Below are 41,668 nucleotides of genomic sequence, written 5' to 3'. Positions count from 1 at the left end.
GCCACCTCGTCCATGGTGACCGCGGCGGCACCGCGGTCGGCGACCAGGCGCGCGGCGGCGTCGAGCAGCCGGGCGCGGTTCTGTGCGGCATCGGCCCGCTCGTCGCGCTGGGCGAGCAGATCGTCGCCCACCAGGCGCGGCGCACCGTTGTCGCTGTCGGTCACGTGATGAGCCTAACGGTTCGGCCGATCGGGGCAGTTTTTCCGACTGACGCGCGTTGTATCCAGTGGGTTCGACGACGGCGTCGCCCGCCCCCGGATCGGGCCCGCCGCGCGACACGCCGAACACGCCGTGACACGCCGGGAAAATAGGGCTCTCTGGGCCCGCGACCAGCGAGTTTCATAAATGTAATTCACAACTTCTAGTGTTCGCTGGCAATGTCAGACACAAGGTGTAGTGTTCTGTGTACCCCAAACGACATCGATGGAATTCGGAGCTGATGATGGCAATCACCGTCTACACCAAGCCTGCTTGTGTGCAGTGCAACGCCACCTACAAGGCCCTGGACAAGGCCGGTGTGGAGTACCAGGTCATCGATATCTCGGAAGACTCCGAGGCTCGCGATTACGTGATGGCGCTGGGCTACCTGCAGGCCCCCGTCGTCGTCGCCGGGGACGAGCACTGGTCGGGCTTCCGCCCCGACCGCATCAAGGCGGTCGCCGCCGCCGCGGCCACCGCTTAGCGTCGCGGGAGCGGGTCATGTCGCTGTCGGTCGTCTACTTCTCGTCGGTGTCGGAGAACACCCACCGATTCGTCGAGAAGCTCGGCCTGCCGGCAGTGCGGATCCCGGTCCACGACCGCGACGAGGCGCCGCTGACCGTGGACGCGCCGTATGTGCTGATCACCCCGACTTACGGCGGGGGGCGCAGTGCCACGACCACCGCGGGCGGCGGCTACGTCCCCAAACAGGTCATCCGATTCCTGAACGACCCCCGCAACCGATCGTTGATCCGCGGCGTGATCGCCGCGGGCAACACCAATTTCGGGCCGGAGTACTGCCGGGCCGGCGACATCATCGCCGCCAAGTGTGACGTCCCGTACCTCTACCGATTCGAACTCATGGGCACCGCGCACGACGTCGACCGCGTCCGCGAGGGGCTCGCCGAGTTCGCATCCACCGCCGGCGAACTGCTGGCGACCTAGTCCCGTCCCAGATCCACCCGAAATCCGCACCAGGAGTGTCCATCGTGTCGTCGCCCACCACCACCTCCGACACCGCGTCGGCCAGCCAGTCCGGCGTCCACCCGAGCCCGTCCGGGCACGAGCCGGGGGAGCTGGACTACCACGCGCTCAACGCGATGCTCAACCTGTACGACGCGGACGGCAAGATCCAGTTCGACAAGGACCGGATGGCGGCCCGCCAGTACTTCCTGCAGCACGTCAACCAGAACACGGTCTTCTTCCACAACCTGGACGAGAAGCTCGACTACCTGGTCAAGGAGAACTACTACGAGCCCGAGGTCCTCGAACGCTACAGCCGCGAGTTCGTCAAGGGCCTGTTCGACCACGCGTACGCCCAGAAGTTCCGCTTCCCGACCTTCCTCGGTGCGTTCAAGTACTACACGAGCTACACGCTCAAGACCTTCGACGGCAAGCGCTACCTGGAGCGCTTCGAGGACCGCGTCTGCATGGTGGCGCTGACCCTCGCCGACGGCGACGAGGCGCTCGCGACCCAGCTCGTCGACGAGATCATCTCCGGCCGCTTCCAGCCGGCGACCCCGACCTTCCTGAACTCGGGCAAGAAGCAGCGCGGCGAGCCGGTGTCCTGCTTCCTGCTGCGCATCGAGGACAACATGGAGTCGATCGGCCGGTCGATCAACTCGGCGCTGCAGCTGTCCAAGCGCGGCGGCGGCGTGGCCCTGCTCCTGTCCAACGTCCGCGAGCACGGCGCCCCGATCAAGAAGATCGAGAACCAGAGCTCGGGCGTCATCCCGATCATGAAGCTGCTGGAGGACTCGTTCTCCTACGCCAACCAGCTCGGCGCGCGTCAGGGTGCCGGCGCGGTGTACCTGCACGCGCACCACCCGGACATCTACCGCTTCCTGGACACCAAGCGCGAGAACGCCGACGAGAAGATCCGCATCAAGACGCTGTCGCTGGGCGTCGTGATCCCGGACATCACCTTCGAGCTGGCCAAGCGCAACGACGACATGTACCTGTTCAGCCCGTACGACGTCGAGCGCGTCTACGGCAAGCCGTTCGCCGATGTGAACGTCACCGAGAACTACCACGACATGGTCGAGGACAAGCGGATTCGCAAGACCAAGATCAAGGCGCGCGAGTTCTTCCAGACGCTCGCCGAGTTGCAGTTCGAGTCGGGCTACCCGTACATCATGTTCGAGGACACGGTGAACCGGTCCAACCCGATCGACGGGAAGATCACCCACTCGAACCTGTGCTCGGAGATCCTGCAGGTGTCGACGCCGTCGACGTTCAACGACGACCTGTCCTACTCGCACGTGGGCAAGGACATCTCCTGCAACCTGGGGTCGATGAACATCGCCAAGGCGATGGACTCGCCCGACCTCGGGCAGAGCATCGAGGTGGCGATCCGCGGGTTGACGGCCGTCGCCGACCAGACGTCGATCGACTCGGTGCCGTCGATCAAGCTCGCCAACGACCGCGGGCACGCGATCGGCCTGGGGCAGATGAACCTGCACGGCTACCTGGCCCGTGAGCGCATCTTCTACGGAAGTGAAGAGGGCGTCGACTTCACGAACATCTACTTCTACACGGTGCTCTACCACGCGCTGCGCGCGTCGAACCGCATTGCCAAGCAGCGGGGAACGGCCTTCGAGGGCTTCGAGCGCAGCAAGTACGCCAGCGGCGAGTTCTTCGACAAGTACACGAATCAGCTGTGGGAGCCCACGACCCAGAAGGTGCGCGACCTGTTCGGCGAGGCCGGCATCCACATCCCGACCCAGCAGGATTGGCGCGAGCTGAAGGAGGCCGTCCAGCGCGACGGCATCTACAACCAGAACCTGCAGGCGGTGCCGCCGACCGGTTCGATCAGCTACATCAACCACTCGACGAGTTCGATCCACCCGGTCGCGGCGAAGATCGAGATCCGCAAAGAGGGCAAGATCGGGCGCGTGTACTACCCGGCGCCGTATCTGACGAACGACAACCTGGAGTACTACCAGGACGCGTATGAGATCGGCTACGAGAAGATCATCGACACGTACGCCGCGGCGACCCAGCACGTCGACCAGGGCCTGAGCCTGACGCTGTTCTTCAAGGATACCGCCACCACCCGTGACGTGAACAAGGCGCAGATCTACGCGTGGCGCAAGGGCATCAAGACGCTGTACTACATCCGCCTCCGGCAGATGGCCCTCGAGGGGACTGAAGTGGAGAATTGTGTCAGCTGTATGCTGTGACCTGCGGAAACGCTGATTGTGGGCCCGATCTTCGGATCGGGCCCACACTCGTTTTCGACCCTTAATGCACTGTCGGACCGTCGCGGTAGAAACAAACCATGCCGGCCGCCAAGAATCCCGACGGGGGAGTGATCTACGGCGTCCGGCTGCGGGACTCCTTCGACTATCGCTACATCGGTCTCACCACCAAGACGGCCGAGATTCGGCTGAAGCAACACTTCAAGGCCGCAGCAAAGGGGCAAAAGACTCCGTTCTACGACTGGCTGCGCAAACACTCGCGCGACGAGGTGATCGCCGATGTCCTCGGCTGCGCTGCGACCCGGGACGAACTTGGACAGGCCGAGATCGATTGGATCGCCTACCTGCGAGCCGAGGGGCAACCGCTCCTCAATCTGTCGGAGGGGGGACTGGGCGGCGCGGATGGCGTGGTGTGGACGTCTGAGATGCGGGAGGCCGCCAGGATTCGGTCGACTGGCCGAAAGGGAGTCAGTCGCTATGGCGCGGACAACCCCTTCTACGGCAAGTCACACACCTCCGAGCAACGCGCCAAGTGGTCGGGAGGAGCCCGTCCAGGGTTCGGGAGAGGTGAGGAGAATCCAAACCATGGGAAGTTCGGCGAACAGCATCCCGGCTACGGCCACACGATGCCCGAGGAGGCGCGGCGCCGGCTATCCGAGCAGCGTCGCGGCCCCGGAAACCCCAACTACGGGAAGCGTGCGAGCCCGGAGACGCGGGCCAAGATGTCGGCGGCTCGAAAGGGGCGTCCGATGCCCTCGAGCCGGCGCAGCGCCCACACGCGCTACCACACCAACAAGGGCGTGTTCAGCGAGAAGTGCCGGTACTGCCGCGAGGATCGCGGTGATGGGCCCTCGGCTCAGTAGAGGTAGACGATCGACTGGGTCCCGCCGCGGCAGACGATGACGCTCGCGGAACCGTCGAGCGGGCCGCACGTCATCGGGACCGACGCGTGCTGCGTGGGTGCCCATCCGTTGACGACTCGGCTCTCGCCGCGCGGGCCGGCGGAGATGTAGGCGTCGCGCACGCTCACCGCGAACTCGCAGCTGGTCTTGCGGCCCTCGTGGGTGGCCAGTCCGGGGACCCTCGGGCACGGCACCGCGCCGGCGGGCAGGTTCTGCGCATCGGCGGCGGCCGGGACGCTGACGGTCGTGGTCTGCCCCTCGACGACGGTGGTGCGGTCCTGGGCCGTCGACTCCTTCCCGCCGCGCAGCAGCACCACCGCGAGCACCGCGATCAGCGCGACGATGGCGACGGCCGCGACCGCGAGCGCGACGAGGAGACCGGCCCGCCCCCGTCGCGGCGGCGGGGGCGGTGGGAAGGCGCCGGGCACGAACTGTGGATCGGGGTAGGGCGCGGGTTGCGGGTGGTTCGGCGTCATGGGCACATCCTGACAGCACCACCCGGGTTGCGCAGGGCGTTTCACCCCCGACGAGATCGACACGCCCGGCGCGTGACACGCCGGGAATCCTGAAGACACACCATCTTGTGGTGGCGGTTCGGCGATGCCGCAACGGGTAGTGTTGGGCCCACTCCCCATGGGAATCCGAATACTGGTCTTTCGAGCAACCGAGGTGTCATGTCTGCGACCGCCCACAGTCCTGCTGAAGGCGCACCGATCAAGCTGGTCAACCGCGTCAGCGCGATCAACTGGAACCGCGTCCCCGACGAGAAGGACGCCGAGGTGTGGGACCGTCTGACCGGCAATTTCTGGCTGCCCGAGAAGGTGCCGGTGTCCAACGACATCCCGTCGTGGAACACGCTCACCGAGTACGAGAAGCAGCTCACCATGCGGGTGTTCACCGGCCTGACCCTGCTCGACACCATCCAGGGCACCGTCGGCGCGGTATCGCTCATCCCCGACGCCACCACCCCGCATGAAGAGGCGGTGCTGACCAACATCGCCTTCATGGAGTCGGTGCACGCCAAGAGCTACAGCTCGATCTTCTCGACGCTGTGCTCGACGAAGGAGATCGACGAGGCCTTCCGCTGGTCGGAGGAGAACGACAACCTCCAGCGCAAGGCGAACATCGTCATGGACTACTACCGTGGCGACGACCCGCTGAAGCGCAAGGTCGCCTCGACGCTGCTGGAGTCCTTCCTCTTCTACTCGGGCTTCTACCTGCCGATGTACTGGAGCAGCCGCGCGAAGCTGACGAACACCGCGGACCTGATCCGCCTGATCATCCGCGACGAGGCGGTGCACGGCTACTACATCGGTTACAAGTATCAGCGCGGCCTGGAGACCCAGTCCCCGGAGCGTCGCCAGGAGCTCAAGGACTACACCTTCGAGCTGCTCTTCGAGCTCTACGACAACGAGTCGGACTACACCGAGACCCTCTACGACGAGGTCGGGCTCACCGAGGACGTCAAGAAGTTCCTGCGCTACAACGCGAACAAGGCCCTGATGAACCTCGGCTACGAGGCGATGTTCCCGCGCGACGAGACCGACGTGAACCCGGCGATCCTCTCGGCGCTCTCGCCGAATGCGGACGAGAACCACGACTTCTTCTCCGGGTCGGGCAGCTCGTACGTCATCGGCAAGGCGGTCAACACCGAAGACGAGGACTGGGACTTCTGATGGCCGCGGGCCCGCGACCGCCGGCGGCGGAAGGCGGTCGGGCCCGCCGAGCCACCGTCCCGCGTCGATCGTTGGCGCAGTGGGATCCCGGTGCCCGCGAGCAGGACGCGTTGGCGACGATCCTTGCGCAGGACCAGACCCGCGATCCCGACCTCGTGCCCATCCGACACGGTCGGATGGGGGCGTCGCCGTGGACCTACTACCGGGGTGCGGCGGCCGTCATGGCCGCCGACCTGGCGTCGGCGCCGAACACCGGTATCGGCGTCCAACTGTGCGGTGACGCGCACGTCCTCAACTTCGGGTTGTGGAAGACCCCCGAGCGGATCCTGTCCTTCGACCTGAACGACTTCGACGAGACGCTGCCGGGCCCCTTCGAGTGGGACGTCAAACGCTTCCTCACCGGCCTCGTCGTCCTCGCCCGGGAGAACGGGATCCGCAACCGCGAGACCGAACAGGCGGTGCGCGCCGGATTCGCCGGCTACCGCAAGTGGATCCACCGCTACGCCCAGTGGTCCGAACTCGACGTCTGGTACGACACCGTCGACGCCGAGCGCCTGGTCAAATACACCGCCGCACACGACGGCAAACTCGAGAAGCGCCTCGAGCGCCAGGCGGCGCGCAACACCAACCGCGGCGCGTTCGCCAAGCTGACCCGTGCGGTCGACGGGCGGCGGCAGATCGTCGACCGGCCGCCGTACCGCGCGCACGCGGATATCGACCTGAACCGGCTCGACGCGGTGCTGGGCAAGTACACCTCCACCGTGCCCGACCACCTCGGCGTCCTGCTGGACCACTACGACGTCGTGGACGCGGTCCGTCAGGTCGTGGGTGTCGGAAGTGTCGGCATGCGCGACTACCTGGTGCTCTGCGAGGACCGCCGAACCGGTGATCCGCTGTTCCTGCAGGTCAAACAGGCCGGGGCGTCGGTGTACGAGCAGTGGATCGGCAAGAGTCGCTATGCCGACGCCGGCGAGCGGGTCGTCGTCGGCCAGCGGCTGCTGCAGCGCGCGCCGGACATGTTCCTCGGGTGGACGACGGTCAAGGGGATGGACTTCTACGTCCGCCAGTTCCGCGACGGCAAGGTGGTCGCCGACAGCGCCCAACTCGTCCGGCGACTGCCCGAATACGCGCACGCCTGTGGCCGCGTCCTGGCCCGCGCGCACGCCCGCAGCGGCGACGCCGCGGAGATCGACGACTACCTCGGCCGGTCGCGCAAAGTCGCCGACGCGTTCACCGCCTTCGCCTTCGCGTACGACCGGCAGAACGCCCATGACCATGCGCAGTTGGCCGCTGCCATCGAAGACGGCACGGTCGCAGCAGAGCCCGGTTGGCCCTGAAGCCGCTTCGGCAACCGCTCAGTCCCGGGTGAGCCGCTCGTACAGCACCGCCAGCTCGTCGGTCGCCTCGGCGACGTCGACTGCCGCGATGCCCGTCGCCCGCAGTGCACGCCGCAACAGCGGTGCCTCGAACTCGGTGAAGGGGTTGGCGACGGTGAGCAACGGCGGATCCGGCAGGAGGGTGTCGTCGCCGTGGAAGTCGGCGACGACGGGCCCGCCCACCGCCGTCTCGACCGTATCGGCAGACCCGGGAGAGGCGTCAGAGGCGTTGGCGAGTGCCAACAGCTCGGCGAGCGGCGCGCCCATGACGGCCAGGAGCACCGCGGGGTCGCGGTCGACCGCCGCCGCCACCTCGAAGGCGGTGGCGAGCACGTGGATGCACAGGTCGTCGACCGGACACGTACAGGCCGTCGTCGCATCGGCGCTCTCGGTCGGCGCCACGAACTCGAGCAGACCGCCGGGCTGACCGCCGCGCGCGACCTCGGTGAGGTCGCCGACGCGACCGGTGCGGTGCAGCAGGCCGACGACGGTGGGCGCGTCCACGGTGCGCAGCTCGATCGTCACCGCGAACGGATCGAGTTGGCTGCCCGAGACCGACGAGGTCACGCGGCCGGCGTCGATGCTCAGCGCCTGCACGTGGCGGTCGCGGAAGTAGCCGCGCGCCTTCGTCATCCGGCGGGTGTCCGCCCCTGCGAACGCACGGAGGAAGGCCGCTCCCCACGGCGTGACGCCGTAGGCGCGGGGCGGGGCGCGCCGGGGGGAGCGGGCCATCACTCGCTCACCGCCTCGTCGCGCAGGGCGAGCAGGTCGAAGACCTCCGCGTCGCCCAGGTCGGCCAGCCAGCTCTCGCCGGTGCGGACGGTCAGGGCCGAGAGCTCCCGCTTGGCGGCGATCATCTCGTCGATCCGCTCCTCGAGCGTGCCGACGCAGACGAACTTGCGCACCTGGACGTGTTGGCGCTGCCCGATCCGATAGGCGCGGTCGGTGGCCTGGTCCTCGACCGCCGGGTTCCACCACCGGTCGACGTGCACGACCTGGTTGGCCGCCGTCAGGTTCAACCCGGTGCCACCGGCCTTGAGGGTCGCCAGCATCAGCGGCGCACCCGCGTCGGATTGGAAGTCGGCGACGAGGCGGTCGCGCTCGGCGCGGGCGAGGCCGCCGTGCAGGACCGGGATCTGTGCGCCCAGCAGATCCCCCAGCCAGGGCGCGAGCAGATGGGCGAACTCGGCGAACTGGGTGAACACCAGCATGCGGTCGCCCTCGTCGGCGGCCGTGGTCGCCAGGTCCGCGAGCAGCTCGACCTTGCCCGAACGGTGCATGCCGTCGCGCATCGCCGGCGACCCGTCGGCGAGATAGTGCGCCGGGTGGTTGCACACCTGTTTGAGCCGGGTGAGGGCGGCGAGCACCGTGCGACGGCGCAGAGCGCGCTGCCTGCTGTCGGCGAGTGCGGCCATGAGCTCGTCCACGACCGCGCGGTACAGCGACGCCTGCTCGACCGTCAGATTCGCGCGCACGATCAACTCGGTCTTGTTCGGCAGGCCGGCCACGATGTCCGGGTCGGTCTTGCAGCGGCGCAGGATGAACGGCCGCGTGATCGCGCGCAGTCGGGCGGCGGTCGTCTCGTCGCGATCCCGTTCGATGGGTTCGGCGAAGCGGGCCTTGAACGTCGACGCCGATCCCAGCATCCCCGGGTTGACCAGGTCCACGACGGCCCGCAGGTCTTCGAGCCGGTTCTCCACCGGCGTGCCGGTGAGGGCGAGGCGGTGCCGAGCCCGGATCGACCGCAGGGCCTTGGCGGCGGCGGTGGCCACGTTCTTCACGTGCTGTGCCTCGTCGACGACCAGGCGGCGCCACCCCCGGTCGGTGCCCGGCCCGGTCAGCAGGTCGCGGTCGCGCGTCGCGATGGCGAAGGTGGTCAGCACGACGTCGGCGTCGCGCGCCGCGGCATGGAACCGCTCCCCGGCGAGGCGGTCCGGCCCGTGGTGCACGACGACGCGCAGGTGCGGTGCAAAGCGCTCGAGCTCGCGGGTCCAGTTGCCGACCAGTGACATCGGGCAGACGATCAGCGTCGGGGCCGGCGGGGTCGTGCCGGCGCGCTCGTGGCAGAGCAGGGCGATGACCTGCACGGTCTTGCCCAGGCCCATGTCGTCGGCGAGGACGCCGCCGATGTCCCGGTCGGACAGGTGGGCCAACCAGTCCAACCCGCGCCGCTGGTAGGGGCGCAACCGGGCGGCGAGGGAGGCGGGCGGCTCGACCGGCGTCGGCCTCAGCCCACGACCGGTGGCGACGTCGTCGAGCCAGTCCAATCCGGGTGCGCCGATCACCGGGACCGGGAGGGAGGACTCCGCGCCCCCGCTGATCAGCGCCAGCAGGTCGCGCGCCTGGGCCGACGCGTCGGTGCCGGACCGCTGCTCGAGGATGAAGCGGGCCGCGCGGCTCAGCGCGGCGTTCTCGGCGAGGACCCACACGCCGCGCACCCGCACCAGGTCGCCCTGCTGGCGGGCGAGCTCGTCCAGCTCGCCCTGGGACAGCTGCGCCGCGCCGGGGCCGTCGCCGAGTGCGAGCCGCCATTCGAAGTCGGCCAGGTCGTCCAGGCTGACCATCGCGGCCCGGCCGGTGTTCGTCGCGACCGGTCGCGCCTGGGCGTGCAACCCCGGCCGCACGGTGGCGATGCTGCGCGGCAGCAGCACGGTGAATCCCGCCTCGCGCAGGCGGGCCGCACCGTCGGTCAGCAATTCCTCGGCGTCGGCGGTGGTGAGCAGGAAGTCCAGCGAATGCGGGTCGCTGCCCGCGGCACCGAGTCCGGGGCACACGGCCAGCGCGTCGGCCAGGGCGGAGGTGATGTCCTCCAGCTCGGCGCCGGCAGCCCGGTGGGGTTCCACGGCGACGATCGCGCCGGTCGGGTCGCGGCGGCACACCTGCAGGCGCCACGTCGACGGCAGGTCGGCCGCGGCACCGTCGGCCGGATCGTCGGGCAGGTGCAGACGGAAGAGGGCGGCCGGTTCCCCGGCGGCGGCGCTGCCCGACCATTGGCTCCAGGCGGTCAACGCCGCCGGCCCCCGATCGCCGGTCAACGGATGCGGTGGCTCCACCAGGTCGGCCAGGAGGCGGGGGTGCTCGTCGCGCAGGCGTTCGCGGCACACCGCGTCGGTCATCTCTGCGACGAAGTCCGCAATCGCGCTGTCGCGGCCGCCGCTGTGCGGATCGGCGCGTACCAACGCCTCCGGACACCGGTCGAGCATGGCCGCCAGCCACGAGCGCCAGGCCGGATTGGTGGCGACGACCTGCCAGCGCAGCAGGTGTTCGCCGTCGACGACCGCGACCGCGGGTGCCACGATCCCGGTCGCGGCGGCCGCGGTCACCCCGTGCAGCAGCCGACGGTAGTACCGCAGTTCGCCACCGACGTGTGCGACGGTCTGCTCGTCCAACGCCGCGAGCAGGTGCACGGTCGTGGTGCGGCCCAGGACGACGCACGGATGGACCGTTCGCCGCCCGTCGGGCCCGACCGACGGCAGCCGCCGCCGCGGCACCCGGTCGACGAGGAACTCGGCGATCGCCGCGGGCACCTCGTCGGCCGCCAGGGGCTCGTCGGTCGTCGACGGGGTGTCGTCGGGGCGCCACAATGCCAGGCCCAGACCCGGCTGCCACCGCGCACGCAGCACCGCGGCGCGCGCAGGAGCGGGGGAGGCGGCGGGCATACGGCAACCCTACGGCGGCGCGGTGACACCGGATCGGGCCGACGGGCTGGCTAGGCTGGATCCGTGGCCACCGACACCAAGGACTGGAGCGTCTTCGCGCAGCGCAGGTGCGAGGAATGCGGATTCGACGCGTCGGCGCCCAGTCGTGACGAGATCGCGCCAACGCTCCTGGACGCGACGGCCGACTGGGCGACGTTCCTGCGCGGCGGCGACGAGGACGAGTTGCGCGAGCGCCGATCGCCGCAGGTGTGGTCGCCGCTGGAGTACGGCGCGCACGTGCGCGACGTCATCCGGCTCTTCACCGACCGGGTCGGACTCGTCGTGTCCTCCGACGCCCCGGCCTTCGCCGGCTGGGATCAGGAGGCCGCGGCCGTCGCGGCCCGCTACAACGACCAGGATCCCGCGATCGTCGCCGAGGAGATCTCGGCCGACGGCGAGCGGTTGGGCCGGCTGATCGACGGCATGGCCGAGGACGACTGGGAGCGCTCGGGCACGCGCGACGGGCAGGAGTTCACCGCGGATCACCTGCTGCGCTATCTCCTGCACGACGTGGCCCATCACCGCCACGACGTCGAACCCGTCGGTGAGGCGGCCGCCGGCGACGAGCCGGCCGACGACTAGTACTCGGCGGAGTTCCCGGTCAACGACTCCTTGATGTCGTTCAACACCAACCATCCGGCGGCCAGGCCCGACGCCCGGTACCAAACCTCGTCGTCGACGCCCAGGACGCGCTTCCACGTGGGCGCACCCATGTCCAGCCAGCGGTCCGAGAGCAGGACCGACTTGCCGTGGTCCAATCCGTCGGGCTCGAAACTCACATAGATGAGGTCACCGTCGGCGGCGGTGAAGTTGTCCTCGCCGACGGTCAACGGCTCGGGCTGACGCTGGCGCTGCGGGCGCTGGGCGCCGACCAAGGTGAGGATCTGGCCGGCGAAGCTGCGCGTGCCGGCGATGGTCTCGGAGTCGGGGCCGAACCGGACCAGGGACACCTCGGTGTGGGCGGCGTCCTTGCGCGCGCCGATGGCGCTCGCCTCGGTGTGGAACTCGCGGAGCCTCCGGTCGGCGGCCGACGAGCGGCCCAGCGCGCCGGCGGCGGCGCGGAAGGCGGCCTCCCAATCGGACGGGTCGACGCTACTCGAACGGACCCCGGCGAACGCCGCCGCCGACGTCGCGGTGGCGGGGGTCGTGAGCACGAGGTCGGGCTTGAGCCGGGTCGCCTCGGCGCGGTCCGGGGAGACGCCGATGGCGGGCACCCCGGTGAGCTGGGGGCCGAGGTAGGCGGGGACCGATCCGGGCGCCGCGGTGACCGCGACGACCTTGCCGCCGATACCCAGGGCGCACACCGCGTCGAGCAGAGCCGGGTCGGTGACGACGATCCGGGCGGGATCGGGTCGCCCGGGGTCGGCGGGGGTGGGCGACAGGCAGGTCTTGGAGTAGTCCCGGTCCGGGTGGACCAGGTTCACCTCGGCGATCCGCGTCGTCGACGTCGAGATCGGTCGCCCGTCGGGGGTCCGCAGCACGTCGTCGCTCCCGCAGGCGGACAGGACGGTCATTCCCGCGAGGGCCGCGACGGCCGCCGCACCGGTGTGGCGAAGGATTCGATGCACGCCCAAACGCTAGCACTGCCGGGGCGACGACCTGCGGCTACGGCGCGGTGCGAGATCAATTACGACACTTCGTAGGACCCGGGGCACGAGAGGCCTTCCTAGGGTTTAGGATTGGCACTAACGCTCGCCCTCGAGGAGGAACTGTGACCGCGGTTGATCAGCCCACAACACAAGTGGCACCGGTGCGCCCGTACCCGGAGCGCTACCAGCCCAAGGGCTCGTTCCTGTACAAGGTCCTGACGACGACCGATCACAAGCTGATCGGCATGATGTACATCGTCGCCTGCTTCGTGTTCTTCCTCATCGGCGGTCTGATGGCCCTCCTGATGCGCGGCGAGCTCGCCCACCCGGGCCTGCAGTTCCTCTCCAACGAGCAGTTCAACCAGCTGTTCACCATGCACGGCACGGTCATGCTGCTCATGTACGCGACCCCGATCGTCATCGGCTTCGCCAACTTCGTGCTGCCGCTGCAGATCGGCGCCCCCGACGTCGCCTTTCCGCGGCTGAACGCCTTCGGCTTCTGGCTGTTCGTCTTCGGCTCGACCGTCGCGCTGGCCGGCTTCCTGACACCGGGTGGCGCGGCCGACTTCGGCTGGACCGCGTACACCCCGCTGACCAACGACATCCACTCGCCCGGCGTCGGCGCCGACCTGTGGATCATGGGCCTGGGCGTCGGTGGTCTGGGCACCATCCTCGGCGCGGTGAACATGGTCACCACCGTCGTGTGTCTGCGCGCCCCCGGCATGACGATGTTCCGGATGCCGATCTTCACCTGGAACATCCTGGTCACCAGCATCCTGATCCTGCTGATCTTCCCGCTGCTGACCGCCGCGCTGCTCGGTGTCGAAGTGGACCGCGCCTTCGGCGCCCACCTGTTCGACCCGGCGAACGGCGGCGTCATCCTCTGGCAACACCTCTTCTGGTTCTTCGGCCATCCCGAGGTCTACGTCATCGCGCTGCCGTTCTTCGGCATCGTGTCCGAGGTCTTCCCGGTGTTCTCGCGCAAGCCGCTGTTCGGCTACACCGGCCTGGTCTACGCGACGCTGTCGATCGCGGCCCTGTCGGTCGCCGTGTGGGCGCACCACATGTTCGTGACCGGTGCGATCCTGCTGCCGTTCTTCTCCTTCATGACCTTCCTCATCGCCGTGCCCACCGGACTGAAGTTCTTCAACTGGATCGGCACGATGTTCAAGGGCAAGTTGACCTTCGAGACGCCGATGCTGTTCGCGCTCGGCTTCGTCGTCACCTTCCTCTTCGGTGGTCTGACCGGCGTCCTGCTGGCGAGCCCGCCGCTGGACTTCCACCTGTCGGACTCCTACTTCGTGGTGGCGCACTTCCACTACGTGCTGTTCGGCACGATCGTGTTCGCGACGTACTCGGGCATCTACTTCTGGTTCCCGAAGATGACCGGCCGCATGCTCGACGAGGGCCTGGGCAAGATCCACTTCTGGCTGACGTTCATCGGCTTCCACCTGACGTTCCTGGTGCAGCACTGGCTGGGCAACCAGGGCATGCCGCGCCGCTACGCCGACTACCTGCCGTCGGACGGCTTCACCACGCTGAACATGATCTCGACCGCGGGCGCCCTCGTCCTGGGCATCTCGACCCTGCCGTTCCTGTGGAACGTCTTCCGCAGCTACCGCTACGGCGAGGTCGTCACGGTCGACGATCCGTGGGGCTTCGGCAACTCCCTCGAGTGGGCGACCTCCTGCCCGCCGCCGCGCCACAACTTCACCGAGCTGCCCCGGATCCGTTCGGAGCGTCCGGCGTTCGAGCTGCACTACCCGCACATGATCGAACGCATGCGCGCCGAGGCCCACGCGGGCTCCGACGGTCACTGACCGGTGGGGCAGCCGGGTACCCCCTCGGTCCTCATCACGGTCAGCGGTCCCGACCGCCCCGGAGTCACCTCCGTCCTGATGGGCGTGCTCGCCCAGGCGGGCGTCGAGCTGCTCGACGTTGAACAGGTCGTCATCCGCGGTCGGCTGACCCTCGGCGTCCTCGTGGCCGCCGTGCCGGACGTCGAGGACCTCACCGATCGCGTCGACGAGGCCATCGCCGCCGCGGGCCTCATCGCGGAGGGCTTCGCCGTCCACGTAGAGGCCGGTAACAACGCTGTCGCCCAGCCGCCGTCGACGCACGCCGTCGTGGTGCTGGGCAGTCCCGTCACCGCGCGCGCCTTCCGGTCGCTGGCCGCGGCCCTGGCGGCGCTGGGCGCCAACATCGACTCGATCCGCGGCGTCGCCGACTACCCGGTCACCGGCCTGGAGCTGATGGTCAGCGCCTCCGCGGACACGCCGCTCGCCGATTCCGAGCTGCGCGAGAAGCTCGTCGAGGTCGCCGGTGACCACGAGATCGACATCGCGGTCGAACGTGCCGGGATCGCCCGCCGGGCCAAGCGCCTCATCGTCTTCGACGTGGACTCGACGCTCATCCAGGGCGAGGTCATCGAGATGTTGGCGGCACGGGCCGGGCGCGAAGCCGAGGTCGCGGCCGTCACCGAGGCGGCCATGGCCGGGGAGATCGACTTCGAGGAGTCCCTGCACCGACGGGTCGCCGCACTGGCCGGGCTGGACGCCGGTGTCGTCGACGAGGTCGCCGACACCCTGGAGCTCACCCCGGGGGCACGGACGACGATCCGCACGCTGCGCCGACTGGGCTACCGCTGCGGAGTGGTCTCCGGCGGGTTCGAGCAGGTCATCGAGCCGCTCGCCCGCGAATTGGACCTGGACTTCGTGCGCGCCAACACGCTCGAGATCGTCGACGGCAAGCTCACCGGCCGCGTCGTGGGGGAGGTCGTCGACCGGGCGGGCAAGGCCCGTGCACTGCGCACCTTCGCCGAGCAGGCGGGGGTGCCGTTGGAGCAGACGGTCGCCGTGGGCGACGGCGCCAACGACATCGACATGCTGGGTGCGGCCGGCCTGGGTATCGCCTTCAACGCCAAGCCCGCGCTGCGGGACGTCGCCGACACGGCGCTGAGCCATCCGTTCCTCGATGCGGTGTTGTTCATCCTCGGCATCACGCGGGACGAGATCGAGGCTGCCGACGCCGTCGACGGCACGCTGCGCCGCGTCCCCCTCGACTAATCGCCGACCGCCGCCGACCGTGCCCGAGATCCCGCCGAGCGTGCCCAGAATTCCGCCGAGTGTGCCCGGAATTCCGCCGAGTGTGCCCTCGCGCGACGCCGTCGCCGCCAACCGTGCACGGCTGACCGGCTACCTGACCGGCGCCGACCGGGCCGACCCCGAGGACCCGGCGCAGGTCTGGGCGATGCAGATGGCCCTGCGGGTGGAGAAGGCCGATCCGCCGCAGCGCGCGCCGCTGCTCGTCGCCGCCGCACGGGCGGTCGTTCTGCTCTGTTTGGACGAGCGCAGCGCGCCCGGCGGACCGTGGGCGGCGTCGATGGATGGCTGGTGCGATGCGCGCATCCGGAAGATCGCCCGCCGCGCCCGCGGCGCCCAGTGGGCGGCGGCGCAGCAGGTGTGGGGCGTGACCACGGAATCGGAGGGCGAGTCGGCCCGGGCCTTCGTCCCGTCACGCGTGGGTGACGTCGACCAACGCGTCCGCAAACTGCAGATCGAGGGCACGGACGTGCCCGGTGACCTACCGGCGCAGCCGTCGGCGGGGCCGGTGGTGCTGTGGGTCAATCCAGACCTGCCGATGACGGTGGGCAAGACCGCCGCCCAGGTCGGGCACGCGGCGATGCTGGCCGTGTCGTTGTTGACCGTCGACGAGACGTACCGGTGGCTGCTCGACGGATGCCCGCTGTCGGTGTGTGCACCCACGTCCGAGGGGTGGGCGCGGCTGCTCGTCGACGCCGGTCAGGGGCGCGCGGTCGCCGTCCGCGACGCCGGGTTCACCGAGATCGCGCCGGGGTCGGTGACCGTGATCAGCTCCCGATGGAGCCCACCCACTGGCCGTAGTTCGGTTTGAGGATCGTGTTGACGTCCACCTCGCAGCCGCCGACGTACTTCTGGCCGGGGATCTGGTGGATGTGCGCCGACGGGTGCAGGTAGCCCTTCGGCGTGCCCCAGTCGTGTTGCCAGAACCAGCTGGCCAACCCGGCGTCGACCGCCCATTGGATGGTCGGGGCGTTGGCGTAGATCCCGGTCCGCCCGTGCCCGATCACCGATTCCCACCCCTTGATGTAGGGCGCGATCTTCGCGGTGAACTGGCCCCTCGTCGGGTTGTCGTCGATCGAGGCGTAGATCGGCGCATCCGCCGGTCCGCCGGCCTGCGTGTGCAGCTCCAGGCCGCGCTTGGCGTGCTTGACCCCGGCGTCATAGCCACCGAGCCAATCAGCGGTCTTGCCCTTGCCGAACTGATAGTTGGAGACGACGGTGAGGCCGGACGCGCGCATGGTGACCGCTTCGGGCGCGGTGAGCGGCTTGGCCTTCATGAACTCGGCACCGGGTCGACGATCGGACACGTAGCGCACGACACCGAGGTGGCCGGCGGCCCGGATCGCCAGCGGCGACGGCACGGCCTTCGAGTAGTCCAGCAGCGTGCCGTGGCTGGTGCCGGCCGCCAGCGACTGCGGCAGACCGGGTGCGGCCAGCGCGGGGGTCGACTTCAGCACGATGGCGGCACCGGCGCCGACGGCGCCCAGCGCCGTGCCGGCGAGGAATTGTCTACGGTTGATCGACATTTCCCAAACGTAACGGCAGTCCCACCCGTCACGCCAGTGTTGTTGGCGGTCGGTGATGCGATCTCTACCGGCTCTTAACCGGTTGCGGGGCCAGGTTGGCGAAGGTCTCCAGCCACACTTTTCGATCCGGCGCGAGCGAGGCGACGATCAACTCGTCGGCGTCGGCATGGGTGGCGAAGTCGCGCAGCTTGTCCCGCACGTCGGCAGGCGTGCCCACGGCGCTGTAGCGCATCATCTCGGCGACCTGGCGGCCGACCGGCGAGTCGACCAGGGTGTCCGCCTCCTCGTCGGTGAGTGCGCGGTGTTGGGCCACCAGGTGCTTGATGCGCTGGCGTTTGGCGTCGTCGAACTGGGCCCGGGCGAGATCGACGTCGTCGATGGCGATGGCACTGACCCCGGCCAGCACGTACGGCTCGCTCTGCCCGCCGCCGGGCAACGGCGCGGGAGTGAAGTCGCGCCGGTACAGCGCGACCGCCTCGGTGAGCGCCTGCGGTGCGAAGTGCGAGGCGAAGGCGTACGGAAGCCCCAGCGCGGCGGCGAGCTGCGCGCCGAACAGCGAGGACCCCAGGATGTAGAGGTCGACGTCGGTGCCGGCGCCGGGGGTCGCCCGCACTCCCGCGATCCGTGATTCGTCGCGCAGGTAGCCCTGTAGCTCGAGCACGTCGCGCGGGAACTGGTCGGCGGCGGCGTGCGTGCGACGCAGGGCGGCGAACGTCGCCTGGTCCCCACCGGGTGCGCGACCCAGACCGAGATCGATCCGGCCGGGGTGCAGCTCGGCGAGGGTGCCGTACTGCTCGGCGATCGTCAGCGGTGAGTGGTTGGGCAGCATGACCCCGCCCGCTCCGAGCCGGATCCGCTCGGTGTGCGCGGCCATGTGTGCGATCAGCACCGCGGGCGCGGCCGAGGCGATGGCCGACATGTTGTGGTGCTCGGCGTACCAGATGCGGTCGTAACCGGCGGTGTCGGCGAACCGCGCCAACTCGGTGGAGTGGGCCAGGCTCTCCCGGACGGTTTCACCGGGGCCGACCTGCGCCAGGTCGAGGATGGACAGGGGGACGCCGATCGGGGAAGCGTTGTCTGCGGGCACGTCAAGGTACAGCGGTGTGCCGGGTCCGGGTATTCCCTCGCCGACGGCGCGGCGCGCGAGGGCGGTACGGCGCGTCGCGCGACGATCCGGCACGATAGGGGAGTGACCACCGAACTCCCCGATCCCGACCTGCTCATCGACTTCCGCGGCGTATCGCTGGTGCGCGAGGGCAAGACCCTCGTCGGACCCGTCGACTGGCAGGTCGAGCTGGACGAGCGGTGGGTGGTCCTGGGTCCCAACGGCGCGGGAAAGACGTCGCTGCTGTCCCTCGCCGCGGCGCGCGCCCATCCGACGAGCGGCACCGCCTTCGTACTGGGAGAACGTCTCGGACGGGTCGATCTGCGCGAGCTGACCACCCGCGTCGGGATGACCGGCGGCAAAGAGGTCGAGCGCATCCCGCCCGACGAGATCGTCGAGGACCTGGTCGTGTCGGCGGGGTATTCGGTCCTCGGACGGTGGCGCGAGAACTACGACGCGATGGATCGCGACCAAGCGCTGAACACGCTCGAGTCGCTCGGCGCCGAACACCTGGCCCGGCGCACCTACGGCACGTTGTCGGAGGGTGAGCGCAAGCGCGTGCAGATCGCCCGTGCGCTGATGACCGACCCCGAGCTGCTGCTCCTGGACGAGCCGGCCGCCGGCCTCGACCTCGGCGGCCGCGAGGAACTCGTCGAACGACTGGGACAGCTCGCCGCCGATCCCGATGCACCGGCGATCGTCCTGATCACCCATCATCCGGAGGAGATACCCCCGGGGTTCACCCATGCGATGCTGCTCTCCGAGGGCGGGGTGGTCGCGCAGGGTTTGCTGTCGGACGTGTTGACGGCGCAGAACCTCTCGACCGCCTTCCGTCAGCAGATCGCCCTCGACACCATCGACGGTCGCTACTTCGCCCGACGAGCACGGCGGGCCGGTGGGCACCGACAGGGGAACTGAGATGACGTACGGACCTCCGCAGGGGCAGCCGCCCAACGGTCAACAGCCCGGTCAGCCGCAGCAGCCGTACCAGCAGCCCTATGGTCAGCAGCCGTACGGTCAGGTGGCGTATCCACCGCCGCCCGCTCCGAAGTCGAACACCACCCTCATCGTGTCGATCGTCGCGGTGTTCGTGCTGCTCGCGGCACTGATCGGCGTCGTGATCGCCGCAGTCATGTACTCCTCGGGCCGCGACTCCTCGTCCGCGGTCGAGTCCTCCTACGTCGTACCGCCGACCTATGAGACGAGCACGCCCACCGAGGATGCGCCGACGACGGGCTGCGACGCCCAGCTGGAGAAGTACAAGCAGCTGCGGGCCTCCGGCGACCTGTGGAAACAGATCCCCGAGACGGAGTCCAACAAGGTCGCGGTGCAGGCCTACCTGTACCTGCTGATCGATCTGTGCACCGCGTCGAAGTTCGCGCCCGACAAGGCCGCCGAATACGACGCGAAAGCCGCCGAATACGAGCGTCGGCTCCTCGCCCAGCAGCCGTTGGGAACCGACGTCGAGATCAAACTCAGCGGCCGGACCTTCCACTACAACGGCACGACCGGCGAGGGTGGCTACACGCCCAATTGATCAGGGTGCGGGCGTAACGTACGCATCATGACTGATACCCCCCCGTTGCGCGACGCGTCGACGGTCGTCCTGGTCCGCGACGGCGACGACGGCGTCGACGTCTTCCTGCAGCGCCGCGTCCAGCAGATGGCCTTCGCCGGCGGCATGACCGTCTTTCCCGGCGGCGGCGTCGACGAGCGCGACGCAGATGCCGACCTGGCGTGGATCGGCCCCGACGTGCAGTGGTGGGCCGAGCACTTCTCGACCACCGCCACGGGCGCCCAGCAGCTGGTGTGCGCGGCGGTCCGCGAGACCTTCGAGGAGTGCGGGGTCCTCCTGGTCACCCACCCCGACGGTTCGGCCGCCGACGTCGCGTCGCTGATGCCGGCGCGAGCGGCCCTGGAGAGCCGTGAACTGTCCTTCGCCGAGTTCCTCCGCGAGCACGACCTTGCGCTGCGCGCCGATCTGCTGCGCCCCCTCGCGCACTGGATCACCCCCAAGATCGAGAAGCGCCGCTACGACACCCGGTTCTTCCTCGCCGAACTGCCCGCCGGGCAAGACGCGGACGCCGAGACGTCAGAGGTCGAGACGGCGCAGTGGTATTCGGCGTCCCGCGCGCTCGAGGACTGGACGGCCGGCAAGCACTTCCTCCTGCCGCCGACCTGGACGCAGCTGCGCGAACTGGCCTCCTACGCCTCGGTGGCCGACCTGTTCGACGCCAAGCGGACCATCAGCCCCATCGAACCGGGCACCCCCAACGACGACTTCGAGGGCATGCGCTTCACCCACGCCGACGAGTACTTCGCCTCGATGAACCCGCAGGCGCGGGAGACGTTCTTCCGCCGCAAGCCCTAGTCGATCGGGGGCGGATCGAGGTCCTCGCGGGCGGCCCACTCCAGGAGCACGTCGATGCGATGCGCGACGTCGTCGATCTCCGCGTGCAGGTCCCCGAGGTCGGCGAAGCGCGCGGGCATCGTGGCGATGGTGAAGTCGTCGGGCACGACCTCGTCGACCTCGGTCCACGTCACCGGCGCCGACACCGTCGCCCGCGGGTTGCCGCGCACCGAATAGGCCGCGGCCATCGTGTGGTCACGGGTGTTCTGGTTGAAGTCGAGGAACACCGCGGTCGGGTCCCGATCCTTGCGCCACCACGTCGTCGTCGCATCATCGGGCAGGCGTCGCTCCACCTCGCGGGCGAAGGCGAGTGCGGCTCGACGCACGTCGGCAAACCCCCACTCCGGGGCGATCCGCACGTAGACGTGCAGCCCGTGCCCGCCGGAGGTCTTCGGGAAGCCCCGGATGCCCAACTCGTCGAGGACCTCATGCACGGTCCGGGCGACGCGCCGCACCCGTTCGAAGGGGCAGTCGGGCATCGGATCGAGGTCGATGCGCCATTCGTCGGGCTTCTCGACGTCGAACCGCCGCGAGTTCCACGGGTGGAACTCGACGGTGGACATCTGCACCGCCCAGACGACGTCGGCGATGCCCGTCACGCACAGTTCGTCGGCGGTCCGCCCGTAGCGCGGGAAGTAGATTTCGGTGGTCTCGATCCAGTCGGGGGCACCGCCGGGCAGGCGCTTCTGGTGGACCTTCGGCCCGGCGACGCCCTTGGGGAAGCGGTGCAGCATCGTCGGCCGGTCGCGCAGTGCGCGGACGATCCCGTCGGCGACGCTCAGGTAGTAGCGGGCGAGATCGAGCTTCGTCTCGCCGCGCTCGGGGAAGTAGACGCGGTCCGGGCTGGACAGCTCCACGATCCGCCCGTCGGCCTCGATGGGGAGGCGGTCGCCGCGATCAGCCACGATGCCCAGCGTATAGGGTTGTGGCCATGGCTGAGTTCGTCACTTTGGAAACCTCGGAAGACCACCCCGGCGTCGGCACCATCCTGCTGAACCGACCGCCCATGAACGCCCTGAACCGCCAGGTGCAGACCGAATTGGCCGCGGCCGCCGACGAGGCGAGCGTCCGCGACGACATCAAGGCGGTCATCGTCTACGGCGGCCCGAAGGTGCTGGCCGCGGGCGCGGACATCAAAGAGATGAACGACATGGGCTTCGCCGAGATGAACAAGGTCGCCGGCAAGCTGCAGGACGGGCTGGGCGCGATCGCGCGGATCCCCAAGCCGACGGTCGCGGCCATCACCGGTTACGCCCTCGGTGGCGGGCTGGAGGTCGCCCTGGGCGCCGACCGCCGCATCGCCGGCGACAACGCCAAGCTCGGCGTTCCCGAGGTGTTGCTGGGCGTCATCCCCGGCGGCGGCGGCACCCAGCGCCTCGCCCGGCTGATCGGACCGGCCAAGGCCAAGGACATGATCTTCACCGGGCGCTTCGTCGAGGCGGCCGAAGCCCTCGAGATTGGGCTGGTCGACGAGGTCGTCGCCCCCGACGAGGTGTACAACGCCGCGCTGAAGTGGGCCGGCCAGTTCGCGGGCGCCGCCTCGGTGGCACTGGCCGCGGGCAAGGCCGCCGTCGACCGCGGCCTCGACGTCGACCTGACCACCGGGCTGGCCATCGAGGCCCAGCTGTTCGCGGGCCTGTTCGCCACCGACGACCGCAAGATCGGCATGGAGTCCTTCGTCGAGAACGGTCCCGGCAAGGCCAAGTTCACCGGCCGATAGACTGCAGCAATGTCCACGAACACGCCGGAATCCGATCCCGCGCCGAACCCGCATGCCACCGAGGAGCAGGTTCAGGCCGCGATGCAGGACACCAAGCTGGCCCAGGTGCTGTACCACGACTGGGAGGCCGAGACCTACGACGAGAAGTGGTCGATCTCCTTCGACCAGCGCATCATCGACTTCGCCAAGGAGCGCTTCGACAAGATCGTCCCCGACGCGCCCCTGCCGTATGAGCGGGCCATGGAGTTGGGCTGCGGCACCGGCTTCTTCCTGCTCAACCTGATGCAGGCCGGCGTGGCGAAGAAGGGGTCGGTCACCGACCTGTCGCCGGGCATGGTCAAGGTCGCGCTGCGCAACGCCGAGAACCTGGGTCTGGACGTCGACGGCCGCGTCGCCGACGCCGAGAAGATCCCCTACGAGGACGACACCTTCGACCTGGTCGTCGGCCACGCCGTGCTGCACCACATTCCCGACGTGGAGCAGTCGCTGCGCGAGGTGCTGCGCGTCCTCAAGCCGGGCGGCCGTTTCGTGTTCGCCGGCGAGCCCTCGACCATCGGCGACTTCTACGCCCGCCGCATGAGCCGGGCCACCTGGTGGGCCACCACCAACATCACCCGGTTCGGCAAGCTGAAGGAGTGGCGGCGCCCGCAGGAGGAGCTCGACGAGTCCTCGCGCGCCGCGGCCCTCGAGGCCGTCGTCGACATCCACACCTTCTCACCGGCAGACCTGGAGAAGCTGGCGACCTCGGCCGGCGCCGAAAACGTCGAGACTGCCAGTGAGGAACTGGCCGCCGCGATGCTCGGCTGGCCGGTTCGCACCTTCGAGGCCGCGGTGCCGAAGGAGAAGCTGGGCTGGGGCTGGGCGGGGTTCGCCTACGGCGGCTACAAGCGGATGACGTGGCTGGACGAGAAGGTCCTGAAGAAGTTCGTGCCGCCGCAGTTCTTCTACAACGTGCTGGTCACCGGCACCAAGCCGACCGCCTGATCCACTTCGCGTGATCACCACCGACGACGTCGCCTTCCTGCGGTCGCGGCACGGGGTCAAGGCGTTGGAGAACGCCGACCGGTTGGCCCTGACGCCGGACTCGCTGATCGCCGACGTGGCGGAGCTGCGGGCCCGGTACGGGCAGCGGGCGGCCGCGCTGGCCGAGACGGTGCGCTGCCGACGGCGTGCCGTCGGTCGGCTGCGCGACCCGCAGCACTGGCTGCTCACCGATGAGGCCCTGCAGCAGGCGACGGCCTCGGTGGTCGCCGCCCATCGGGCCGCCGAGATCGCCCGACGGTTCCCGGGCGCGGTCGTGCACGACGTCACCTGTTCGGTCGGTGCCGAACTGATCGAACTCACCGCCGCCGCCGGGATCGGCGGGGTCCTGGGCTCGGACCTGGACCCGGTGCGCCTGGCCATGGCCGCGCACAACGTCGACGGGGCCACGCTCCTGCGCGCCGATGCGCTGACCCCGACCTCGACCGCCGACGTGCTGATCGCCGATCCGGCCCGGCGCAGCGGGGGCGCGCGCACCTTCCGCATCGACGGGACCTCACCGCCGCTGCTGGACGTCCTCACCCTCTATGCGGGTCGCCCGCTGGCGGTCAAGTGCGCGCCGGGGATCGACTACGGCACGCTGCGCGCCCGGTTCGGCTTCGACGGGCAGGTGCAGGTCGTCTCCCTCGACGGCGGCGTGCGCGAGGCCTGCCTGTGGACCGAACTCGACGACGGGGTGGCCCAGCGCGCCACGGTCCTGCGCGAGGTGGACGGTCGGCTGCACGTCGAAGAGGTCACCGACCTCGAGTCCGACGACGCCTCTGTCGGACCGCCCGGCACGTGGATAGTCGACCCCGACGGCGCGATCGTGCGCGCCGGCCTGGTCAAGCACTGGGCCGCGCGGCACGGCCTGTGGCAGCTCGACCCCAAGATCGCCTACCTGAGCGGCGACGCGATCCCGCCCGGCGAGCGCGGCTTCGCGGTGCTGGAGCAGGTACCGATGAAGGAGAAGCCGCTGCGCAAGGCGCTCGCCGACCGGGGCTGCGGGAGCCTGGAGATCCTGGTGCGCGGCGTCGACGTCGACCCCGACCAACTGCGCAAGCGGCTGCGCCTGAAGGGGACGACGGCACTGACCCTCGTCATCACCCGGATCGGGGCGCGCGGGGTGGCCTTCGTCTGCGAGCCGGGCGTGCGCCGGCCCTACTGACCGGGGCTACTTGCCGATCTCGGCCTTCGAGTCGAAGAAGTACACCTTGCCGATGTGCGTGCCGACGGCGATCTGCCCCTTCGGCGAGACCGCGACGCCCGTGGTGAAGCCCTTGGCGTCCGGCAGCGGAAGGGTGCGCAGCGTCTTGCCGTCCGTCGCGGAGACCTCCATCAGGGCGAGGTTGTCGTCGGCCTGGCGCACGACCGTCCACGCGGTGCCCGAGTTCGTCAGCGTCGAGAGGCTGGCGGTCTTCAGGTCGTCGCGCGACCACACCTGCTCGGCCTTGTCGCCGCGGTCGGCGAGCATCCGCAGCGGGCCGCCCAACGGGCCGGTGGGGATGATCTTGCCGTCGGGGGTGGCGGTCAGCGTTGCGAAGCCGGGATCGCCGTAGTCATAGGTCCACTTGGTCTTGCCGTCCTGGGCGTGCAGGGCGACGAGCTTGCCCAGCCGACTGAACGCGTAGACGGTCTGCCCGTCGGCCGAGACCGCGGCCGGTCCGACGATTCCGCCGGGGATGTCGGCGTGCCAGGCCTCGCGGACCTCCCGCTTGCCGTCCACCTCGCCGTAGTCGAGCGCGCGGACCTGGGAGGCGATCGCGCCCTGCGGCCAGAAGTTCAGGTAGGCGCGCTGCCGGTCGAAGTCGACCGCGGCCGGGGCGGGGATGCCGCAGCGGGGGCCGCTGACGACACAGTCGCCGAAGCCGGCCATGGCGTCGTCCGGGTTGGCGTCGGCGCGCAGCCGTACCTCGGGGGCGGCGAAGGTCGCGTCCTGTGTGTTGAGCAGCAGGATCTGTCCCTGCGTGGTGGCGAGGAAGACGACCGACGGCGCGGCGAACTTGGCCGACACCGGCACACCGATCACCGGCATGCGCCAGCGGATCGCGCCGCCCGCGGTCCAGCCGAGGAACATCGTCTGCTCGCCGACGTACGGCTGGTCGAACTGGTCGATCAGCGAGGACTGCACCTCGATGCCCGGGCGCATCCGCTTGCAGTAGTTTAGCCGGCCGGCGCGCGGATCGAGGACCATCCAGTTGCAGCCGTCGGCGGTGCTGCTGGTGACGTTGACGTTGGACTGGTTGGAGACGGTCACCGGCGACGAGATCGGGCCGCCGGTGGGGCGGGTCCAGCTCAATGCGAGGTCGTCGGGGACCTCGGGGTAGGCGAAGTTCGTGTTGCCGGCGTTGCCCCCGTAGCTCGACCAGCCGGGGCTGGCGAGCGACTTGACCTGGACCTGACCGTCCGAGCAGGCGACCAGCGCGACGGTGGTCGCGGCGGCGGCCACACTCACCGCCGCCCGCACGACGCGGCGGGCCATGGTCGGCCGGGGTCCTCGCGACATCGAGTGCTCCTTCGCATGGGGTCTGCCGACGGGGGTCCGTCGGGGTGCCCAGTGAGCCTATCGTGTCCGATTTCGCGCTCCACTAAGGTTTCTCCCATGACCACGATGTGGAACGCCTCGTACCGGGACCGGTGGCGCGCCGGGCGACGGCGCGACCCCGACCAGGTGCGGTTCCTGACCCTCGACTCGTTGCGCTGGGTACTGGCGAACCGTGCCTACACGCCGTGGTACCTGGTCCGCTATCTGCGCCTGGCCCGATTCCGGTTGGCCAACCCGCACGTCGTGCTGCGCGGCATGGTCTTCCTCGGGAAGGGGGTCGAGATCCATGCGACGCCCGAACTGTCCCGGATGGAGATCGGGCGCTGGGTGCACATCGGCGACGGCAACTCGATTCGCGCCCACGAGGGCAGCCTGCGCATCGGCGACAAGGTCGTCTTCGGCTGCAACAACGTCGTCAACTCCTACCTCGACATGGAGATCGGGGCGTCGACGCTGGTCGCCGACTGGTGCTACATCTGCGACTTCGACCACAAGATGGACAGCCTCGAGCTGCCGATCAAGGACCAGGGCATCGTCAAGGGGCCGGTGCGGATCGGTCCCGATACCTGGGTCGCGGCCAAGGTGTCGGTGCTGCGCAACACGATCGTGGGCCGCGGCTGCGTCCTGGGTTCGCACGCGGTCGTCAAAGGGGTGATCCCCGACTATGCGATCGCCGTCGGGGCACCCGCGCGAGTGGTGCGCAACCGCAAGGACGACTGGGAGGCCAACGCCGCCGAGCGCGCCGAGCACGAGCGAGCCCTGGCGGATATCGAGCGCAAGAAGAAGGCGGCGAAGAAGGTCGGGTGACCGCGGTGCGGCCGGGGGGTTCCGTCCGGCCCCGATTACGCGCACACTCGAAGGCGAGGTGATCGACGATGGCATTCCACGCCTACGTGTTCTTCAGCGGCAACTGTGCCGAGGCCTTCCAGTTCTACAACGACGTGTTCGGGGGCGAGCTGTCCCTCATGCGCAACGGTGACGCCCCGCCCGATGCCCGAATGCCCGGCGCCGGCGACTCCGTCGTGATGCACGCATCGCTCAAGGTGGGCGACGGGTTGCTGATGGGTTCGGACGACCCGTCTGGCGACGAGGGTCGCAAAGTCGGGTTCACCGTGTCCTACACGGCGCCGAGCGCGGCCACGGCCGGCGAGGTCTTCGCGGCGCTGTCCGACGGCGGCGAGGTGACGATGCCGATCCAGGAGACCTTCTGGGCGTCGGCGTTCGGCATGTGCACCGATCGGTTCGGCGTGCCGTGGATGATCGACACCGACGCCGAGCCGAAGGCCTAGCCGAGGGGCTGGTTGGGGTCCCGCTCGGGCAGTGGTCGCTCGACGATGTTCGGCCGGCCGATCGGGTGCCGGACGCGCCGCTTGGCGGCCAGGTAGACCCCCGCGGTGCGCTCGGCGACCGTGCGCCAGGAGAACTCCTCGGTGAGCCGGTCGTAGGCGCGCTGGGCGCGCTGCTCGGCGGCCGCCGGATCGTCGAGGGTGGTCCGGACCGCCGCGGCGAGCGCCGTCACGTCGGCGGGTGGGAAGGTCATGCCGGTGACCGTGTCGGTGACCGCCTCGCCCAATCCACCCGCGGTGGAGACCACCAGGGGGATGCCGGTGGCGGCGGCCTCGAGGGCGACGATGCCGAACGGCTCGTAGCGGCTGGGCAGCACGATCGCCGCGCAACGGTGCATCAGCGCGATCAGTTCGGACCGCTCCACCGGGCCGACGAAGTCGACCGCGCCGACGACGCGGTGCTTGCGGGCCAGTTCCTGCAGCCAGTCCAGCTGGGTGCCGGACCCGGCGATGGTCAGCGTCGTGCCGGGATGGGTGCGTCGGATCCGCGGCAGCGCGGCCAACAGGTCCTGCACGCCCTTCTCGTACTCCAGGCGGCCCGCGAACAGCAGCTCGGCGGGGCCGCCCTGGGCCGCCCGCGGCGAGTGCGGCCACTCGTCGACGGCGATGCCGTTGTGGATGACCTGGATCTCGGCCAACTCGGGGCCGAAGAGTCGGCTCACCTCGTCGCGCATCGACGTCGAGCAGGTGATCAGCGCGTCGGCCTCCCGCGCGAGCCACCATTCGACCGAGTGCACCTGGCGATTGGTCTTCGCGGCCACCCAGCCGCTGTGCCGCCCCGCCTCGGTGGCGTGGATGGTGGCGACCAGCGGTACGTCGAAGAACTCGGCGAGCGCGATTGCCGGGTGTGCGACCAACCAGTCGTGGGCGTGCACGACGTCGGGCGTCCACGCCTCGCCGGTCCCGTCGTCGCGCAGCAGCCGCAAGCCGGCGCGGATCATCGCGTGCCCCATGGCCAGGGTCCACGGCATCATGTCGGTGCCGAAGTCGAACTCGGGCGGATCCTCGGCGGCGGCGATGATGCGCACCCCTTCGGCGGTGGTCACCGTCGTGGGGTGTGTCATCGCGTCCGACCCGGTCGGCCGGCGCGTCAGCACGACGACGTCGTGGCCGATGGCCGCCAGCTCGACGGCTAGGTTGTGCACGTGGCGGCCCAATCCGCCGACGACGACGGGCGGGTACTCCCAGGAGACCAGCAGCAGCTTCATCCGCCGACTCCCTTCGTGTATGCCTCCGGCCCGGGCAGGCGCCGGGCGTCGAGGTCGGCGAACAGGTTGTCCGCCGCGAACCAGCCGTCGGCCAGCGACCGCGCGGTCGACTCGCGTCCCCGGGCGGCCGCGTCGGCGATCTCCCGCGTGGCGTGCGCGTGCTTGTGGGCCCGATCGGTGGCGTAGCCGCCGGCCGTGTCCTTGGACACCATAAAAGGCCAGTCGGAGGCGACCGTCATCAGGGCTTCGCGCAGGATCTGGTCGTTGACGCGGTGGCGGACGGTCGTGGGGTCGGCGTTCTTGTCGACGGCGGCGAGCGCGGTGTCCACCACCTCGGCGTTGAGGTCGACGAAGTGCTGCACCTGCGGGCCGGCCCACACCCGCCAGTCCTTGCCCGACCCCCACGACGACGCGGGCAGGTCGACCGGCTCGCCGACGAAGCCCTCCGCGCGCGCCGTGGCCAGCGAACACACGCGCACGCCGGCATCGGGGAGACGGCGCAGCACGCGGTCGAGCCAGACGGGCCCCTCGTGCCACCAGTGGCCGAACAGCTCGGTGTCGAAGGCGGCGACGACGTGCGCCGGTCGCCCGATGCGCTCGGACTCGGTGATCAGCCGGTCGCGCACCGTCGCGATGAAGTCGTCGACGTGCTTGTCGATGACCGGGTCGACGCGGTCGGGGTCGTAGGGCGCCTTGTCCGGCCCGTCGACGGTGCGACCGGTGACGCGGGCGAGTTTGAGCCCCGAGTCGTGGTCGTAGGTGTGGAAGTCGCGATAGGCGGCGTGCCCCGGGTACCCGGACTTGGGCGACCACACGCGGTAGCTGACGGTCAGGTCGCGGCCGAAGGCGACGACGTCGGTGTCGCCCACCGGGCGCCCGAGGGCGGTGTCTCCGTGCAGGGTCGGGCCGTCGACCATGAAGTGCCCGACGCCGGCGTCGGCGTACTCGTATTCCATGCCGGGGTCGAAGGCGCACTCGGGAGCCCAGATGCCGACGGGGGTGCGCCCCCAGCGACGATGGGCATCGGCGAGCCCCTCGGCGAGGGAGAACTGTCGCAGGCGCTGGTCGAGGAGCGGGGCGAACGGGTGGGCCAGCGGTCCGCCGAGCAGTTCGATGATCCCCGACGACAGGAGCCCGCGGATGGCGGGCGACGCGCCGTGGCGCCAATGCTGTTCGAAGTCCGCCAGCGCCGCGGCCGCGGCGCGGTAGTGGGCGGTGCCGGCGGCCGCGCGGACCGGGTCGCGGTCGGTGGCCAGTTCCATCGCGCGCAGCTGCCAATTCGCCAGCCACTCGTACATCGACGAGGTGCAGTGCGGGTCGTCGAGCTGGGCGGCCAGCACCGGGGTGATGCCCAGCGACATCACGTCGGTGAAGCCGTCGTCGGCGAGACCGCGCAGCACGGCGAACACCGGCTGGTAGCTCGCCGCCCACGATTGGTAGAGCCATTCCTCACCCACCGGCCAGCGGCCGTGGTTGGCCAACCACGGCAGGTGTGAGTGCAGGACCAGGGTGAACCGGCCCGGCACCTCGGCGGGGGAGGAGAGACTCACCGGCGGACTGCGATCGCGAGCAGGTCCAGGCTGGCGTCGACGTCGCCGGGGCGGATGTCGAAGTCGGCGGTGGTGACGGCGGCGACGTCGGCGGCCAGCGCGGCCGGCCACGGTTCGTCGGCGAGGGCCCGTTGGATCTGTGCGTCGATGATCGATCCGTCCCACTTGGCGTCGAGCTCGAGCAGTCGCGGCCCGTGGTGCACCCCGAGCATCCGGTCGACGGTGAACCCGCCGTCGACGAGGAGTTCGGTGAGCTCCATCGCGTTGAGCTCACGGGTGTGGAACGGGTTGACCGGGGTGTCGCTGTCCGGGGTGAAGGTGATCCGGTTCGGCGTCGACATCAACAGCCGTCCACCGGGACGCAGCACGCGGTGGCACTCGGCGACGAAGGCAGGCTGGTCCCACAGGTGCTCGATCACCTGGAAGTTGACCACGACGTCCACCGAGCCGTCGGGGAGTGGGAGGTCGACCAGGTTGCCCTGGTGGACGGTCAACCGCGGGTAGCGCGCCCTGGTGTGTTCGACCGCGGACTGGTCGTAGTCGACGCATACGACGCCACGCGCCCGGCGCGACAGCAGATCCGCGCCGTAGCCCTCGCCGGAACCGGCCTCCAGGACGTCGAGGCCGTCGACGAGGTCGCCGATGTACTCGTAGGCGACTTCGTGCCGCCGGAACCAGTAGTTCTCCTCCGGGATGCCGGGAACCGTTCGTTCCCCGGTCAACGCCAGCGTGGCGGCCGGATCGGGGGTGGTCGCATCAGATCGTGGTGATTCGCTCATCACCTGATGAGGGTAGTCGCCCGCCGCGAACTGAGTATCTCTCCCCATGTGCGCGACCCGCCGCCGTCGGCACGATGAAAGACATGACGATCACCACCGACCACACTCCCGTGCCCGCGCCGCCCCGCCCGTACCCGTATCCGCCGGTCCCGGCCCCGCGCCGCCCGATGGGGGCCGCGCGGATCGCCGACCTCGTCGCCACCGTCGTACTGAGCCTGATCGGGCTCACCGCGGCGTTGCTGGCCGCCTACCTCACCCTGTTCTTCGCAATGGCGACCGACGGGTGCTCGGCGACCAACTGCCGCACCGACCTGGTCGGCTGGGCCTACCTCGTGTCCTGGGGCGGCGCGGGCCTCGGCGTCGCCGTGATCCTCGCCGGGGTGATCGCGTCCGCCGTCCGCCGCCGGGTCATGTTCCTCTGGCCGCTGCTGGGCACCGCACTCACCGTCGGCGGCTTTCTGCTCGGGGTCTCGTTGGCCTCCAACGTCGTCTCCTGACCCCGGCCCGGAGTCGGTGTGCCCCGCGGAGGCCGTCGGGACAAACGCCCGGGCGCGACTGCGTCGAATGTGAGGTACACCGCGTTCGCGCCGCGGGGGCGACACGTTAGAGTGTTGGGCGACCCTAATGGCCTTACCCGCTGGTAAGACGCCTCACCCGATGCAGGAGGTCGACGTAGACCCATGACAAACATTGTCGTACTCATCAAGCAGGTGCCCGACTCTGGCTCGGAGCGCAAGCTCAACGACGGCGATTTCACCCTCGATCGCGAGATCGACCCGGTGATCGACGAGATCAATGAGAAGGCCGTCGAGGCCGCGCTGCAGATCCAGGAGGCCAACGGCGGCGAGGTCACCGTCCTCTCGGCGGGCCCGGACAAGGCCACCGAGGCGATCCGCAAGGCGCTGTCCATGGGCGCCGACAAGGCCATCCACATCCAGGACGACGCGCTGCACGGCTCGGACGCCGTCCAGACCGCCTACACCCTGGCCCGTGCACTGGGCACCGTCGAGGGCGTCGAGCTGGTCATCGCCGGCAACCAGGCCACCGACGGCGGCGTGGGTGCCGTTCCGGCCATGATCGCCGAGTTCCTCGAGCTCCCGCACCTGACCGCGCTGCGTTCGCTCACCGTCGACGGTGAGAACCTCAAGGGCGAGCGCGAGACCGACGAGGGCATCTTCTCCGTGGAGGGCTCGCTGCCGGCCATCGTCAGCGTCAACGAGAAGATCAACGAGCCGCGCTTCCCCTCCTTCAAGGGCATCATGGCCGCCAAGAAGAAGGAGATCGCCGTCGTCTCGCTCGCCGACATCGGCGTCGAGGCCGGCGAGGTCGGCCTGGCCAACGCCGCCACGTCCGTCTCCTCGGTGAGCCCCAAGCCCGCCAAGCAGGCCGGCGAGCGCGTCACCGACGAGGGCGACGGCGGCACCAAGATCGCCGAGTTCCTGGTCGCGCAGAAGATCGTCTAGTCCCACCCTCCCAATCGACATCTGAAACCTCAGGAGAGAAAACATGGCTGAAGTACTCGTTCTCGTGGAGCGGGACACCGAGGGTGGGCTGAAGAAGGTCACCTCGGAGCTGATCACCGCCGCGCGTGCGCTCGGCACCCCGTCCGCGGTCGTCGTCGGCGCACCCGGCAAGGCCGATGCGATCCTCGGCGACCTGGCCGCGGCCGGCGCCGAGAAGATCTACGTCGCCGAGTCCGACGAGGCCGGCAGCGTGCTGGTCTCGCCGGTCGTCGACGTGCTGTCGACGATCGCCGAGCAGGCGTCGCCGGCCGGCATCATCGTCGCCGCCAACACCGACGGCAAGGAAGTCGCCGGCCGCCTGGCCGTGCGCCTCGGTTCCGGTGTCCTCGCCGACGTCATCGAGGTCAAGGAGGGCGGCAACGCCGTCCACTCGATCTTCGGTGGCGCCTTCACCGTCGACGCCCAGGCCAAGGGTGACGTGCCGATCATCTCGGTGCGCCCGGGTGCCGTCGAGGCCGCCCCGTCCGCGGGTGCCGGCGAGCGCGTCGACATCGCGGTTCCGGCGCAGGCCGAGAACGCCGTCAAGATCACCGGTGTGGAGCCGAACGTCGGTGGCGACCGCCCCGAGCTGACCGAGGCGTCGATCGTCGTCTCCGGTGGCCGCGGCGTCGGCAGCGCCGAGAAGTTCTCGGTCGTCGAGGAGCTCGCCGACTCGCTCGGTGCCGCCGTCGGCGCCTCGCGTGCCGCCGTCGACTCGGGCTACTACCCGGGTCAGTTCCAGGTCGGCCAGACCGGCAAGACCGTGTCGCCGCAGCTGTACATCGCGCTGGGCATCTCCGGCGCCATCCAGCACCGCGCCGGCATGCAGACGTCGAAGACCATCGTCGCGGTCAACAAGGACGAGGAAGCGCCGATCTTCGAGATCAGCGACTTCGGCGTCGTGGGCGACCTCTTCAACGTCGCGCCGCAGCTGACCGAGGAGATCAAGAAGCGCAAGTAAACCGCGCGCTGTTCACCCGCCGAACCCCCGGCCGACCCCACAGGTTGGCCGGGGGTTCGCGTTGGGGGCGCAATTCACCTCGACGACTCCGACACGTCACGGTCAGGAGGCCTCGGCGTCGCCCGCCGCCGATTCCATGGGCCTCATGACAGTGATGAATGAACCCACCGTCGCCCCGGTGCCTTCGGATCCCGCGGCCACCACGACCACCAGCCGTCGCCTGTTCGCAGGCGGCGGCTTTTCTGTCTGGCTCTCCACCGACGCCGACGACGTCCTGGCGGCCCAGCGCCTGCGCTACGAGGTCTTCACCGCCGAGTCGGGCTTCTCCTCCGCGATCGGCGACCCGGTCACGCGCCGCGACGCCGACTACTTCGACGACTACTGCGAACACCTCCTGGTGCGCGACGACCAGACCGGGGACCTCGTCGGCTGTGCCCGGCTGCTCTCACCGCTGCGTGCGATCGCCGCCGGCGGCTGGTACAGCGCCGGCGAGTTCGACCTGGACGAACTCCACCCGATCGCCTCGCGGACCGTCGAGATGGGGCGGGCCGCGGTCGCGGTCGGGCAGCGCAACGGCTCGGTGACCGCGCTGATGTGGGCGGCGGTGCTGGCCTATGTCGAGGAGACCGGCCACTCGCACCTGATGGGCTGCGTGTCGGTGCCGCTGTCGACTCCGGGGGCCGAGCGGGGCAGCGCCCTGCGGGGCATCCGCGACGAACTGCGCAACCGTCACCGCGCACCCTGGCAGGTGTTCCCGCACGGGGGGTCGATCGTCGACGGGGCGCGCCTGGACCACATCGCGCCGCCCGAACGGCTCATCGTGCCGCCACTGCTGCGCGGCTACCTGCGGCTGGGTGCGCGCGTGTGTGGTGAACCGGCGATCGACCCGGTCTTCGACTGCGGCGACTTCCTCACCGTGCTCAGCTCGGACGAGGCCGATACGCGCTACCGCCAGCGCCTGCGGGACACCGTCCGCCGGCTGAGCGAGCAGGCCTGACATGACGCACCACGCCTGGTACCCGGTCGCCGAGTGCAACGGCGACTGCCTGCGGCCGCCGCGGACGGCCGCCGGTCGTCTGCGGACCGTCATGCGCGTGGTCCGACTGCTGGCCGTCGCGCTGATGCTCGCCGCGCTCGCCCCGGTCGCCTGGCGGGTGGCGCCGCAGCGCCGACACCGCCTGGCCGCCTGGTCGTCGCGCCTCATTCTGAGTGCCCTGGGCGTGACGGTGGTCGTCGACGACCGACGCTTCGGCGACCGTCCCGAGCAGGTGGATCCGCGGCTCCCGGTCGGCGGTCTCATCGTGGCCAACCACGTGTCCTTCCTCGACATCCTCGCGATCGCGACCGTGGCCCCGGCCCGCTTCGTCGCCAAGTCCGAGGTCCTGCAGATGCCCGGCTTCGGCGCACTCGCCCGCCGCGTCGGCGTCATCGGCATCCGCCGCGCGTCCCTGCGCGAGCTCCCCGCCACCGTCGACCGCGTTGCCGACGCCCTGCGTGCGGGCGGCGCGGTGGCCGTCTTCCCGGAGGGCACCACCTGGTGCGGCGCCGACCGGGGACGGTTCCGCCCGGCCTTCTTCAGCGCGGCCCACGCCGCGGGCTCGCCGATCATGCCGATCACGCTGACCTTCGCCGAGGACGACGGCCACCACTGTCCGGCGGCGGCGTTCATCGGCGACGACTCGCCGGTGGACACCCTGCGCCGGATCATCGCGGTGCGGGCGATGACCATCACCGTGACCGCCCACCCGGTGCACCTGCCCACGCCCGACCGCAGGGCCGACGCCCGCGCCGCCGAGGCCGTCGTCCTGGGTCGGGACCACCGGTCGGATTCGATTGGCGCGCAGCGGGATTGCCCGTCGACGGCGGTCCCCGTGCCGGACCGATTCACCCGAATCCGAACGCCCGCAACGGCGTCGCCCGCCTCACCGTGGCCGTGACCAAGCGGTTCGGCGAGCAGCACGGCCCCGACCTGTACAACACCGGCTTCACCCCGTGGGTGAAATGGTCGGCCCGCGATCGGTCCAACGCCGAGGTGAAGGGCCAGAACTGCCAGATCGAGATCCAGTTCCCGGGCACCACCAAGGCGACCTACAAGAGCGCCGCTTGCCAGGGTGAGGTCGGCGTGGGCGACCGCATCTACCGCAAGCCGGGCGCGTACACGATCAGCGTCGTCGACCGGGTTTCCGGCGCATCGGGGTCGAAGTCCTTCCGGATCGAGTGACCGGGACCGAATAGTTCCCCACGCCGCGCCGCGTTGCGCGCCGATCGCCGATCGGCGGGCCCGCGTGCTTGTTAGCCTCGAGCGCAGACCCGGTGGCGAGGAGGCGGACCAGAATGAAGCACAGGGTGGGCGCGGTGGTCGTGTCGGCGGCCGTGGCGATGGCCGTCGGCGCCGCTCCGGCGCAGGCGAGGTTCGCCCCGCCGTTGGGCGACTTCGGCAGTCAGGCGCCGCCGCCGGGCAAGCTCGCGCCCCGCGGGAGCGTCACCAAGGTCGTCGCCGCGGTCCGCAACATCGGCGGCTCGGGGGGATACGCACCGCTGGTGAGTTGGTCGGCGCGTAACGCGAAGGGCGCCGCGGTCCCCGGGAACCGCTGCCGGATCGAGGTGACCTTCCCCGGCCAGCGGTGGCCGATGTATCCGTCGACAGCGTGCCAGGGCTCGGCGGCCTTCCCCAACCGCCGCTACACGGTGCCGGCGAAGTACCCGATCACCGTCGTCGAACGCACGTCGGGCGCCTTCACGACCGTCACCTTCGAAATCGGCTGACCGCGCCAAGCGGCCGCCAAGGGCGCTCCAAGCGCGCCCGGACACCCTTCTCGTCGACAACACATCGACGACGAGGAGTCTTCTCATGTCCGCACCCGCGGGCCGCTTCAGCCGGTCCCAACGCATCACCCTGACGGTCGTCTGCGCCGCCACCGCGATGCTCATGCTCGACATCGCGGTGGTCAACACCGCACTGCCGACGATCGCCCGGGAATTCGACGCCGGCATGAACGCCCTCAAATGGGTGGTCGACGGCTACACGCTGGCGCTCGCGACAATCGTCCTCACCGCCGGTGCCTGGGCCGACCGCATCGGGCGCCGCCGGGTCTTCCTCGTCGGGACGGTCGTGTTCACCGTGGCGTCGGCGGCCTGCGCCGTGGCACCGGGAATGGTGACGCTCAACGCCGCCCGCATCGTCCAGGGACTCGGCGCGGCGCTGCTGTTCGCGACATCGCTGGCCCTGTTGGCCGACGCCTTCCCGGGAGCGGTCGAGCGCAGCAAGTCCCTTGCCGCCTACGGCGCGACCATCGGCGGCTCCTTCGCCGTCGGCCCCCTGCTGGGCGGCGTCCTCACCGACACGCTCGACTGGCGGACCATCTTCCTGGCGAACGTCCCGGTGGGTGCGGCCATGCTGCTGGGCACCCGCTGGGTGGCCGAGTCGCGCAGCACGGCGCCGCGCCGTGGCGACTGGGCCGGCCAATTGGCGGTGATGGTCGGCCTCGCCGCGCTGACCTACGGCCTGTTCGAGGCGAGTTCGCGCGGGTGGGACGACGGCCTCACGCTGGGCGCGTTGACGCTCGCGCTGGTCGCACTGGTGGTCTTCGTGGCGGTCGAGCGCCGGGTGGCGGCCCCGATGATGCCGCTCGGCATGTTCGCCAACCCCTCCTTCGCGGGTGCGCAGGTCGCCACCTTCGCCATCTCGGCGTCGATGTTCGCCGTGTTCGTGTACACGACGATCTACCTGCAGGGCGTCCTCGGGCTGTCCGCGATCGGCGCCGGCCTGGTCTACCTGCCCGGCACCATGGCGATGTTCGTGGCCGCCGGGATCACCGACCGCATCCTCGGTCGCGTCGCCCCGTGGGCGCTGCTGACCGGCGGCATGGTCGCCGTCGCCGTCGGACTCGCATGGATGACGACCTGTGGCACCGACAGCAGCAGCTGGGAGCTCGTCGGCGGCTTCACCCTGGCCGCGGTCGGCGCCGGTGTCTTCAACCCGGTGATGAGCGGGGTCGTGCTGGCCGAGACCAGCAGTGACGACTCCGGCTTGGCCGCCGGCATCAACGACGCCTTCCGTCAATCGGGTATCGCCGTCGGCGTGGCCGCCCTCGGCGCCTTCTTCCCGGCCCGGTCGGTGTTGCACGGCGGGTCGCCGGAGGCCTACGTGGACGGGCTGCACGTCGCACTGTGGTGCAGTGCCGCGGTGGCCCTGGTCGGCGGCGTGGTCGTCGCCGTGGCCATGCGGCGGGCCCGGGCGACGTCCGGCGAGGCGGCTGCGGGCGATGACGGCCTTGCGGCCTCCCGCGAGATCCTCGATCCCGCTTACACTTTGACGAACGTCGGGGAGTAGGAGCGTTGGTGGCGCGAGAGTACGCGGTTCTGGGTCCGCTGGAGGCGCGCTGCGAGGGGGCCGCGGTCGAACTCGGCCCACCCAAGCAGCGCGTCGTCCTCGGCGCGCTGCTCGCCGCTCGCGGCGGGGTCGTCTCGGTCGACCGCCTCATTGACACCGTCTGGCCCGACGACCCGCCGGAGGCGGCGACGACCAGCCTGCAGGCCTACATCTCGAATCTGCGGCGCCTGCTGCGCGGTGCCGCGGGAGACCGTTCGCCGATCGAACGGGTGGCCGGCGGCTACCGGCTCGACGTCGGTGACGATGGGGTCGACCTGGTCGACTTCCTGGGCCATGCCCGTGCCGCCCGCGCGGCCCGCGAGGACGGCCGCTGGGACGAGGCGCTGGCGGAGGCGGAGGCCGCGTCGGCGCTGTGGCGCGGTGAACTCCTCGGCGGCGAGGCGGACGGGGCCGACTGGCTGGCCGCCGAGGCCCAGTCGTTGCGCGAGACGATGGCGGCCGTCCGCGAGACCCACGTGAGCGCGCTGCTCGCCGACGGGGACGTCGGCGCCGCGCTGGCCGAGACCGTCGCCCTGCGGGCCGCCGAACCGTTTCGGGAGCGGGCGGTGTGGCTGCACATGGTCGCGCTGTACCGGGCCGGTCGTGCGGCCGAGGCGCTCGAGGTGTTCACCGGTCACCAGCATCGCCTCGACGACGAGCTCGGGTTGGATCCCGGTGCCGAACTCGTCGAGCTGCACGGTGCCATCCTGCGCCAGGACCCGGTGATCGCCGCGTGGCCGCGACCGGCGCACTGGTCCGGCGCGGTGCCGGTCCAATCGCCGACCGAAGCCGCCGTGCCGCCGATCGCCGCCACTCCGGGCGGCGATGCGCCCATCGCGGTTCCACTGGTCGGCCGCGGCGATCAGATGACCCTGCTGCGCGAGGCCGCCCTGCACCCGCAGACCCGGTGGGCGGTGCTGACCGGACCGGCCGGCATCGGGAAGACGCGCCTGGCGCAGGAGGTCGCGGGCCTGGCCGCCGAGGCCGGGCAGACCGTCGTCTGGGTGCGCTGTCCCGACAGCGAGGGCGTGCCCGCGTGGTGGCCGCTGCGGCAACTGTGCCGAGAGCTGGGGGCCGACCCCGAGGACGTCCTGGCCGTGCCCGAGGGCACGAGCGCCGACACGATGCGGTTCGGCGTCTACGAGCGGGTCCAGCGGCTCGTCGAGAAGTCGGCCGGCGACTGTCCGCTTCTGGTGATCGTCGACGACGTCCAGTGGGCCGATCCGATGACGCTTGGACTGCTGTCCTACCTGGTCACGGTCCTGCGCGACGTGCCGGTGACCGTCGTGGCCACGCTGCGCGACGGTGAGGGCGGGCCCGATGTCGAGCGCTACCGCGAGGCTGTGTCCCGCGGTGGAGGCGCCATGATCGCCGTGCCGAGCCTCGACCGGGACGGGATCGCGCGCCTGGTCCGCGAGGTCGGCGACGCCGAACTGGACCCCGATTCGCTGGACGTGCTCGCCCGCCGCACCGACGGCAACCCGCTGTTCGTCTCCGAGTTCGCCCGCCTGCCGGTCGAGCAGCAGCGCGCGGAGATGGTCCCCGACGCGGTGCGATCGGTCCTGGACCGACGGCTCGGCTCCCTGGACCCGGCCGTGCTCGAGGTGATCGGCCACGCGGCGGTGGTCGGCGAGGAGGTCGACGTGCCGTTGCTCGCCGCGGTGTGCGGGCGCGACCTCGACGAGGTCGCCGACATCCTCGACGAGGCCGTGGACGAACGGATACTCGTGTCCGACCCGGCCAACGGGCGCACCCGCTTCGCCCACGCGTTGCTGCGCGACCAGGTGCTGGCGACCATCCGCCCGCTGCGCCGGTGCCGGATCCACCTCAAGGTCGCCGACGCACTGGCGTCCTCGTCGGCGGCGGACGCGAAAGCCCGCCGCGCGGCACACCTGCTGGACGCCGTTCCCGTGTCCGATGCCGGGGCCGTCGTCGCCGCCTGCCGCGCCGCCGCCGACGACGCGATCCACCACTGGGACTCCGAGAGCGCCGCGCGCTGGCTCGACGCCGCGCTGCGGACCCGGGAGACCAGTGACCCGGACGCCGCCGACATCGACGACCTCCTCGTCGACCTGCTGGCCGCGCAGGGGCGGGCCGGCCACCTCCAAGAGGTCCTGCACACCGCCGAGGATCGACTCAACCGGGCGATTCGGTCGGGCACGACGACGACCGCGGGGCGCGTCGCCAGCGCGCTGATCCGGGCGGCGGGGGCGTGGCCGTGGATCGGCCCGCACGTGGACAACGAGAGCCTGCGCGCCGTGCTGGCCGACACCGTGGACTTCGTCGCCGGCGATGCGCCGAGCCTGGCGCGCGTCCTGGCCGCGACCGGGATCGGGGAGAGCTATTCCACGGATGCGGACGTGCCGGCCCGGTTGCTCGCCCGTGCCGTTGCGATCGCCGACGACTTGCGGGACGACGCGATCACCGCCGATGTCGTCCTCGCCAAACTGATCACCTACTCGGGGGTCGCCCCGTTCGCCGAGGAGTCGCTGCGGTGGGCCGAGCAGATGCGCGGCCTGACGCACCCCGGCCGCGAGGTCGACAACGTCATCGTCGACACCCTGCTCACCGAGGCCACGATGATCCGCGGCGACATCGCCGCCACCGAGGAGCTGACGCGCCGGGCGATCGTCGGCAGTGAACGATTGCGGCTGCCCATCGTCCGTGCGCAGTTGCGGTGGATGCAGGCCTCCCTGGCGGTCTGGCACGGCGACTTCGAGCTGGCCAGGGAGCAGTTCCGCACGGCGGTCGCGGTGCACGAGGACACCCAGCTCTACGTCGCCGGCAGCAGCGCCCTGGCGATGATGGCGCTGGCCACCGAGCAGGGTGTGTTGGGGGAATTCCTCGACACCGGTGACCTGTCCCCGGTGCAGTGGGCCCGAATGATCCTCGAACAGTTCACCGACAACCAGGTGATGGTCCTGCTCGCGGCCGGCGTCGCGGCCATCGCCGGTGCGCAAGGTGATCGCGAACTGGCCGAGTCGATGGTCAGGCGCTGGGTGGCCGATGACCGTGCCATGGTGTGGACCTCGCTGAGCAACGCGGTGTTGCTCGCCGGCGTGGTGGCCCGACTGGGTCTGGTCGAGTACGCGCCCCCGCTGCGCGACTACCTGTACGACTTCCGCGACTGCATCGCCATCACCGGCCACGTCGGCTGCGTGGGCCCGGTCGCCCTCCAACTCGCGGAGCTGGCGCTGTTGCTCGGCGATGTCGACGACGCGAAGGCGCAGCTCGTCCGGGCCCGCGATCTCGCGGAGAAGGGCGACGGCGTGCCGTCGATCCTGCGCTGCCGCCTCCTGGAGGCGCGGCTGGACCCCGGTTCGCCGACCTACCGCCAGACGCTCGGCGACATCGAGGCGCAGGCCCGCGAGCTGGGCATCGAGTCCGTGGTCGAGGCCGCAAGCGCCCTGCTGGCGCACTGATTCCGGTTCTCCAAGTCGTCGCCAAGTGGTCTGCAAGGACCCCGGGCGACCGTTGAGTCGCGGCCCGAGAAGGGGCTTCCCCGCCGGCGCACCGCCGCCCGCGGGCACGACCGACCAGAGAGAAGACCATGAACGATGCCAACAACGCCCCCGACCTCGACGACCTCCGCCGGCGCGTACGCGGTGAGGTGCACGGTCCCGCAGACCCGGGTTATCCCACTGTCGGCTTCAACGTTGCCGTCGATCGCCGACCGACGGCCGTCGTCGACGCCGCCGACGCCGACGACATCGCGACCACCGTCCGCTTCGCCGCGGCGCACGGCCTGACCGTCGCCGTCTTCGCCACCGGCCACGGCGGCACCCCCGTCGGCGACCGGTCGATCCTGGTGCGCACCGGTGCGCTGGACACCTGCACGGTCGACCCGGGCGAGCGCACCGCGCGCGTCGGCGCCGGCGTGCGGT

At 70.3% G+C, this 41,668-nt stretch carries 39 protein-coding genes; 28 read left to right on the top strand and 11 right to left on the bottom strand.

Features of this window, described 5'->3' with window-relative positions:
- Positions 1-442: 442 nt before the first annotated feature.
- From nrdH to QM634_RS04620, 4 genes are all read left to right on the top strand, one after another.
- Entirely contained in the window at positions 443-682 is a 240-nt protein-coding gene (gene nrdH / locus QM634_RS04635) for a glutaredoxin-like protein NrdH (RefSeq protein ID WP_415041603.1), read from the top strand.
- A 17-nt stretch (positions 683-699) separates the two neighbouring features.
- Positions 700-1,143 carry a class Ib ribonucleoside-diphosphate reductase assembly flavoprotein NrdI gene (nrdI, locus tag QM634_RS04630; protein WP_415041601.1) on the top strand — a complete coding sequence of 148 codons (444 nt, stop codon included), beginning with the start codon at positions 700-702 and terminating at the stop codon, positions 1,141-1,143.
- Between the two features lie 44 nt (positions 1,144-1,187).
- On the top strand, positions 1,188-3,380 hold the full coding sequence (gene nrdE, locus QM634_RS04625; RefSeq protein WP_415041600.1) for a class 1b ribonucleoside-diphosphate reductase subunit alpha: 2,193 nt from the start codon (positions 1,188-1,190) through the stop codon (positions 3,378-3,380).
- A 98-nt stretch (positions 3,381-3,478) separates the two neighbouring features.
- Positions 3,479-4,261 carry an NUMOD3 domain-containing DNA-binding protein gene (locus QM634_RS04620; protein ID WP_415041599.1) on the top strand — a complete coding sequence of 261 codons (783 nt, stop codon included), beginning with the start codon at positions 3,479-3,481 and terminating at the stop codon, positions 4,259-4,261.
- Here QM634_RS04620 and QM634_RS04615 read toward each other — a convergent pair.
- Positions 4,255-4,776 carry a hypothetical protein gene (locus tag QM634_RS04615; protein WP_415041598.1) on the bottom strand — a complete coding sequence of 174 codons (522 nt, stop codon included), beginning with the start codon at positions 4,774-4,776 and terminating at the stop codon, positions 4,255-4,257. The genes QM634_RS04620 and QM634_RS04615 overlap by 7 nt on opposite strands.
- A gap of 198 nt (positions 4,777-4,974) precedes the next feature.
- On the opposite strand from QM634_RS04615, the gene nrdF reads away from it, so the two are divergent.
- Both nrdF and QM634_RS04605 read left to right on the top strand, forming a co-directional pair.
- Complete coding sequence (nrdF, locus tag QM634_RS04610) at positions 4,975-5,976, top strand: class 1b ribonucleoside-diphosphate reductase subunit beta (protein WP_415041597.1); 1,002 nt, start codon at positions 4,975-4,977, stop codon at positions 5,974-5,976.
- Positions 5,976-7,313, top strand: a complete 1,338-nt coding sequence (locus tag QM634_RS04605) for a DUF2252 domain-containing protein (RefSeq protein ID WP_415041596.1) — start codon at positions 5,976-5,978, stop codon at positions 7,311-7,313. The genes nrdF and QM634_RS04605 overlap by 1 nt, the downstream gene beginning before the upstream one ends.
- An 18-nt stretch (positions 7,314-7,331) precedes the next feature.
- Here QM634_RS04605 and QM634_RS04600 read toward each other — a convergent pair whose 3' ends face one another.
- Positions 7,332-8,084: a hypothetical protein gene (locus QM634_RS04600; protein WP_415041595.1), complete on the bottom strand. Its 753-nt coding sequence runs from the start codon at positions 8,082-8,084 to the stop codon at positions 7,332-7,334.
- Complete coding sequence (locus QM634_RS04595; RefSeq protein ID WP_415041594.1) at positions 8,084-11,011, bottom strand: DEAD/DEAH box helicase; 2,928 nt, start codon at positions 11,009-11,011, stop codon at positions 8,084-8,086. Before QM634_RS04595 ends, QM634_RS04600 begins: the two co-directional genes overlap by 1 nt.
- Positions 11,012-11,074: 63 nt before the next feature.
- Between QM634_RS04595 and QM634_RS04590 the strand changes: the two genes are divergently transcribed.
- A complete protein-coding gene (locus tag QM634_RS04590) occupies positions 11,075-11,632 on the top strand; it encodes a DinB family protein (protein WP_415041593.1) in 558 nt (185 codons plus the stop codon).
- Here QM634_RS04590 and QM634_RS04585 read toward each other — a convergent pair.
- Positions 11,629-12,564 (bottom strand): ABC transporter substrate-binding protein, encoded by a 936-nt coding sequence (locus tag QM634_RS04585; protein ID WP_415041602.1) that lies wholly within the window; start codon positions 12,562-12,564, stop codon positions 11,629-11,631. The two genes, QM634_RS04590 and QM634_RS04585, sit on opposite strands and share 4 nt — an antisense overlap.
- A gap of 197 nt (positions 12,565-12,761) precedes the next feature.
- Between QM634_RS04585 and ctaD the strand changes: the two genes are divergently transcribed.
- The 3 genes from ctaD (at position 12,762) to QM634_RS04570 (ending at position 16,551) form a co-directional block, all read left to right on the top strand.
- Positions 12,762-14,459 (top strand): cytochrome c oxidase subunit I, encoded by a 1,698-nt coding sequence (gene ctaD / locus QM634_RS04580; RefSeq protein ID WP_415041592.1) that lies wholly within the window; start codon positions 12,762-12,764, stop codon positions 14,457-14,459.
- Positions 14,460-14,462: 3 nt separating this feature from the next.
- On the top strand, positions 14,463-15,704 hold the full coding sequence (serB, locus tag QM634_RS04575) for a phosphoserine phosphatase SerB (RefSeq protein ID WP_415041591.1): 1,242 nt from the start codon (positions 14,463-14,465) through the stop codon (positions 15,702-15,704).
- An 82-nt stretch (positions 15,705-15,786) separates the two neighbouring features.
- A complete protein-coding gene (locus tag QM634_RS04570) occupies positions 15,787-16,551 on the top strand; it encodes a peptidyl-tRNA hydrolase (RefSeq protein ID WP_415041590.1) in 765 nt (254 codons plus the stop codon).
- On the opposite strand, the gene QM634_RS04565 is transcribed toward QM634_RS04570, so the two are convergent.
- Together QM634_RS04565 and QM634_RS04560 are read right to left on the bottom strand one after the other, a co-directional pair.
- Positions 16,508-17,266, bottom strand: a complete 759-nt coding sequence (locus QM634_RS04565; protein ID WP_415041589.1) for a DUF1906 domain-containing protein — start codon at positions 17,264-17,266, stop codon at positions 16,508-16,510. The two genes, QM634_RS04570 and QM634_RS04565, sit on opposite strands and share 44 nt — an antisense overlap.
- A gap of 64 nt (positions 17,267-17,330) precedes the next feature.
- Entirely contained in the window at positions 17,331-18,353 is a 1,023-nt protein-coding gene (locus QM634_RS04560) for an LLM class flavin-dependent oxidoreductase (protein ID WP_415041588.1), read from the bottom strand.
- 102 nt (positions 18,354-18,455) lie between these two features.
- Between QM634_RS04560 and QM634_RS04555 the strand changes: the two genes are divergently transcribed.
- From QM634_RS04555 to QM634_RS04545, 3 genes are read left to right on the top strand one after another with little or no spacing between them, the layout of a single operon-like run.
- On the top strand, positions 18,456-19,289 hold the full coding sequence (locus QM634_RS04555; RefSeq protein WP_415041587.1) for an ABC transporter ATP-binding protein: 834 nt from the start codon (positions 18,456-18,458) through the stop codon (positions 19,287-19,289).
- A gap of 1 nt (position 19,290) precedes the next feature.
- On the top strand, positions 19,291-19,908 hold the full coding sequence (locus QM634_RS04550; RefSeq protein ID WP_415041586.1) for a hypothetical protein: 618 nt from the start codon (positions 19,291-19,293) through the stop codon (positions 19,906-19,908).
- A gap of 27 nt (positions 19,909-19,935) precedes the next feature.
- Complete coding sequence (locus tag QM634_RS04545; protein ID WP_415041585.1) at positions 19,936-20,742, top strand: NUDIX hydrolase; 807 nt, start codon at positions 19,936-19,938, stop codon at positions 20,740-20,742.
- Here the strand turns inward: QM634_RS04545 and ligD are convergent.
- Positions 20,739-21,686 (bottom strand): non-homologous end-joining DNA ligase, encoded by a 948-nt coding sequence (ligD, locus tag QM634_RS04540; protein WP_415041584.1) that lies wholly within the window; start codon positions 21,684-21,686, stop codon positions 20,739-20,741. The two genes, QM634_RS04545 and ligD, sit on opposite strands and share 4 nt — an antisense overlap.
- Positions 21,687-21,712: 26 nt before the next feature.
- Between ligD and QM634_RS04535 the strand changes: the two genes are divergently transcribed.
- The 3 genes from QM634_RS04535 to QM634_RS04525 are packed head-to-tail and all read left to right on the top strand — an operon-like array spanning position 21,713 to position 24,689.
- Positions 21,713-22,501, top strand: a complete 789-nt coding sequence (locus QM634_RS04535; RefSeq protein WP_415041583.1) for an enoyl-CoA hydratase/isomerase family protein — start codon at positions 21,713-21,715, stop codon at positions 22,499-22,501.
- A gap of 9 nt (positions 22,502-22,510) precedes the next feature.
- Entirely contained in the window at positions 22,511-23,485 is a 975-nt protein-coding gene (locus tag QM634_RS04530; protein ID WP_415041582.1) for a class I SAM-dependent methyltransferase, read from the top strand.
- Between the two features lie 10 nt (positions 23,486-23,495).
- Positions 23,496-24,689, top strand: coding sequence for a THUMP-like domain-containing protein (locus QM634_RS04525; protein ID WP_415041581.1), 1,194 nt, complete (start codon positions 23,496-23,498; stop codon positions 24,687-24,689).
- Positions 24,690-24,695: 6 nt separating this feature from the next.
- Here QM634_RS04525 and QM634_RS04520 read toward each other — a convergent pair whose 3' ends face one another.
- Positions 24,696-26,027 carry a PQQ-binding-like beta-propeller repeat protein gene (locus QM634_RS04520; protein ID WP_415041580.1) on the bottom strand — a complete coding sequence of 444 codons (1,332 nt, stop codon included), beginning with the start codon at positions 26,025-26,027 and terminating at the stop codon, positions 24,696-24,698.
- 96 nt (positions 26,028-26,123) lie between these two features.
- Between QM634_RS04520 and QM634_RS04515 the strand changes: the two genes are divergently transcribed.
- Together QM634_RS04515 and QM634_RS04510 are read left to right on the top strand one after the other, a co-directional pair.
- Positions 26,124-26,873: an acyltransferase gene (locus tag QM634_RS04515; protein WP_415041579.1), complete on the top strand. Its 750-nt coding sequence runs from the start codon at positions 26,124-26,126 to the stop codon at positions 26,871-26,873.
- Between the two features lie 68 nt (positions 26,874-26,941).
- On the top strand, positions 26,942-27,355 hold the full coding sequence (locus tag QM634_RS04510) for a VOC family protein (protein WP_415041578.1): 414 nt from the start codon (positions 26,942-26,944) through the stop codon (positions 27,353-27,355).
- Here the strand turns inward: QM634_RS04510 and QM634_RS04505 are convergent.
- The 3 genes from QM634_RS04505 to QM634_RS04495 are packed head-to-tail and all read right to left on the bottom strand — an operon-like array spanning position 27,352 to position 30,949.
- On the bottom strand, positions 27,352-28,620 hold the full coding sequence (locus QM634_RS04505) for a glycosyltransferase family 4 protein (protein WP_415041577.1): 1,269 nt from the start codon (positions 28,618-28,620) through the stop codon (positions 27,352-27,354). The two genes, QM634_RS04510 and QM634_RS04505, sit on opposite strands and share 4 nt — an antisense overlap.
- Positions 28,617-30,170: a 1,4-alpha-glucan branching protein domain-containing protein gene (locus tag QM634_RS04500; RefSeq protein ID WP_415041576.1), complete on the bottom strand. Its 1,554-nt coding sequence runs from the start codon at positions 30,168-30,170 to the stop codon at positions 28,617-28,619. Before QM634_RS04500 ends, QM634_RS04505 begins: the two co-directional genes overlap by 4 nt.
- Positions 30,167-30,949 carry a class I SAM-dependent methyltransferase gene (locus QM634_RS04495; protein ID WP_415041575.1) on the bottom strand — a complete coding sequence of 261 codons (783 nt, stop codon included), beginning with the start codon at positions 30,947-30,949 and terminating at the stop codon, positions 30,167-30,169. Before QM634_RS04495 ends, QM634_RS04500 begins: the two co-directional genes overlap by 4 nt.
- Before the next feature lie 83 nt (positions 30,950-31,032).
- Here QM634_RS04495 and QM634_RS04490 point away from each other — a divergent pair, with 83 nt between their 5' ends.
- The 10 genes from QM634_RS04490 to QM634_RS04445 form a co-directional block, all read left to right on the top strand.
- Complete coding sequence (locus QM634_RS04490; protein WP_415041574.1) at positions 31,033-31,446, top strand: hypothetical protein; 414 nt, start codon at positions 31,033-31,035, stop codon at positions 31,444-31,446.
- A gap of 183 nt (positions 31,447-31,629) precedes the next feature.
- Entirely contained in the window at positions 31,630-32,412 is a 783-nt protein-coding gene (locus QM634_RS04485; RefSeq protein ID WP_415041573.1) for an electron transfer flavoprotein subunit beta/FixA family protein, read from the top strand.
- Positions 32,413-32,455: 43 nt separating this feature from the next.
- Positions 32,456-33,412 (top strand): electron transfer flavoprotein subunit alpha/FixB family protein, encoded by a 957-nt coding sequence (locus QM634_RS04480; RefSeq protein WP_415041572.1) that lies wholly within the window; start codon positions 32,456-32,458, stop codon positions 33,410-33,412.
- Between the two features lie 145 nt (positions 33,413-33,557).
- Entirely contained in the window at positions 33,558-34,409 is an 852-nt protein-coding gene (locus tag QM634_RS04475; RefSeq protein ID WP_415041571.1) for a GNAT family N-acetyltransferase, read from the top strand.
- 1 nt (position 34,410) lies between these two features.
- Positions 34,411-35,349 carry a lysophospholipid acyltransferase family protein gene (locus QM634_RS04470; protein WP_415041570.1) on the top strand — a complete coding sequence of 313 codons (939 nt, stop codon included), beginning with the start codon at positions 34,411-34,413 and terminating at the stop codon, positions 35,347-35,349.
- Complete coding sequence (locus QM634_RS04465) at positions 35,340-35,633, top strand: hypothetical protein (protein WP_415041569.1); 294 nt, start codon at positions 35,340-35,342, stop codon at positions 35,631-35,633. Before QM634_RS04470 ends, QM634_RS04465 begins: the two co-directional genes overlap by 10 nt.
- A 113-nt stretch (positions 35,634-35,746) precedes the next feature.
- Positions 35,747-36,178, top strand: coding sequence for a hypothetical protein (locus tag QM634_RS04460; RefSeq protein ID WP_415041568.1), 432 nt, complete (start codon positions 35,747-35,749; stop codon positions 36,176-36,178).
- Between the two features lie 85 nt (positions 36,179-36,263).
- Positions 36,264-37,745, top strand: coding sequence for an MFS transporter (locus QM634_RS04455; RefSeq protein ID WP_415041567.1), 1,482 nt, complete (start codon positions 36,264-36,266; stop codon positions 37,743-37,745).
- Positions 37,746-37,753: 8 nt separating this feature from the next.
- The gene (locus QM634_RS04450) at positions 37,754-41,206 is read left to right on the top strand and encodes a BTAD domain-containing putative transcriptional regulator (protein ID WP_415041566.1); all 3,453 of its coding nucleotides are present in this window, start codon (positions 37,754-37,756) and stop codon (positions 41,204-41,206) included.
- A 128-nt stretch (positions 41,207-41,334) separates the two neighbouring features.
- A partial coding sequence (locus QM634_RS04445; protein WP_415041565.1) for an FAD-binding protein occupies positions 41,335-41,668 on the top strand: 334 nt, incomplete at its 3' end.

Source organism: Gordonia sp. (in: high G+C Gram-positive bacteria) (genome assembly GCF_047606305.1).
GTDB lineage: Bacteria > Actinomycetota > Actinomycetes > Mycobacteriales > Mycobacteriaceae > Gordonia.
This window is presented reverse-complemented; position numbering and strand designations above follow the sequence as displayed.

Coding starts and splice junctions, on each gene's coding strand:
- QM634_RS04565 (WP_415041589.1), bottom strand. CDS start 17,266: ATGTCGATCAACCGTAGACAATTCCTCGCCGGCACGGCGCTGGGCGCC.
- nrdH (WP_415041603.1), top strand. CDS start 443: ATGGCAATCACCGTCTACACCAAGCCTGCTTGTGTGCAGTGCAACGCC.
- QM634_RS04620 (WP_415041599.1), top strand. CDS start 3,479: ATGCCGGCCGCCAAGAATCCCGACGGGGGAGTGATCTACGGCGTCCGG.
- nrdI (WP_415041601.1), top strand. CDS start 700: ATGTCGCTGTCGGTCGTCTACTTCTCGTCGGTGTCGGAGAACACCCAC.
- QM634_RS04600 (WP_415041595.1), bottom strand. CDS start 8,084: ATGGCCCGCTCCCCCCGGCGCGCCCCGCCCCGCGCCTACGGCGTCACG.
- QM634_RS04535 (WP_415041583.1), top strand. CDS start 21,713: ATGGCTGAGTTCGTCACTTTGGAAACCTCGGAAGACCACCCCGGCGTC.
- QM634_RS04545 (WP_415041585.1), top strand. CDS start 19,936: ATGACTGATACCCCCCCGTTGCGCGACGCGTCGACGGTCGTCCTGGTC.
- QM634_RS04530 (WP_415041582.1), top strand. CDS start 22,511: ATGTCCACGAACACGCCGGAATCCGATCCCGCGCCGAACCCGCATGCC.
- QM634_RS04475 (WP_415041571.1), top strand. CDS start 33,558: ATGACAGTGATGAATGAACCCACCGTCGCCCCGGTGCCTTCGGATCCC.
- QM634_RS04470 (WP_415041570.1), top strand. CDS start 34,411: ATGACGCACCACGCCTGGTACCCGGTCGCCGAGTGCAACGGCGACTGC.
- QM634_RS04595 (WP_415041594.1), bottom strand. CDS start 11,011: ATGCCCGCCGCCTCCCCCGCTCCTGCGCGCGCCGCGGTGCTGCGTGCG.
- nrdF (WP_415041597.1), top strand. CDS start 4,975: ATGTCTGCGACCGCCCACAGTCCTGCTGAAGGCGCACCGATCAAGCTG.
- QM634_RS04505 (WP_415041577.1), bottom strand. CDS start 28,620: ATGAAGCTGCTGCTGGTCTCCTGGGAGTACCCGCCCGTCGTCGTCGGC.
- QM634_RS04490 (WP_415041574.1), top strand. CDS start 31,033: ATGACGATCACCACCGACCACACTCCCGTGCCCGCGCCGCCCCGCCCG.
- QM634_RS04515 (WP_415041579.1), top strand. CDS start 26,124: ATGACCACGATGTGGAACGCCTCGTACCGGGACCGGTGGCGCGCCGGG.
- QM634_RS04495 (WP_415041575.1), bottom strand. CDS start 30,949: ATGAGCGAATCACCACGATCTGATGCGACCACCCCCGATCCGGCCGCC.
- QM634_RS04605 (WP_415041596.1), top strand. CDS start 5,976: ATGGCCGCGGGCCCGCGACCGCCGGCGGCGGAAGGCGGTCGGGCCCGC.
- QM634_RS04460 (WP_415041568.1), top strand. CDS start 35,747: ATGAAGCACAGGGTGGGCGCGGTGGTCGTGTCGGCGGCCGTGGCGATG.
- QM634_RS04585 (WP_415041602.1), bottom strand. CDS start 12,564: ATGACCGTCCTGTCCGCCTGCGGGAGCGACGACGTGCTGCGGACCCCC.
- QM634_RS04520 (WP_415041580.1), bottom strand. CDS start 26,027: ATGTCGCGAGGACCCCGGCCGACCATGGCCCGCCGCGTCGTGCGGGCG.
- QM634_RS04485 (WP_415041573.1), top strand. CDS start 31,630: ATGACAAACATTGTCGTACTCATCAAGCAGGTGCCCGACTCTGGCTCG.
- QM634_RS04550 (WP_415041586.1), top strand. CDS start 19,291: ATGACGTACGGACCTCCGCAGGGGCAGCCGCCCAACGGTCAACAGCCC.
- QM634_RS04510 (WP_415041578.1), top strand. CDS start 26,942: ATGGCATTCCACGCCTACGTGTTCTTCAGCGGCAACTGTGCCGAGGCC.
- QM634_RS04615 (WP_415041598.1), bottom strand. CDS start 4,776: ATGACGCCGAACCACCCGCAACCCGCGCCCTACCCCGATCCACAGTTC.
- QM634_RS04455 (WP_415041567.1), top strand. CDS start 36,264: ATGTCCGCACCCGCGGGCCGCTTCAGCCGGTCCCAACGCATCACCCTG.
- QM634_RS04480 (WP_415041572.1), top strand. CDS start 32,456: ATGGCTGAAGTACTCGTTCTCGTGGAGCGGGACACCGAGGGTGGGCTG.